Annotated in this window: 44 protein-coding genes, 1 pseudogene and 1 riboswitch (2 of these 46 cut by a window edge); of the genes and pseudogenes, 15 read left to right on the forward strand and 30 right to left on the reverse strand. The window is 72.0% G+C overall.

Annotated features, from left to right (window positions below):
* Both ACZ4EG_RS28970 and ACZ4EG_RS28975 read right to left on the reverse strand, forming a co-directional pair.
* On the reverse strand, positions 1-276 hold the 5' portion of the coding sequence (locus ACZ4EG_RS28970) for a glutathionylspermidine synthase family protein (protein WP_467792670.1). The gene continues 936 nt to the left of window position 1, outside the view; only the first 276 of its 1212 coding nucleotides appear in the window; the start codon lies at positions 274-276; its stop codon lies beyond the left edge, outside the window.
* Between the two features lie 14 nt (positions 277-290).
* Positions 291-656 (reverse strand): hypothetical protein, encoded by a 366-nt coding sequence (locus ACZ4EG_RS28975; protein WP_467792671.1) that lies wholly within the window; start codon positions 654-656, stop codon positions 291-293.
* A 124-nt stretch (positions 657-780) separates the two neighbouring features.
* Between ACZ4EG_RS28975 and ACZ4EG_RS28980 the strand changes: the two genes are divergently transcribed.
* Complete coding sequence (locus tag ACZ4EG_RS28980; RefSeq protein WP_453551611.1) at positions 781-1638, forward strand: DMT family transporter; 858 nt, start codon at positions 781-783, stop codon at positions 1636-1638.
* Positions 1639-1650: 12 nt separating this feature from the next.
* On the opposite strand, the gene pdxR is transcribed toward ACZ4EG_RS28980, so the two are convergent.
* Positions 1651-3039 carry a MocR-like pyridoxine biosynthesis transcription factor PdxR gene (pdxR, locus tag ACZ4EG_RS28985; RefSeq protein ID WP_467792672.1) on the reverse strand — a complete coding sequence of 463 codons (1389 nt, stop codon included), beginning with the start codon at positions 3037-3039 and terminating at the stop codon, positions 1651-1653.
* A gap of 47 nt (positions 3040-3086) precedes the next feature.
* Here pdxR and ACZ4EG_RS28990 point away from each other — a divergent pair, with 47 nt between their 5' ends.
* Positions 3087-3590, forward strand: coding sequence for a carboxymuconolactone decarboxylase family protein (locus ACZ4EG_RS28990; protein WP_453551101.1), 504 nt, complete (start codon positions 3087-3089; stop codon positions 3588-3590).
* A gap of 3 nt (positions 3591-3593) precedes the next feature.
* On the opposite strand, the pseudogene ACZ4EG_RS28995 reads toward ACZ4EG_RS28990, so the two are convergent.
* Positions 3594-3836: pseudogene (locus ACZ4EG_RS28995) on the reverse strand (hypothetical protein); the annotation flags it as partial.
* Between the two features lie 513 nt (positions 3837-4349).
* On the opposite strand from ACZ4EG_RS28995, the gene ACZ4EG_RS29000 reads away from it, so the two are divergent.
* Together ACZ4EG_RS29000 and ACZ4EG_RS29005 are read left to right on the forward strand one after the other, a co-directional pair.
* Positions 4350-8999 (forward strand): RICIN domain-containing protein, encoded by a 4650-nt coding sequence (locus ACZ4EG_RS29000; RefSeq protein WP_467792795.1) that lies wholly within the window; start codon positions 4350-4352, stop codon positions 8997-8999.
* 118 nt (positions 9000-9117) lie between these two features.
* Positions 9118-10281, forward strand: coding sequence for a DUF6183 family protein (locus ACZ4EG_RS29005; protein ID WP_467792673.1), 1164 nt, complete (start codon positions 9118-9120; stop codon positions 10279-10281).
* Positions 10282-10350: 69 nt separating this feature from the next.
* On the opposite strand, the gene ACZ4EG_RS29010 is transcribed toward ACZ4EG_RS29005, so the two are convergent.
* The 6 genes from ACZ4EG_RS29010 to ACZ4EG_RS29035 all read right to left on the reverse strand — a co-directional run bounded on the left by ACZ4EG_RS29010 (position 10351) and on the right by ACZ4EG_RS29035 (position 18270).
* Positions 10351-11301: an ABC transporter substrate-binding protein gene (locus ACZ4EG_RS29010; RefSeq protein ID WP_467792674.1), complete on the reverse strand. Its 951-nt coding sequence runs from the start codon at positions 11299-11301 to the stop codon at positions 10351-10353.
* A gap of 1 nt (position 11302) precedes the next feature.
* Positions 11303-13246, reverse strand: coding sequence for an ABC transporter permease (locus ACZ4EG_RS29015; RefSeq protein WP_453551109.1), 1944 nt, complete (start codon positions 13244-13246; stop codon positions 11303-11305).
* A complete protein-coding gene (locus tag ACZ4EG_RS29020; RefSeq protein WP_453551111.1) occupies positions 13246-14334 on the reverse strand; it encodes a quaternary amine ABC transporter ATP-binding protein in 1089 nt (362 codons plus the stop codon). The genes ACZ4EG_RS29015 and ACZ4EG_RS29020 overlap by 1 nt, the downstream gene beginning before the upstream one ends.
* Positions 14334-15872: a GMC family oxidoreductase gene (locus ACZ4EG_RS29025; protein WP_467792675.1), complete on the reverse strand. Its 1539-nt coding sequence runs from the start codon at positions 15870-15872 to the stop codon at positions 14334-14336. Before ACZ4EG_RS29025 ends, ACZ4EG_RS29020 begins: the two co-directional genes overlap by 1 nt.
* 61 nt (positions 15873-15933) lie before the next feature.
* Positions 15934-17454 carry an aldehyde dehydrogenase family protein gene (locus ACZ4EG_RS29030; RefSeq protein ID WP_467792676.1) on the reverse strand — a complete coding sequence of 507 codons (1521 nt, stop codon included), beginning with the start codon at positions 17452-17454 and terminating at the stop codon, positions 15934-15936.
* Between the two features lie 183 nt (positions 17455-17637).
* Entirely contained in the window at positions 17638-18270 is a 633-nt protein-coding gene (locus ACZ4EG_RS29035) for a DinB family protein (RefSeq protein ID WP_467792677.1), read from the reverse strand.
* 57 nt (positions 18271-18327) lie between these two features.
* On the opposite strand from ACZ4EG_RS29035, the gene ACZ4EG_RS29040 reads away from it, so the two are divergent.
* Entirely contained in the window at positions 18328-19320 is a 993-nt protein-coding gene (locus ACZ4EG_RS29040; RefSeq protein WP_467792678.1) for a helix-turn-helix transcriptional regulator, read from the forward strand.
* A gap of 42 nt (positions 19321-19362) precedes the next feature.
* On the opposite strand, the gene ACZ4EG_RS29045 is transcribed toward ACZ4EG_RS29040, so the two are convergent.
* From ACZ4EG_RS29045 to ACZ4EG_RS29070, 6 genes are all read right to left on the reverse strand, one after another.
* Positions 19363-20397 (reverse strand): hypothetical protein, encoded by a 1035-nt coding sequence (locus ACZ4EG_RS29045; protein ID WP_467792679.1) that lies wholly within the window; start codon positions 20395-20397, stop codon positions 19363-19365.
* A gap of 133 nt (positions 20398-20530) precedes the next feature.
* Positions 20531-21520, reverse strand: coding sequence for a malate dehydrogenase (locus ACZ4EG_RS29050; RefSeq protein WP_453551128.1), 990 nt, complete (start codon positions 21518-21520; stop codon positions 20531-20533).
* Between the two features lie 372 nt (positions 21521-21892).
* Positions 21893-23101: a helix-turn-helix domain-containing protein gene (locus ACZ4EG_RS29055; RefSeq protein ID WP_467792680.1), complete on the reverse strand. Its 1209-nt coding sequence runs from the start codon at positions 23099-23101 to the stop codon at positions 21893-21895.
* A 270-nt stretch (positions 23102-23371) separates the two neighbouring features.
* Complete coding sequence (locus ACZ4EG_RS29060) at positions 23372-23842, reverse strand: helix-turn-helix domain-containing protein (RefSeq protein ID WP_467792681.1); 471 nt, start codon at positions 23840-23842, stop codon at positions 23372-23374.
* Between the two features lie 325 nt (positions 23843-24167).
* Positions 24168-24659, reverse strand: a complete 492-nt coding sequence (locus ACZ4EG_RS29065) for a DUF3017 domain-containing protein (RefSeq protein WP_453551133.1) — start codon at positions 24657-24659, stop codon at positions 24168-24170.
* Entirely contained in the window at positions 24649-25503 is an 855-nt protein-coding gene (locus ACZ4EG_RS29070; RefSeq protein WP_467792682.1) for a bifunctional methylenetetrahydrofolate dehydrogenase/methenyltetrahydrofolate cyclohydrolase, read from the reverse strand. The genes ACZ4EG_RS29065 and ACZ4EG_RS29070 overlap by 11 nt, the downstream gene beginning before the upstream one ends.
* 248 nt (positions 25504-25751) lie before the next feature.
* Here ACZ4EG_RS29070 and ACZ4EG_RS29075 point away from each other — a divergent pair, with 248 nt between their 5' ends.
* Positions 25752-26360: a hypothetical protein gene (locus ACZ4EG_RS29075; protein WP_453551136.1), complete on the forward strand. Its 609-nt coding sequence runs from the start codon at positions 25752-25754 to the stop codon at positions 26358-26360.
* A gap of 133 nt (positions 26361-26493) precedes the next feature.
* Here the strand turns inward: ACZ4EG_RS29075 and purH are convergent, their stop codons facing one another.
* Complete coding sequence (gene purH, locus ACZ4EG_RS29080; RefSeq protein ID WP_453551138.1) at positions 26494-28068, reverse strand: bifunctional phosphoribosylaminoimidazolecarboxamide formyltransferase/IMP cyclohydrolase; 1575 nt, start codon at positions 28066-28068, stop codon at positions 26494-26496.
* On the reverse strand, positions 28065-28694 hold the full coding sequence (gene purN / locus ACZ4EG_RS29085) for a phosphoribosylglycinamide formyltransferase (protein WP_453551140.1): 630 nt from the start codon (positions 28692-28694) through the stop codon (positions 28065-28067). The genes purH and purN overlap by 4 nt, the downstream gene beginning before the upstream one ends.
* A 295-nt stretch (positions 28695-28989) precedes the next feature.
* Here purN and ACZ4EG_RS29090 point away from each other — a divergent pair, with 295 nt between their 5' ends.
* The gene (locus tag ACZ4EG_RS29090) at positions 28990-29769 is read left to right on the forward strand and encodes a hypothetical protein (protein ID WP_467792683.1); all 780 of its coding nucleotides are present in this window, start codon (positions 28990-28992) and stop codon (positions 29767-29769) included.
* A 26-nt stretch (positions 29770-29795) separates the two neighbouring features.
* Here ACZ4EG_RS29090 and ACZ4EG_RS29095 read toward each other — a convergent pair whose 3' ends face one another.
* Positions 29796-31514, reverse strand: a complete 1719-nt coding sequence (locus ACZ4EG_RS29095; protein ID WP_467792684.1) for a cell division protein PerM — start codon at positions 31512-31514, stop codon at positions 29796-29798.
* 96 nt (positions 31515-31610) lie between these two features.
* Here ACZ4EG_RS29095 and ACZ4EG_RS29100 point away from each other — a divergent pair, with 96 nt between their 5' ends.
* The gene (locus ACZ4EG_RS29100) at positions 31611-32672 is read left to right on the forward strand and encodes a helix-turn-helix domain-containing protein (RefSeq protein WP_467792685.1); all 1062 of its coding nucleotides are present in this window, start codon (positions 31611-31613) and stop codon (positions 32670-32672) included.
* Positions 32673-32748: 76 nt separating this feature from the next.
* Here ACZ4EG_RS29100 and sucD read toward each other — a convergent pair whose 3' ends face one another.
* From sucD to ACZ4EG_RS29135, 7 genes are all read right to left on the reverse strand, one after another.
* A complete protein-coding gene (sucD, locus tag ACZ4EG_RS29105; protein WP_363293756.1) occupies positions 32749-33633 on the reverse strand; it encodes a succinate--CoA ligase subunit alpha in 885 nt (294 codons plus the stop codon).
* Between the two features lie 28 nt (positions 33634-33661).
* Positions 33662-34840: an ADP-forming succinate--CoA ligase subunit beta gene (gene sucC, locus ACZ4EG_RS29110; RefSeq protein ID WP_390710126.1), complete on the reverse strand. Its 1179-nt coding sequence runs from the start codon at positions 34838-34840 to the stop codon at positions 33662-33664.
* A 447-nt stretch (positions 34841-35287) separates the two neighbouring features.
* Positions 35288-37030, reverse strand: coding sequence for a hypothetical protein (locus ACZ4EG_RS29115; protein ID WP_467792686.1), 1743 nt, complete (start codon positions 37028-37030; stop codon positions 35288-35290).
* Positions 37031-37205: 175 nt separating this feature from the next.
* Positions 37206-38150 (reverse strand): hypothetical protein, encoded by a 945-nt coding sequence (locus ACZ4EG_RS29120; protein ID WP_467792687.1) that lies wholly within the window; start codon positions 38148-38150, stop codon positions 37206-37208.
* 140 nt (positions 38151-38290) lie between these two features.
* A complete protein-coding gene (locus tag ACZ4EG_RS29125) occupies positions 38291-39454 on the reverse strand; it encodes a VWA domain-containing protein (RefSeq protein WP_467792688.1) in 1164 nt (387 codons plus the stop codon).
* Complete coding sequence (locus ACZ4EG_RS29130; protein WP_467792689.1) at positions 39451-41841, reverse strand: DUF5682 family protein; 2391 nt, start codon at positions 41839-41841, stop codon at positions 39451-39453. The genes ACZ4EG_RS29125 and ACZ4EG_RS29130 overlap by 4 nt, the downstream gene beginning before the upstream one ends.
* Complete coding sequence (locus ACZ4EG_RS29135) at positions 41838-42995, reverse strand: ATP-binding protein (protein ID WP_467792690.1); 1158 nt, start codon at positions 42993-42995, stop codon at positions 41838-41840. Before ACZ4EG_RS29135 ends, ACZ4EG_RS29130 begins: the two co-directional genes overlap by 4 nt.
* Before the next feature lie 132 nt (positions 42996-43127).
* On the opposite strand from ACZ4EG_RS29135, the gene ACZ4EG_RS29140 reads away from it, so the two are divergent.
* Positions 43128-44483 carry an SWIM zinc finger family protein gene (locus ACZ4EG_RS29140; protein WP_467792691.1) on the forward strand — a complete coding sequence of 452 codons (1356 nt, stop codon included), beginning with the start codon at positions 43128-43130 and terminating at the stop codon, positions 44481-44483.
* Positions 44484-44526: 43 nt separating this feature from the next.
* Positions 44527-46230: a DUF5691 domain-containing protein gene (locus tag ACZ4EG_RS29145; RefSeq protein ID WP_467792692.1), complete on the forward strand. Its 1704-nt coding sequence runs from the start codon at positions 44527-44529 to the stop codon at positions 46228-46230.
* A 44-nt stretch (positions 46231-46274) separates the two neighbouring features.
* Here ACZ4EG_RS29145 and ACZ4EG_RS29150 read toward each other — a convergent pair whose 3' ends face one another.
* The gene (locus ACZ4EG_RS29150) at positions 46275-46691 is read right to left on the reverse strand and encodes a cobalamin B12-binding domain-containing protein (RefSeq protein WP_467792693.1); all 417 of its coding nucleotides are present in this window, start codon (positions 46689-46691) and stop codon (positions 46275-46277) included.
* A gap of 404 nt (positions 46692-47095) precedes the next feature.
* Between ACZ4EG_RS29150 and ACZ4EG_RS29155 the strand changes: the two genes are divergently transcribed.
* A complete protein-coding gene (locus ACZ4EG_RS29155) occupies positions 47096-47962 on the forward strand; it encodes an esterase/lipase family protein (RefSeq protein ID WP_467792694.1) in 867 nt (288 codons plus the stop codon).
* A 270-nt stretch (positions 47963-48232) separates the two neighbouring features.
* A complete protein-coding gene (locus ACZ4EG_RS29160) occupies positions 48233-49762 on the forward strand; it encodes a M23 family metallopeptidase (protein WP_467792695.1) in 1530 nt (509 codons plus the stop codon).
* Positions 49763-49834: 72 nt separating this feature from the next.
* On the opposite strand, the gene pcrA is transcribed toward ACZ4EG_RS29160, so the two are convergent.
* A complete protein-coding gene (pcrA, locus tag ACZ4EG_RS29165; protein WP_467792696.1) occupies positions 49835-52342 on the reverse strand; it encodes a DNA helicase PcrA in 2508 nt (835 codons plus the stop codon).
* 262 nt (positions 52343-52604) lie between these two features.
* Positions 52605-52776, forward strand: a riboswitch (cyclic di-AMP (ydaO/yuaA leader).
* 8 nt (positions 52777-52784) lie between these two features.
* Here pcrA and ACZ4EG_RS29170 point away from each other — a divergent pair.
* A complete protein-coding gene (locus ACZ4EG_RS29170) occupies positions 52785-53996 on the forward strand; it encodes a C40 family peptidase (RefSeq protein WP_467792697.1) in 1212 nt (403 codons plus the stop codon).
* 192 nt (positions 53997-54188) lie between these two features.
* Positions 54189-55157, forward strand: coding sequence for a tellurite resistance/C4-dicarboxylate transporter family protein (locus ACZ4EG_RS29175; protein ID WP_467792698.1), 969 nt, complete (start codon positions 54189-54191; stop codon positions 55155-55157).
* A gap of 6 nt (positions 55158-55163) precedes the next feature.
* On the opposite strand, the gene ACZ4EG_RS29180 is transcribed toward ACZ4EG_RS29175, so the two are convergent.
* The gene (locus ACZ4EG_RS29180; RefSeq protein ID WP_390710139.1) at positions 55164-55517 is read right to left on the reverse strand and encodes a hypothetical protein; all 354 of its coding nucleotides are present in this window, start codon (positions 55515-55517) and stop codon (positions 55164-55166) included.
* Between the two features lie 359 nt (positions 55518-55876).
* Here ACZ4EG_RS29180 and ACZ4EG_RS29185 point away from each other — a divergent pair, with 359 nt between their 5' ends.
* On the forward strand, positions 55877-56956 hold the full coding sequence (locus ACZ4EG_RS29185; RefSeq protein ID WP_467792699.1) for a C40 family peptidase: 1080 nt from the start codon (positions 55877-55879) through the stop codon (positions 56954-56956).
* A 22-nt stretch (positions 56957-56978) separates the two neighbouring features.
* On the opposite strand, the gene ACZ4EG_RS29190 is transcribed toward ACZ4EG_RS29185, so the two are convergent.
* On the reverse strand, positions 56979-57515 hold the 3' portion of the coding sequence (locus ACZ4EG_RS29190; protein ID WP_467792700.1) for a LuxR C-terminal-related transcriptional regulator. It continues 189 nt past the right edge of the window; only the last 537 of its 726 coding nucleotides appear in the window; the start codon falls outside the window, past its right edge; it ends in the stop codon at positions 56979-56981.

A 57515-nucleotide genomic window follows, 5' to 3' on the forward strand; every position in this document is an offset into this window, starting at 1 on the left:
GGTGACCGCCTGCGCGATACGCGGGTCGGTGATGCCGAGGTCGGCGAGGCGGTCTTTCGCCACGATGTGCTCGGCGGCCGCCAGGCACATGCGGTGCAGTTCCTCGACGGTCTCCTCCAGCGCCTCGACCTCGTCGAGTGTGAAGGCGTAGTACGCGCTCTCGTCCCAGTACGGGCGCAGGGAGCCGTCGGGGTGGCGGGTGAGCGGGTAGATCAGCCCCTGTTCCTCGACGATCCGCTGCCAGCCGGGGCGGGGTTCGATCGTGCGGCGTTCCATCTCGCGTGTCCCGTTCAGCCGCCGGAGCTGCCCTTGCCGCCGCCGAAGCCGCCGCGGTGGACGCCGCTGTGGTGGCTGTCGTCGTCCGAGGAGCCGCCGCCCGAGCCCTTGCTCGGCTTGGTGAAGGAGCCGCCGTCGGCCCAGCCGTTCTTCTTCTTGCCGCCGTAGTACCAGGCGCCGTTGACGGAGACCTTGCTGACCTTGGTGGACTTGCAGTTCTTGTCGGAGACGACCTTGTAGCCCCTGGCGAGGTTGTAGCTGTCGCGGTCGACGCAGCGCTTGTCCGGTTCGGACGAGCAGGCGGTGAGGGCCGCCGCGAGGAGACCCATGCCGCCGAGGACGACGGTTCCGGAGCGCAGTTGCCGGCGTGTGCTGGCCATGTTCGTGTGTCCCCCGTTGGCTGATTTCTTGTCGCTGTCCCGTCAGCCTAAAGATCGGTAAGAGCGGCACCCCAGGGACCCCCGGGTTTTCCCGCTCCCCTACAGTCGCTTTGTGCTCTTTGGAATGCTGTGCGCCCTTGGCGCGGCGGTCTGCTTCGGTACGGCGACGGTGTTGCAGGCGATGGCCGCGCGGGAGGCCGCCGACACCGGTGGGGGCGGGGACGCGGCGCTGCTGCTCCGGGCGCTGCGGCAGTGGCGGTATCTGGCCGGGCTGGCGCTGGACGGGCTCGGCTTCCTGCTGCAGATCGCGGCGCTGCGGTCGATCCCCATCTACGCGGTCGGCGCGGCCCTCGCGTCCAGCCTCGCGGTGACGGCGGTGGTCGCGGCGCGGCTGCTGCGGGTGCGGCTGAGCGGGGTGGAGTGGGGCGCGGTCGCGGTGGTGTGCGCCGGGCTGGCGATGCTGGGGCTGGCCTCCGGGACGGAGGGGGACCGGTCCGGCTCGGCGGCGCTGAAGTACGCGATGCTCGGGACGGCGGTGGGAGTGCTGCTGCTCGGGACGGTCGGCGGGCGGCTGCCGGGACGCGGGCGGGCTTTGCTGCTCGGGCTGGGAGCCGGGTTCGGGTTCGGGGTGGTGGAGGTGGCGGTGCGGCTGATCGACTCGCTGAAGCCGTCCGACCTGCTCACCAACCCCGCGACCTATGCCCTGCTCCTCGGCGGCGGCGCCGCGTTCCTGCTGCTGACGTCGGCCCTGCAGCGCGGTTCGCCGACGACGGCCACCGCCGGGATAGTGATCGGGGAGACGATCGGCCCGGCCGCGGTGGGAGTGGTGTGGCTCGGGGACCGTACGCGGGAAGGGCTGACCTGGCTGGCGGTGCTGGGCTTCGTGGTGGCGGTGGCGGGAGCGCTGCTGCTGGCGCGCTTCGGCGAGGCCCCGACGGCGGACACCGCCCCCGTCGCCGAACCGACCCGGCCGCGCTCCTGACACGCTGACGCATCACGGCAGCACCCGGCACAACGCCTCCAGCGCCCCCGCCCACGCATGGTCCGGCGGTGTCCCGTAGCCGACGACCAGGGCGTCCAGCGGCTCCGTCGTGGCCTGGGCGTGGCGGTAGAAGGCGAGTCCGTGCAGGGCGAGGCCCTGCCAGGCGGCCGCCTGGACGACCGACGGCTCGGTGCCGGGCGGCAGGCGCAGCACGGCGTGCAGACCGGCCGCGATACCGGTGACCCGGACCTCGGGCGCGCGGGCGGCGAGGGCCGCGACGAGGGCGTCCCGGCGGCGCCGGTAGCGCAGCCGGGCGGAGCGCACATGACGGTCGTACGCCCCGGAGGTGATGAACTCCGCCAGGGTCAGCTGGTCCAGCACCCCGCAGTTGTCGACCAGGCCCTTGGCCGCCACGCACTCCTCCATGAGGGACGGCGGCAGCACCATCCAGGCCAGCCGCAGGCCGGGGGCGAGGGACTTGCTGGCGGTGCCCAGGTACACCACGTGGTCCGGGTCCAGGCCCTGGAGCGCGCCGACCGGCTGGCGGTCGTAGCGGAACTCGCCGTCGTAGTCGTCCTCCAGGACCAGCCCCCCGGTGCGCCGCGCCCAGTCCACGACCGCCGCCCGCCGGTCGGCGCGCAGGGGTGTGCCCATCGGGAACTGGTGGGCCGGGGTGAGCAGCACGGCCCCGGCGTCCGGCAGGGCACGGGTGTCCGTGGCGCGTGCGTCGTACGGCAGGGGCCTGGTGGTCAGTCCGGCCGCCGTGAGCAGGTCCCAGTGGACGAAGAGGCCGTACGACTCGACCGCCACCGTGTGTGCGCCGCGCGCCCGCAGCACCGTGCCGAGGATCCTCAGCCCGTGGGAGAAGCCCGCGCACACCAGGATGCCGTCGGGAGCGGCGCGCACGCCCCGGGCGCGGGAGAGGTAGCCGGCCAGGGCGGTGCGCAGTTCGGGGCGGCCGCGCGGGTCGCCGTAGCCGAGGGCGTCGGAGGGGGCGGCCGTAAGGGCGCGGCGGGCCGCCCTGAGCCACTCGGTGCGGGGGAAGGAGGCGAGGTCGGGGGTACCGGGGACCAGATTGTGGGTGGGGCGGCCGGGGGCGCGGGGCCACGGAGCCGTATCGCTGGGCGGTACGACGGCTCGCTCGGCGACCCGGGTCCCCGACCCCTGCCGTGCGGTGAGCCAGCCCTCCGCGACCAGGTCGCCGTACGCCTCGGCGACGGTGTTCCGGGCGATGCCGAGGTCGGCCGCGAGGGTCCGGGAGGACGGCAGCCGGGTGCTCGGGGCGAGCCGTCCGCCGCGCACGGCGTCGCGCAGGGCGTCGGTCAGCCCACGGCGAAGCCCACCCGCGCCGGAGGGCTCCAGATGCAGATCAACCCCGAAAGTGGCCCAAGGTCTCCCCATGGAAATGGACCATACCCCTGGGCCGCCTGCTCCATAGAGTCGAAGGCATGGACAACGAACCGACCGACATCCAGTACGCCGCGGAGATCACCCCTCGCCTTCAGTGGGCCGAGCACGCCCCGGGCGTGTACAAAGCGATGATCCACCTGGAGACCGCCGTCCGCCGGGGCCTGGACGACCCCAAGCTGTACGAGTTGGTGAAGATCCGCGCGTCGCAGCTCAACCACTGCGCGTTCTGCCTCGACATGCACACCAAGGACGCGCTGGCGGCCGGCGAGAGCGTCGAGCGGATCGTGCAGCTGAGCGCGTGGGAGGAGTCGCGGCACTTCTACACGGAACGCGAGTTGGCCGCGATCGAGCTGACCGAGGCGATCACGGTCCTGACCGACGGCTTCGTCCCGGACGAGGTGTACGACCACGCCGCCAAGCACTTCGACGACACGGAGCTGTCCCACCTGATCGCCGCGATCACGATGATCAACGCCTGGAACCGCTTCGGCGTGAGCACCCGCATGACACCGGGGCACTATCAGCCGGGGCAGCACGGCTGAGGCGTCGACCTGGAAGGTGCTGAGGAAGACCGGCAGTTGCTCAGCGGTGCCGCCGGCCCGGAAGGCCGCCTTGAACGCGGCGAGAGCCGCCGGGTCCGCGGTGCGGAAGTTGACGCGCAGCAGGCCGAGACGTAGCCGCGGCGGCATCACGGCGACCGCCGCGGCCATGACGCCATTGATCGAACCGGGTGCCGCAGCCGACCCTTCGGGGTCCTGCGGCGCCTGGTGGGCGCGCGGACAGTCGGCCGCGGGGCACAAGACCATCACAAAAGCCCGGCTGCTGACGGGCCCTGCTCATCGCAGCCGGCCGGTGACCAGCGCTGATGCCCCGGGCGAGCCAACTCGACCGTCAATTGGGGACTTTACGTGTGCATGACGTGCGCATATGGTGTCTGCGCATGACCGGGCCTGACCTGCCCGCGTCCGTGCACATCCATCAGCGACCGGGGGAACACCGTCGCTCACGGGGAAAGTTCGCTTCGTCATGCCGCCGTACCCGTTCGTACGGCTTCTGGGCTGCTCCCGGCACGCATCCCCCTTGACGAAGACAAGGATGCCTCTTTGCGTTCCACACGATGGTCCCGCCTGGCCAGATCACGCAGTTCAGGGTTTGTGACCACCTCCGCCGTGGCGTTGGCGGTGCTGGCCGGGTTGGCGGTCCAGCCCGGCGCGTCGCCGCTGCGGGGCCAGCCGGTGAGCGACTCCTACCCCTGGTACGAGGACACGGCTGCCGAGCAGTTGCGGCAGGACCAGTGCCTGATGGCCGACGTGCTGCGGCTCGGCGGCACGTCGATGGCCGCCACCGCGCAGGACGGCCTCAACCAGCCGCCGGAGAAGCTGCATGTCGCGGCCGACCGGAAGAACTGGGAGAAGACACCGCTGGCCGTCGCCTACAAGACGGACAAGGACGCGGCGAGCAAGGAGGGCGCGGCGCTGTCCGCGCTCCAGGAGTCCTGGAAGAAGCCGCTGGACGGTCTGGAGACGCCGGGCGGGTTCACCGTGACCGGGTTCCACTGGCCGCCGGGCACCGGTAACGACGGTCAGCAGTCGTTCTACGGGCAGACCGGTCTGACGTCGTGGATCTCCGACCGGTACTGGCGGACCGACTCCGACTTCTACGACGACGAGACCCCGGCGGCCGACGAGAAGACCCTCGCTGCCGTCGACCAGGTGGGCGCCTCCCTGTACGGGCAGGACCCCAGCTCGGTGGGCAAGACCCGGGAGGAGTTCAACCAGGCGCTGGCCGAGCACGCCGCGTTCGAGTGGATGCACGGCCGTCCCAGTGCGAACCCGGGTGCGGACGACGCGCGGATCTTCCTGGCCTCGGGCGGCTTCCCGCGCACCGCACCGCAGCCGGGCACGCCCGAGTACCGGATCGCGGTGGAGGACGTGAAGTCCCGCTTCGCCGCGTGCGGCTGGCGTGATCCGCTGGATCCGAACGGTGTGCTGGACGACATCACCTCCACCGCGGCCGGCGAGTGGCAGCAGGAGATCGCCTCCCAGGCCACCCAGCGCAACCAGATCCTCGACGCCAACAAGGCAGCGGTCGACGCGCTGACCAAGGGCACCAAGGCCCTGGGCGAGATGCTCGGGCACTCCTGGATCGCCGACCACGCCACCCGCTGGCAGGACTACTGGTCGGCGGGCGGTGCCGGATACATCGGCGACGCCCCGCTGACCATCGAGATCCCCGGCGCCAAGGGGAAGTGCCTGGACGTGGAGGGCGGCGGCACGGCCAACGGCACCGCGGTCCAGGTCTACACCTGCAACGCCGGCTCCGCGCAGGAGTGGCAGTTGCGGGGCACGTACGACGGCGGCTACGCCCTGGCGAACACCAAGTCGCAGAAGTGCCTGGAGGTGGCCGGCGGCAAAAACGCCGACGGCACGAAGATCCAGATCTCGAGCTGCAACGGCAGCAAGGCGCAGCAGTGGGACTTCGATCTGCGGGCGGCGGGCGTGTTCCGCAACGCCGCGACGGACAAGTGCCTGAACCTGCCCTCGTTCGACAACAGCAAGAACTCCTCGCTGCTGACCTGCAACAGCTCGGCCTCGCAGAAACTGCGCGTCGTGCCCAAGGGGCACACCGGCGACGCTAGTTTGAGCTACCCGGACAAGGCGCAGTTCACCCAGGCGAAGAACGGGGTGAGCGCCGCCCAGACCGGCGCGAAGGCCCAGCTGGCCGTGCTCAAGGCGCAGTTGGCCGCCGCGCAGAAGGCCGCGACCAGTTCGGACACCGCGCTGCAGACCGCCTACAACACCGCGGACGCCAATGGTGCGCCGAGGGGTCGGGGTCTGCTGGTGGGTCAGCAGAAGGCGCAGGTGACCAAGGGTGCGGTCGCGGCTCTGACGGCGTTGGTGAAGGCCGGTGAGACGGCCGAGGCCGCCACCCGTGCTGCCGCCGGGGACAGTGCGACCATCGCGCAGCGTGCGCTGGCGCAGGCCGCGCAGGCCAAGGCGGAGTTCCGCAAGGAGGCCGCGAAGACGGCCGAGTTCCAGGCCAAGGCGGCCGCGGACGCGGCCAAGGTGCACCGCGACAACGCGAAGAAGGACAAGGAGACCGCGGAGGCCAAGCTCGCCGTCGCGCTCAAGGCCGAAGGTGACGCGAAGGCGGCCGCCGCCGACGCGCACGCCAAGCGGCTCACCGCGGAGGCCGAGGAGAAGACGGCCAAGGCCGAGAAGGAGACGGCTGCCGCCAAGCAGGCCGAGGCCGCCGAGCACAGGAAGAACGCCGAGGCCGAGGCGACCAAGGCCAGTGACGCCAAGGACCGGGCCGAGGCCGCCGAGAAGACCGCCCAGGGCAAGCGGGACGACGCGGTCAAGGCCAGGGACCACGCCAAGGCCATGCGCGACGACGCCTGGGACGCGCGGCAGGAGGCCAACGCCAAGCGAGCGAAGGCCGACGCCAAGGAGGCCTACGCCGACAAGCTCAGCTCCGGTTCCGCGGCAGAGGACGCCCGCGCGGCCGCGAACGAGGCGGACAAGGCCGCCGACGACGCGGAAACCGCGGCGGACAAGGCCGGTTCCGAGGCCAATGCCGCCACCGAGGCCGCAGCCGCGGCGGACGCCGCCGCCACCCGCGCCGAGGCGGCCGCCAAGCGCGCCCGCGCCGCCTCCGACGCCGCCCAGGCCGACAAGCTCAAGGCCGACGCCGCGGTGAAGACCTCGACGGCCGCGGTCGCCGACGCCATCAAGGCGTCCAAGGACGCCGCCGCCGAGGCCCAGACCGCGGTCAAGCTCGCCGACGAGGCCGAACAGCACGCCAAGGACGCCAGGACCCAGGCCGACGCCGCCAACGCGGAAGCCGTGAAGGCCATCGCCGCAGCGGCCAAGGCCGCCGGCTTCGCCCATGTCACCGCCCAGGCCGCCGTCGACGCCGCCAAGGCCGCCGAACAGGTCGCTGCCCCCGCCAACGACGCCGTCCAGCTCGGCTCTCCGTACGTCGACACCGACTCCGCCGCCGGCCTGGTCGTCCTGACCGGACAGGCGTCGAAGTCGATCGCGGAGCAGCAGCAGGCCGTGGCCCAGGCGCACGCCGGCAACGCCGCCGCCGAGGCCCAGGCCGCCAAGAACCTCGCCGACCAGGCGAAGGGCGACGCGAAGGAGGCCTACCAGCACGCCGCGAACGCCGCCCAGTACGCGGCCGACGCCCGCACCTACTCCAAGGACGCCCTCGGCTACGCGGCCGACGCCGCCACCGCCGCTTCCAAGGCGGCCGACTCACTGGCCCGCACCATCGAGTACGACAAGCAGGCAGCCGCCGACGCCGCGGCCGCCGACAAGGCAGCCGGCAACGCCGAGGGCTACGCCAAGGACGCCCGCGACTCCGCCGACCAGGCCGAACTCGACGCCTCGGCCGCCCGCGCCGCGGCCACCCAGGCCGAACAGGACGCCAAGGACGCCCGCGCCGCCGCCACCCGCGCCGACACCGCCGCCACCGAAGCCGAACAAGCGGCCAAGGACGCCGACAAGTACTCCACGGAGGCCCAACAGGCCGCCACGGAAGCGGAGGCGGCTCAGGCAAGCAAGAACGTCAAGAACGGCTCGGGGACCGGTGTCGGCGGGGTCTTCTCCGTCATCGACGAGATCAGGCAGCGCGGGGAGCCCGAGCGCCTCCCCAACGAGTGCCACGACGTCGTGGTCTGCGACAAGATCGTGTACGTCGCGCACTTCGACGCGGTGGTCAGCTTCTACCTGTGCGCAAACCCCGACGTGCCCGCCACCCCGGCCGGCTGCCCGGTGGACGACACGTACTTCCTGAAGACGGTCACCATCAAGGACCAGACCAAAACGGTCAAGATCTCCACGTGGGACGCGACCGTCGACGTCTGGAAGGGCATCGCCAAGTCGATCAAGGGTGACTTCACCGGCTGCTACCACAAGGCCTTCGGCGGCGGCGAGGGCAGTGCGAGCGACTGCTTCTGGGCCGCGACCTGGCTCCCGCTCGGCGGGCCCATCGGCAAGGTCGCCGATGCGATCCGCGCCGTGGACGCCGCCATGCGCACCGGCATCGGCGTCGCCGACGCGATGAAGGCACTGCGTGCTCTGGACATCGACGCGGAGGCGTTGGCGAGCATCGAGCGGTCGGTGAACGCCTACGAAGAGTCCCGCATGGCATGCCGGCCCAACAGCTTCCCCGGCGCCACGCACGTGTTGATGGCCGATGGCACGACCAAGGCGATCAAGGACGTCAGGGCCGGTGACGCGGTCCTCGCCACCGATCCCGGAAGCGGCCGGACCGCGGGCCGCGCTGTCACCGACACGATCTACACGCCGGACGACACCGACTTCGCCGACATCACGATCGACGCCGGCCGGTCACGGATCACCGCCACACAGCATCACCCGTTCTGGTCGCCCAGCGCCCACCGCTGGATCGACGCCGGCGATCTCAGGCCCGGCCAGACGCTGCGCACGAACAGCGGCGCGACCGTCACCGTCGTAGGCGTCCACCGCTACCAGCGGCTGCACTCCGCCTACAACCTGAGCGTCGCCGAGATCCACACCTACTACGTGCTGGCGGGGACCACGCCGGTTCTCGTGCACAACACGTTCTGCCCGATCGGTTTCGCCGACCTGGGCGGCGGCAGGCTCCAGTCGCCCGGCGGGCTGATCTACGGCCTCGACAGGAAGTTCGGCAACAAGATCGACCACGTGCTCGCCCACACGGTGCCCGATGCCTCCAGAGCGACGCACACGGTGTTCATCGAGAAGGACCCCGGCAAGGTCCTCGCCCTGGTGGACGAGGCGTGGGCCATGCAGAGCAAGGCGATAAAGGATCCCGCGGACGCCTTCAGGTTCGTCTTCCCGATGGGAAGAGCCATCGGAACCAGGGGCGAGAAGTATCTGCAGATTGCGGTCAATCCGCAGACCAAGGAGATTCTGAGCGCCTATCCGGTGGCCGCGCCGTAGCGGTCCGCGCCGCGTCGTAGAAGAAGCGGAAGAACGGGACCGGGCCGGCGCCACATGGCGCCGGCCCGGTCCTGACTCGATGAGCGTGAGGCAAAGTGATTCCACCATGCACAGCGACATGACTCAGCGGATCAGAGAACTGCTGGACAGTGACTTCTCGGCCGCGTCCGCACTTGGCGACGAGATCCGGCATCGGGTTTCGTCCGGAGACTTCGAGTGGGCGACGCTGCTCGGCGCGGAGCTCGCCCGGCGGGCCGCCCGCAAAGGCGCGGATGCATCCGAACACGCCTTCCTGCTCGACCGGTTGCAGACGGCCCTTGCCACCACGGCGGGACAGCAGAGCCTGCGTGCTTTGCTGTGTCTGCCAAGCAGCCTGCAGGCCGGAGGGCCGGCTCGGACCAGGGCCGAGCGGCGCCTGGCCCACCTCGTGGCCCTGGGGCATCGGCCTGCGGACATCGTCCCGGTCGTCTACGGCGAGCAGCTCGGCACCGCGGCGTCGGACGAGTTCAGGGCCTGCCTGCTGCAAGAGCTGGTACTCGTGGGCGTCGCAGTCCTCCAGTACCCGCTTCTGCGGTCCTTCGGCGAGGCGCTCGTGACCGAGGAGCATCCGCTCGCGCCCCTGCCGCTCCGCCTGCTGCCGGCGGAGCGTGCGCTGCTCAGGCCGACGCACGCTCCGCACGACTGGACGTGGGCCCTGCCCCCGGCAACGGTGGAGAAGCACAGCGACCAACCCGAACTCCATGTCTCCCCGGAGATGCGCCGGCGCAGTGCCTCGGTCGATCCGGCGGACATCACCGTTCCGGAGGTGGCCGAGGCCATGAGCGCTGCCGTGCGGCACTGGCTCGACGAGTCCAACGGCATGGTCGCCGCGCAGGAGTTCTGGTCCGCGTCGCCTGTCTCACCGGACGACTTCGCAGCCGTCTTCGAGCGGCTGCCACTCACCGCATGGCCCACGGCAGAGACCAGGGCCCGGCTGCACCCGGCCACCTCCGACAGGGTGCTGCGGGTGCTGCTCACCGCGGCGGTGCGCAGCCCCGCCTACGGCAACGGCATGTTCGGTGCGTATGGGCGGCTCGCCGCCTGGCGCTCCCTCGGCGGCCTGGTCGGCGCCGCCCCGGACGCGCCGATCGAGCACACGGCCATGCTGGTCGAACAGGCACACTGGTTCATCGCCGACGCCTCGTCGGACTGGTTCCAGCAAGTGGCCTGGGACCTCGCCGTGGCCGCCCTGCGACCGGGCGGGCAGGAGATCGCGGTCCTCGCTGCCACGGACACCGACTGATTCCTGACACTCCCTCGCCCGCCGAATCCACACTGGGTTCGGCGGGCGAGGGACTTTTCACGACGCGCGTCAGGAAAGCCACGCCTTCCACACCGACGGATGGCTCCGCACCCACTGCTTCGCCGCGTCCTGCGGGCTCATCTTCTTGTCGGCGATCATCAGGGAGACCTCGTTCTGGTCCTCCGTCGTCCACTGGAACTTCTTCAGGAACGACGCCGCCTTGCCGCCCGACTCGGCGAAGTCCGTGTTCAGGTACTTCTGCAGCGGGGTGTGCGGGTAGGCGCAGGTGATCTTCTTCAGGTCCGCGTCGCAGCCGTCCTTGTACACAGGCAGCTTCACCTCGGTCATCGGGACCTTCTTGAACAGCCACTGGGGCGCGTACCAGTACGTCAGGAAGGGCTTCTTCTCCTTGGCGAACTGCTTGATCTGGGTGATCTGCGCCGCCTCGGAGCCGGCGAACACCACCTGGTAGTCCAGCTTGAGGTTGGTCACCAGCGCCTTGTCGTTGGTGACGTAGGACGGGGAGCCGTCCATCAGCTGGCCCTTGCCGCCGCTCTCCGCGGTGCGGAAGAGCGAGGCGTACTTGTTCAGGTTCCTCCAGTCCGTGATGTCCGGGTGCTGCTCGGCGAGGTACGTCGGGACGTACCAGCCGATGTGCCCGGTCACCCCGAGGTCGCCGCCGTGCGCGATGGTCTTCTTGTCGTCGACGTACCGCTTCTCCTGGTCGGGGTGGCCCCAGTCCTCCAGGATCGCGTCGACACGGCCCTGGCTGAGTGCGTCCCAGGCGGGGACCTCGTCGACCTGGACGGTGTCGACGCGGTAGCCCAGTTCGTGCTCCAGGAGGTACTGGGCCACGGCCACGTTGGACTGCGCACCCACCCAGGACTGCACGGAGAGCGTGACGGTCTTCGCTCCCTGGGCGTTGGCGAAGGGCGAGGCCTGCTTGGTCATGTCGGCGGCCCCGCACCCGGTGGTGAGGGCCAGCACGGCCACGGCGGCCGTGATCGTCGTACGGCGCATGTCAGGCTCCCTTCCTCGCGCGGCGTTCCGTCGGCTGGGTCACCCGGTCGAGCACCAGGCCGAGGCAGACGATGGCCGCGCCGGCGACCAGTCCGGTCGCCAGGTCGCCCTGGGCCAGGCCGAAGGTGACGTCGTAGCCGAGGGCGCCACCGCCGACCAGGCCGCCGATGATGACCACGGCGAGGACCAGGACCACGCCCTGGTTGACGGCGAGCAGCAGCGCCGGGCGGGCCAGCGGGAGCTGTACCTGCCAGAGCTGCTGGCGGCCGGTCGCGCCGAGCGAGCGGGCCGACTCCAGCGCGGCCGGGTCGACCTGGCGCAGACCCTGCGCGGTGATCCGTACGACGGCCGGGAGCGCGTAGACGACGGCCGCGGCGACGGCGGGGGCACGGCCGACGCCGAACAGTGCGACGACCGGGATCAGATACACGAACTGCGGCATCGTCTGGAAGACGTCCAGCACCGGGCGCAGGGCCCGTTCGAAGCGGTCGCTGCGGGCGGCGGCGATGCCGGTCGCGAAGCCGAGCACCAGGGTGACGGCAACGGCCGCGAGGACCTGGGAGAGCGTGTCCAGGGACGGCTCCCACACGCCGAGCACACCGATCGCGGCCATCGCGAGGACGGCGGTCAGGGCGGTGCGCCAGGTGCCGATCAGCCAGGCCAGGGCGGCGACGATCAGCAGGACCGACCACCAGGGCAGCCACTGCAGGCCGCTGCGGACGGGGTCCAGGACCCAGGTGGTGAAGTGTCCCGCCCAGTCCGCGGTGCCGCCGATGTACGGGACGCCGGAGTAGAGGTGGGCGGTCATCCAGTCGACGGCGCGGTTGACCGGTTCGGCGATGTGCAGGACCCAGCCGGAGGGCCAGTCGAGGCGCCCGGCAAGACGCGCGGCCAGGGCGGCGGCGACGGCCACGAGGGCGCCGTAGGCCCAGGGCCGCAGATCGCGGTGGCCCTCGCCGAGCTTCTCCCCCGCCGCGCCGGTCACCCGGTCCAGGACGACGGCGAGCAGCACGATCGGGATTCCGGCGGCGAGTGCCGCGCCCACGTCGACGGAGGCCAGCGCCTGGTAGACGCGGTCGCCGAGGCCGCCGGCGCCGATGACCGACGCGATGACCGCCATCGACAGGGCCATCATGATCGTCTGGTTGAGGCCGAGGAGGAGTTCCTTGCGGGCCAGCGGGATGCGGGCGGTCACCAGGCGCTGGCGGCCCGTGGCGCCCAGCGACTCCACGGCCTCCAGGACCTCGGGGTCGGCGCCGCGCAGGCCCAGCGCGGTGAGGCGGGCCATCGGCGGGGCGGCGTAGACGACGGTGGCGAGGACAGCCGCGGGGACGCCGATGCCGAAGACCAGGACGACGGGGAGCAGATAGGCGAACGCCGGGAGCACCTGCATGGTGTCCAGGACCGGGCGCAGGGCGCGGTCGAGGCGGTCGGAGAGCCCGGCGGCGAGGCCGAGCAGGGCGCCCACGACCACGGACGCGAGTACGGCGACCACCATCAGGGCCAGGGTCTGCATGGTCGGCACCCACATGCCGAGCAGACCGCAGACCACGAACGCGGAGGCGGTGCCCAGCGCGAGGCGGACGCCCGCGACCCGCCAGGCGACGAGTGCGCCGACGGCGGTGACTCCCGCCCAGCCCGCCGCGAGAAGCGCCAGGTACACGACGCGTACGGACAGGACGACCGCGTTGCTGAGGTAGCCGAAGAAGTAGAGGAACAGCGGGTGGCTGTCCCGGTGGTCGATCACCCAGTCACCGGCGCTGGTGAGCGGCCCGGACAGGTCGACGGTGAGGGCGTGCGGCCAGGTTCCGCTCGCCCAGCGGGCGGCCGCCAGGGGGACGAGCACGGCCGCGGCGAGGGTGAGCAGCACAAGCTTGCGGGCGGCGGGGCGCCGGAGGAATCCGGGCAGCGCGAGCCGCGGAGCGGCGGCGGTGACCGTGGCCATCAGGCCACCTCCCTGGGCAGCTCCGTTCCGGCGACCACGTCGATCAGCCGCTCGTGGTCCACCACCCCCAGGCACCGTCCGTCGTCCATGACGCAGGCGGCCTTCCCACTGCGGGCCACCGCCTTGATCGCGTCGGCGACGACGGCGTCGGGGGCGAGCGCGCCGGGATGCTCGGGGCCGCCGCAGTCGCCGGGCCGCATCGCCGTGCGGACCGTCATGACCTGCTCGCGCGGAACGTCACGGACGAACTCGCGGACGTAGTCGTCGGCCGGGGAGCCGACGATCTCCTCCGGGGTGCCGAGCTGGACGACGCGGCCGTCGCGCATGAGGGCGATACGGTCGCCGAGCTTGAGCGCCTCGGCCAGGTCATGGGTGATGAAGACCATCGTGCGGCCCTCCTCCCGGTGCAGCCGTACCACCTCGTCCTGCATGTCCCGCCGGATCAGCGGGTCGAGGGCGCTGAACGGCTCGTCGAAGAGCAGCACTTCGGGGTCGACGGCCAGCGCGCGGGCCAGTCCGACGCGCTGGCGCTGGCCGCCGGACAGCTGGCCGGGCCGGCGCTTCTCCAGGCCCTCCAGGCCGACTTTGGCGACGACCTTCTGGGCCCGCGCCCGGCGCTCGGACCTGCCGACGCCCTGGATCTCCAGGCCGTACGCCACGTTGTCGAGGACCGTGCGGTGCGGGAGCAGGCCGAAGTGCTGGAAGACCATCGCGGCGCGGTGGCGGCGCAGTTCGCGCAGCCGGGCGCGGTCCATGGCGCGGACGTTCTCGCCGTCGATGGCGATCGAGCCTGCGGTCGGCTCGATGAGCCGGGTCAGACAGCGCACCAGCGTGGACTTGCCGGAGCCGGACAGGCCCATGACGACGAAGACCTCGCCCTTGCGCACGTCGAAGGAGACGTCCTGGACGGCGGCCGTGCAGCCGGTGCGGGAGCGCAGTTCGGCGGGCGGGAGGGCGGCGAGCTCGGCGTCGGCGGGGACGCGCTCCGCCTTGGGTCCGAAGACCTTCCACAGGCCCTCGACGGCGAAGACGGGGGTGTCGGTGGAGTCGCCGGTGGGCGGCTTGCGGGTGGGGACCGTGAGAGCCATCAGGCCTCACCTCCGATCAGGTCGGCTGCCTTCTCCCCGACCATGAGCACCGCGATCATCGGGTTCACGGCGGTCATGGTCGGGAAGACGGACGCGTCGGCTATGCGGATGCCGTCGAGGCCCCGGATACGCAACTCGGGGTCCACCACGGCCAGTTCGTCGTCGGCCGCGCCCATGCGGCAGGTGCCCGCCGGGTGGTAGACGGTGTGCGCGACCTTGCGGGCGTACTCGCTCAGCTCCTTGTCGCCGGTGATCTCCGGGCCGGGGCACACCTCGCGCTTCAGCCGGCCGGCCAGCGGCTCGGTCTTCGCGATCTCACGGGCGATACGGATGCCGTCGACGAGGGTGCGGCCGTCGTAGTCGTCCTCGTCGGTGAAGTAGCGGAAGTCCAGCGCGGGCTTCTCGGCCGGGTCCGAGCTGGTCAGGTACAGCCGGCCGCGGCTCTTCGGCTTGGGGATGTTCGGGGTCATGGAGACGCCGAACTCGGGGCGCTCGTAGCCCAGTCGCTCGGGGTTGTCGGTGAACGGGACCTGGTAGAAGTGGAACATCAGGTCCGGGCCCGCGTGTTCGGGGTCGCGGCGCACGAACAGGCCCGCGTCGGAGTCCATCGCGGAGTTCTCCGGAAGGGGACCGTGGGTCTCCCAGACGATCACCGACTCGGGGTGGTCGAGGAGGTTCTCGCCGACGCCGGGCAGATCGAGCGCGACGGGCATGCCGAGCTTCTCCAGATCCGCCTTCGGGCCGATGCCGGAGTGCATCAGCAGGCGGGGCGAGTCGACCGCGCCCGCGCACAGCAGGACCTCGCCGCGGGCCCGGACCAGGAGTTCCTCGCCGTCCTTGGTGCGCGCGTGCACGCCCCGTACGCGGGTGCCGTCCAGCTCCAGCTTGTGCGCCCAGGTCTCCAGCAGGATCGTCAGGTTGGGGCGCTCGTCCATCACCGGGTGCAGATAGGCCACCGAGGCGGAGGAGCGCTTGTTGTTCTCGGGGTGGTAGGCGAGGTCGAAGAAGCCGGTGCCCTCGGTGAACGGCTTGCGGTTGAAGCCCTCGATGCGGGGCACGCCCAGCGCTTCCTGCGCGGCCTCGACGAAGTCGCGGGCGATGGCGTTCCGGTCCTTCTCGTCGACCGGGACGATGTTGTTGAGCAGCCTGGCGTAGTACGCCTCCATGGGCACCGCGCCCCAGCCCTTGGCGCCGGCCGTCTCCCACTCGTCCCAGTCGGACGGCAGCGGCTTGAAGGCGATGAGGGTGTTGTGGGAGGAACAGCCGCCGAGGACACGGGCGCGGCTGTGCCGGATGTGGGAGTTGCCGCGCGGCTGCTCGGTGGTCGGGTAGTCGTAGTCGAGCTCGCCGCCGAGCAGGCCCGTCCAGCGGCGCAGGGTGAGGACGTCGTCGCGGCCGACGTCACTGGGGCCGCCCTCGATGACGGCGACGGTGACGTCGGGGCTCTCGGTGAGGCGGGAGGCGATGACGGAGCCCGCGGTGCCGCCGCCGATGACGACGTAGTCGTAGACGTGGGGGGTTTCGGGCGTTTCAGGCATGGGGGTTCTTGCTCCGGAGGGATCGGGGAGAGAGGCCGGGAGGGGGGCCGGGGGGCGGGGCTCAGCCGGCGAACCAGCGCACGGGCTTCGGCGCGAGGTTCTGGTAGACGTGCTTGGCCTCGCGGTACTCGGCGAGCCCGGCGGGTCCCAGCTCGCGGCCCACGCCGCTCTTGCCGAAGCCGCCCCACTCCGCCTGCGGGAGGTAGGGGTGGAAGTCGTTGATCCAGACGGTGCCGTGCCGCAGCCGTCCGGCGACGCGCCGGGCGCGGCCCGCGTCGGCGGTCCAGACGGCTCCGGCGAGGCCGTACTCGGTGTCGTTGGCGAGGGCCACGGCCTCGTCCTCGGTGCGGAAGGTCTCAACGGTGAGGATCGGTCCGAAGACCTCCTCGCGGACGACCCTCATCTCCCGGTGGCACTGGTCGAGGACGGTCGGCTCGTAGAAGTAGCCCGTCTCGGGCCTGGTCGCGGCGGGTTCGGGCCGCTTGCCGCCGGAGCGCAGGACCGCGCCCTCGGCGAGCGCCGAGGCGACGTACGACTCCACCTTGGCGCGCTGCTGCTCGGAGACCAGCGGGCCGCACTCCACGCCCGGCTCGGTGCCCCGGCCGAGGCGTATCCGGCCCGCCCTGCGGGCGAGTTCGGCGACGAAGCGTTCGCGCAGCGGCTCCTCGACGATGAGCCGGGCGCCGGCCGAGCAGACCTGGCCGCTGTGGATGAAGGCGGCGTTGAGTGCCTGGTCGACGGCGGTGTCGAAGCCCTCGTCGGTGGCGCAGGCGTCGGCGAAGACGACGTTGGGGTTCTTGCCGCCGAGTTCGAGGGCGACCTTCTTGACGGTGGGGGCGGCGGCCTGGGCGACCTTGGTGCCGCTGACCAGGCCGCCGGTGAAGGAGACCAGGTCGACGTCGGGGTGCTCGGCGAGCCGGGCGCCGACCGCATGACCGGGCCCGGTGACGAGGTTGGCGACTCCGGTGGGCAGCCCGGCCTCGACGAGCAGTTCGATCAGGGCGATCGTCGTCAGCGGGGTGATCTCGCTCGGCTTGATCACGAAGGCGTTCCCGGCGGCGAGCGCCGGGGCGATCTTCCAACTGGCTTGCAGGAGCGGGTAGTTCCAGGGCGTGATCAGCGCGCAGACGCCGACGGGTTCGTGTACGACGACGCTGTGCACGTCGGCCGAGCCCGCGTCGACCACACGGCCGGGGGCCTCGGCGGCGACGAGGCCGGCGAAGTAGCGGAAGGTGTCGGCGACGCAGTCGATGTCGACACGGCCCTCTTCGAGGGTCTTGCCCGCGTCCCGGCTCTCCAGCAGACCCAGCTCTTCGCGGTCGCGCACAAGGAGGTCGGCGACCCGGCGCAGCAGCGCGGCCCGCTCGGCGACGGGCGTGCGGGGCCAGTCCCCGGTGTCGAAGGCACGGCGGGCGGCGGCCACCGCGAGCTCCGCGTCCTTCTCGTCGCCCTCGGCGACCACCGCGAAGGGCAGGGCGTCCGCCGGGTCGATGATCTCGCGCGTCGCGCCGGAGACCGCGTCCAGCCACTCTCCTCCCGCGTGGATGGTCGCCGTCGCCGGTCGTGCCGTTCTGTCCGCCATGTTCGGTGATGCCTTCCGTTCCTGTTCCGTTCCCCTGTGTCACATTCGTGTCACTCTCGGGGACGGAGGCCGCCTGCCCCGACCGCTGGATTGCATGCGCAATCGACACCGGAAAGTGCGCCACCTCACGGAACGTTCGGGCAAAACGGGATAAAAGCAGGCCGGTTCCGCGGCTCCGGCGGGTCAGAAGTCGGCCGGCGGGTCCTCCCCCACCCGTCCGTCGATCGACTCGCGGATCAGATCGGCGTGGCCGACGTGGCGGGCGTACTCCTCGATGAGGTCGACCAGGAGGCGCCGCAGGCTGGGCGACTCGCCGGTGCGGAAGGTGACGGCGGCCCGGTGGCCGGCGCCGCCCTCGGCGACCGCCCGTCGGACACCGGCCCGGGACCGGGCCACGGCGTCGCGCCACAGCCCGTACAGCTGCTCGGGCGTGTCGGAGGCCGCGGAGCGCCACTCCCAGTCGGGCTCGGCGTCCCAGTGCACCGTGTCCCACGGCGCCGGCATCCTCTCCCCGAGCAGCCGCCGCGTGAGGTACTCGTCCTCCACCAGGGCCAGATGCTTCAGCAGCCCGCCCAGGGACACCGAGGAGGGCGGGAGCGTCGCGCGCAGGCCGGCCGCGTCCAGGCCCTCGCACTTCCAGGCCAGCGTCCTGCGCTGCCGTTCCAGGGAGCCGAGGAGGGTGTCGATCTCGCTGCCGTCGACGGGCGGTTCGAGCAGCACGGGTTCGTGCAGCACGGGTCCGGTCACCACGGGTCCGGTCACCACGGACTCGGTCACCAGGGCTTCGGTCACCACGGATTCGCTGTTCTCGCTCATGGCGCGCACGCTACGGTCCGTTCCGGACGATCGGCTGCCGGAATTCCGGGGAGTTGGATGACACACGACGAGAGCCCGACCGCGCGAGCCCTGCTGCTCCTGGAGATGCTCCAGAACAGCCCCGGCAGCACGGCCGGGCGCCTGGCCGAGCGGCTCGGCGTCTCCGAACGGGCGGCCCGCCGGTACGTCGCGATCCTGCGCGAGGCCGGGATCCCGGTGGAGTCGACGCGCGGCCCGCACGGCGGCTACCGGGTGGGCCGGGGCCTGCGGCTGCCGCCGCTGATGTTCACGGCCGCGGAGGCGCTGGGGCTGGTGATGGCGGTCCTCGACGGCCACCACGACGCGGCCGACCCGGCCGGACCGGTGGGCGCGGCACTCGGCAAGATCATGCGAGTGCTCCCGGAGCCGGTCGCCCGCCCGGCCCGGGCGGTCCGCACGGTGAGCACCCGCGGCGGCGACCCGTACGCCGAGACGCCCGACCCCACGACCACCGCCGCCCTCGTCGAGTCCTGCGCCGCGCACCACCGGCTGCGCCTCGGCTATCACCTGGGGCCGAAGGGCGTACGGGAGATGGAGGTCGACCCGTGGGCGGTCGTCGTCCACCACGGCCGCTGGTACCTGCTGTGCTGGTCGCACACCAGGGACGCCCGGCGGGTCCTGCGGGTGGACCGGATCACCCGGGCCACGCCCCTCGACACCACGTTCACCCGGCCGGCCGGGCTCGACCCCCTGGAAACCCTGGAGGAGCACCTCTCCCAGGGCTGGACCCACGAGGTCGAGGTCGTCGTCGACGCGCCCGCCGACCGGGTCGCCCGCCTGCTGCCGCGCAGCCTGGGCCGCCCCGAGCCACTGGCCGACGGCACCACCCGACTGCTGGCCACGACCGACGAACCCGACTGGTACGTCCGGCAGCTCACCGCACTCGACGTGCCCTTCCGCATCATCCGTCCACGAGAGCTACGGGAGGCCGCCGACGAGCTCGGCCGACGACTGCTGACGGCCGCGGAGCGGGACTCGGACATGGACCGGGTCTCCCCTGCCCGAACGTAAGTTGAGAGCTCGGGGAAGCTCGCGGCGCCGCCGGAGCGGCGGTCACCCGCCGCACTGGGAGTTCGTCGGGCAGAAGGAGGTCACCGCTGCGGCGAGGGGATCGCGGATCTGGTCGGAGGACAGGTCCTCGGGGCCGCTTGAGCGGATCGCGTAGAGCGTGCCGTCGGCTGCCTTGAAGCGGTGGTCGATGACCTGGCGGGCGCCCTTGTCCTTGTCGTCGTAGCGGTACGACAGCTCGACCCAGGTGTCGCCCGAGGTGCGGTCGCCCGCCTGGTAGCCGGGCTGGTTGGAGTAGCCGTAGGTGGAGTCGTTCTCGGCCAGGTCCAGGGACTCGGCCGGGGTGGACTCCGACAGCTCGAAGATCTGCAGCTGGCGGCCGTCGGACGGGGAGTCGTAGAAGACCACCACGGCCTTCTCGCCCTGCTTCTGCCGACGGGTCCAGCCGTCGGGCACGTTGAGCGTGTAGCCGACCGGGTCCCGGGCGGTGCGGTAGCCGGCGGCGGGCGGAGAGGCGAGCGTCGAGGCCGACGGGGTTCCCTGCGCGGTGTCCTGCGGACTCTCGGGGGTCTGTGACGGGAGCGAGGTTCCCGGCGTCGAGGCTCCGGCGGACACGCTCGTGGAGGGGCTCGCCTCGGATCCGGTGCCGTTGTCGCGGTTGAGGAACCAGACGCCGAGAGCGGATCCCGCGGCGACGAGGATGACGGTGAGTACGAGGAGCACCCGGCCGGGGCCGCTCCGCGGGGCGCCGGGCTGGGTGGTGTAGGGAGGAGCCGGGAAGGACGGGGCCCAGGCCTGAGGCTGCTGCGGCTGCTGCGGCTGGGGTTGTGCCGGTGGCGGCAGCTGCGGCGGCGTGTGGAACGGGGGTGCCGGCGTGCCGACCTGCGTCTCGGCGGACGCCCACGGAGGTGGCGGCGGGGGCGGTGCCGAGGCCGTACGGGTCTGCGCCGACGCCCACGGGGGCGGGGAGTCCGGCTCGGGCGCGGACCACGCGGCCTGGCCCCTCTCCTCGCTCGGCTCGCGCTCCGGCCCCGAACCCGCGCTGTGGCCGTCCCGACCGCCACTGTCCCATTCGCTCATCGCGAACCCCCCGAATCACCGTGCCGCGTACCGCTCTTGACGGTAGCGGCGAAAACGGGCGCGGGCCCCGTTCCGGCAGAAAACCGGAACAGGGCCCGTGCGGGCTCGTGACAGAAACGGTCTGCCGGTCGGCTCAGATGAGGCCGAGGGAGCGGACCGCCTCGCGCTCCTCCGCGAGCTCCTGGACGGAGGCGTCGATACGGGCGCGGGAGAACTCGTTGATGTCCAGGCCCTGGACGATCTCGTACTTGCCGTCCTTGGTGGTGACCGGGAAGGAGGAGATCAGGCCCTCCGGGACGCCGTAGGAACCGTCCGACGGGATGCCCATGGAGGTCCAGTCGCCCTCGGCGGTGCCGTTGACCCAGGTGTACACGTGGTCGATGGCGGCGTTGGCGGCGGAGGCCGCGGAGGAGGCGCCACGGGCCTCGATGATCGCGGCGCCGCGCTTGGCGACGGTCGGGATGAAGTCCTCGGCCAGCCACTTCTCGTCGTTCACGACCTCGGCGGCGTTCTTGCCGGCGACCGTGGCGTGGAAGATGTCGGGGTACTGGGTGGCGGAGTGGTTGCCCCAGATGGTCAGGCGCTTGATGTCGGCGACCGTGGAGCCCGTCTTCTTCGCGAGCTGGGTCAGCGCGCGGTTGTGGTCGAGGCGGGTCATCGCGGTGAAGCGCTCGGCCGGTACGTCCGGCGCGGCGGCCTGGGCGATCAGGGCGTTGGTGTTGGCCGGGTTGCCGACGACCAGGACCTTGATGTCGTTGGCGGCGTGGTCGTTGATGGCCTTGCCCTGCGGCTTGAAGATGCCGCCGTTGGCCTCCAGCAGGTCACCGCGCTCCATGCCCTTGGTGCGCGGGCGGGCGCCCACGAGGAGGGCGACGTTGGCGCCGTCGAAGGCGACGTTCGGGTCGTCGCTGATCTCGATGCCCCGCAGGAGCGGGAACGCGCAGTCGTCCAGCTCCATGGCCGTGCCCTCGGCGGCCTTCAGGGCCGGGGTGATCTCCAGAAGGCGCAGCTTGACCGGCACGTCCGCGCCGAGCAGCTGGCCGGAGGCGATGCGGAAGAGCAGGGCGTAACCGATCTGGCCGGCCGCGCCGGTGACGGTGACGTTCACGGGAGTGCGGGTCATGGCGTTCTCCGTATGACAGCTGGCGGTGGGGCGTCCCTGCCCCTGGGGTACGGGATCCCCGCCCCGGCTTGTGGCCGGGTGCCCGCCGCGATGATCGATCACGGGTATGAATGATCGATCTCTTGGCGTCAAGAGAGATCCAGCGGTCAGGCTATCGCGCCTCCGGCATCCCGCACGGCCGGGTCGGTGTGGCCCGTCCCACAGAGTGACAAAAGGGGGCGGCCGCCCGTCCGGGAGAGGTGAGACGAAGGCGGCCGCCGGTTGGGGGTACCGGTTTCCGGACTCCCGTGGGGGTACCGTTCGCGTGCCCAGGATCCGGCCGGCCATGCATGCCTCACGGGATCGTTTTCCGGCCGTCCCCCGCCCGCCCCGCTACTTGGTGCACCCCGTCTGCCCCGAGGCCAGCGTGGCGCACGCCTTCGCCTCGGCCGCGTCCTTCACGGCCACCATCGGCGTGTACGCGATGGTGTCACCGGGGGTCGTGATGTCGCCGGTCTCCTTGACCTTGCCCACGGTGACCCGGACCTGGTCCCCCTGCGTGGCCCCGGTGATCCGCCCCCAGGCCGCGCCGCAGGTCTTGCTGTAGCGGACCTCCAGGACGGCCGCGCCGACGGCGAGGGACTTGGCGGTGGTCACCAGGTCGCCGCTGCACCCCATGCTCTCCGCGTCCTTGCCGGTGCAGCCCGCGCCGCTGCACTTGACCCCGGCGGGCAGGCTGGCGTTGGTGCTGGCGGACGGGGAGGGCGACTTGGCCGAGCCCTCGTTCTTCTTGTCGCCGCCCTTGGTGAAGAAGAAGACGGCGGCCACGACGACCGCCGCGCCGACGACGCCCGCGAGGAACATCGTCAGCCGCCGCCTGCCCGCGCTCCCCGCGCCGGCGGGGCCGCCGGGGCGCGGAGCCTGGGGAGGTTCGCCGTACGGGCCCGGACTGGCCGTGGTCCGGCCGGGGCCGTCCGGGGAGGCTTGCGCCGGTGCCGGCCCCGCGGTCTCGGGCGTCGCCGCCTGGCCGGAGGTCCGGCGGCTCGCCTGCGACGGGCCCTCGTACCCGGCGATCCCCCAGGAGTTGGGGCCGCTCGGCGCGGAGGGCTTCCCGGTCTCCTCCCGGGCGTCGGCGTCGGGTGCCGTCGGCTGGGCCGGGATCGTCGGGGACACGCCCGCCGGTCCCGCGATCCCGGGGCTGACCGTGGCGCTGCCGCCCTTACGGGCCGTCTTGTTCCCGTTGGCCCCCGTGGGAGGCCCGCCGAACTCCCCGAGCGCGGCGCGCGCCTGGGAGATCCGGATCGCCTCCATGGTCATGTCGTGGCGGTTCTCCGAACGGCTCCAGGCACGTTCGGCGAGCTCCCACATGGTCGTCAGGTGAACGGGATTGGTGCCGGTGACCTCGGCCAGCGCCACGATCGCGCCCTTGGGCGCGAGCAGCCGGCCGTTGAGATAACGCTCCCAGGACGTCTTGCTGTAGCCCGTGCGGTCGGCCAGCGCCGCGATGCTCAGCCCGCTGCGGTCCACGAGCCGCCGCAGTTGGCTTGCGAACTCCCTGACCTGCGGATCGAGTTCATCCGGCAAGGCTTTCCAACGAGGCATCGATTCCCCCTCTTTCCCCCCTGTTGGTGCTGTTCTGTTGCCCGCGCCTTCCCCTGTGCCGCGTGCGCGTGGTGCCCTCCGCCAGTCCCCGTTCTGGCTACCCACAGGGATGCGTCCCCTAAGGATCGCAGTTCCCGGGAAGGGGGCGCACGGGAGCAAAGGGCCCTTTGGGCATGCACCGTTGCACGCCGACCGCTGCGCGGTCCAACGGACCGTCCCGATTGGACACGTTAGCCCGATCGAGCGGACAAAGGGCGCTCAGGTAGACGGTCAGCCGAAGGCCACGGCCCCGATGACCACGACGAGGAGCAGGAGAAGCAGGAGTAACACCGCGGACAGCAGCAGGCGTCCGGGCGGGCGGGGCGGCCGCTTCTCCTCCGGCCGGTCCCACCAGGGAAGCGTGGGGTCGTCCTCGTACGCCTCGGTGCCGGCGGGTCCCCCGGAGCGTTCGGGTGCCGTCGCCGGGCGGGGCCAGGCCTTGACCGCGAGTTCCCAGCGCACGGCGTGCCGTTCGGCGTCCGCGCCGGCCAGGCCCGCGACCCGGCACAGCGCCTCGACGGCCTGCCGGGGCGGCGGCTGGACCGCGTTGAGGTAGCGCTGCCAGGAGGACTTGCTGTACGCGGTGCGCGCGCCCAGCGCGACCAGGCTGAGGCCGGTGCTGTCCTTGAGGAGCCGCAGATGTTCGACGAAGTGCCGCACTTCCGGCGGGATTTCGTCCGGCAGCGGCTGCCAGCAGCCCACTGTGCACCTCCTGGCATCCTTCGGCTCTTCGATTCGCCCGCTCTGATCGGTGACGATGCCGGGCGGCCGGTCGGTTCCCATGGCTGTGACCAGGGTCCGGTCACGTAGCGGAACGGTCACCTCCGTGCCACAGCGCACTGACAGGCGTTGAACAGGGCGTTCCCGCTGCAGGAGGGTGGGTCGTGGCGGCGGTCCGTCCCCGTTCGGGGGAGGGGGCGGGCCTCCGCTGCGGAGCTCCGTTCCCGGGAGCCCGGCGCCCTGAGAACGACCGTGGCCCGCACCCCTCGGGGGAGGTGCGGGCCACGGTCGCGTCGTACGGGGGAACCTAGTTCTCCATCGTGAAATGCAGGGTGTCCTTCAGGAACGGGATCTCCAGCCAGGGTTTGGGCTGGGCCATCATCGCCAGCAGGACGATCGCCAGGCCGAGTACGCCGTAGGTGACGATGTCCGTGAAGCGGGAGCGCACGGCGAGCATGCCGACGCTCGGCAGGACCCAGCGCATCACCGCACCGGCCAGCAGGGCGGCGCCGATCAGCAGGGTCCCGTAGCGGAACAAGTCGAGCGCGGCCAGCAGCAGGCCGATGGCGACCGCCGACAGCACGACGAGCATCGGCCACTGGCGGGCGGGCGCCGGGGCGTCGCCGGGAGCGGCCCGGCCGCCGCCCTCGGGGCGCGCGGTGTCCCGGGTGAACAGCGGGAAGCGACGCGTGGTCCGCCTCGGGTGGCCCTCGGCGTCCGGCGCGCTGATCGCGTCACGGACCGTCGGCTCCGCGTCTGCGGGAGCCCTGTGGGTGTGGATGTCGTCCTCAGCCGGCACTGCGCTCCGCCGCCTCGACCACGTTGACGAGCAGCTGCGCACGGGTCATCGGACCCACGCCGCCCGGGTTCGGGGAGATCCACCCGGCCACCTTCGTCACGTCCGGGTGGACGTCGCCCACGATCTTGCCCTCGGCGCTGCGCGAGACGCCGACGTCGAGGACGGCCGCGCCCGGCTTGACGTCCTCGGGCCGGACCAGATGGGCGGAACCGGCGGCCGCGACGATGATGTCCGCGCGCCTGAGGTGGGCGGAGAGGTCACGGGTGCCGGTGTGGCACTGGGTCACGGTCGCGTTCTCGCTGCGCCGGGTGAGCAGCAGCGGCATCGGGCGGCCGATGGTGACACCGCGGCCGACGACGACGACCTCGGCACCCTTGATCTCCACGCCGTAGCGGCGCAGGAGGGTCAGCACGCCGTTCGGGGTGCAGGGCAGGGGAGCCGGCTCGTTGAGCACGAGACGGCCGAGGTTCATCGGGTGCAGGCCGTCCGCGTCCTTGTCCGGGTCCATCAGCTCCAGGATCCGGTTCTCGTCGATGCCCTTGGGCAGCGGCAGCTGGACGATGTAGCCGGTGCAGGCCGGGTCCTCGTTCAGCTCGCGTACGACCGCCTCGATCTCCTCCTGCGTGGCCGTGTCCGGCAGCTCGCGCTGGATGGAGGCGATGCCGACCTCCGCGCAGTCGCGGTGCTTGCCGGCGACGTACTTCTGGCTGCCGGGGTCGTCCCCGACCAGGATCGTGCCGAGGCCGGGCGTGACGCCCTTCTCCTTCAGCGCCGCCACGCGGGCGGTCAGATCGGACTTGATCGCGGCTGCGGTGGCCTTGCCATCGAGAATCTGGGCAGTCATGTTCCCATCCTCGCGGATGACGGGCTCCGGGTTCCAATCCGGGGTCCGGACCATGGACACCTCATGATCAATGATGTTGCACTTGCACAACACATAGCGAATGCGGCTGGACAAGTAAGAGCCTGCTAAAGAACGATGAGCACACAGTGCCGCGGGCAGTACCGGGGGGACGGACCGCATCTGTAGAACTCTCCTCCGCACCGTGCCGCGCTGCGTCCCCGCACTTGAGCAACGGAGGAAAGACCGCCATGAGCTTCGGCGACCCGAACAACCCCTACGGCCCGCCGCAGGGCCAGCAGCCCGGTTACCCGCCCCAGCCGCCGCAGGGCCAGCCCGGGTACGGCTACCCGTCCGCTCCCCCCGCCCAGCCCGGGTACGGCTACCCCGCCGCCCCGCCGGTCCAGCAGCCGTACGGCTACGGCATGCCGATGGAGATGCCGGGCCTGATCAAGACCGCCCGCGTGCTGCTGTTCATCGTGGCCGGCTTCCAGTTCCTGGCCGGCGTCGTCATCGGCATCGCCGGCGCCGCCCTCCAGGACGGCTCCAACGCCCTGGGCTCCGGTGACGACACCAGCGCGGCGACCGGCGTGATCGTCCTGATCGCGCTGCTGATGCTGGCACTGGGCAGCCTGTCGATCTTCCTCGGCGTGAAGTTCAAGAGCGGCGGCAGCGGCATCCGCATCACGACGATCGTGTACTCGTCGCTGATGATCCTGGGCAGCCTGGTCAACATCGTGAACGGCGCGGGCGGTTCGGCCACCTTCGGCGGCATCATCTCCCTCGCCATCGGTGGCATCGTCCTCGCGGCGATGGTCAACGGCGCGGCCTCGACATGGTTCAACCGCCCGAAGTACTGAGCCGGTACAGCACCACACACAGCCAAGGGCCGTGGCCACCCCGGACGGGGGGCCACGGCCCTTGTGCGTTCTGTGCGTTCTGTGCTTTCTGTGCTTTCCGTACGTTCCGGACGCCCGCGTCGTCCGGCCGTGCTCAGTGGAAGAAGTGGCGCGTGCCCGTGAAGTACATCGTCACGCCTGCCTTCTTCGCGGCCTCGACGACCAGTTCGTCGCGGACCGAACCGCCAGGCTGGGCCACGGCCTTGACGCCGGCCGCGGTCAGGATCTCCAGGCCGTCCGGGAACGGGAAGAACGCGTCGGAGGCGGCGTACGAGCCCTGGGCGCGCTCGGCACCGGCCCGTTCGACGGCCAGCTTCGCGGAGTCGACCCGGTTGACCTGGCCCATGCCGACGCCGACCGAGGCGCCGTCCTTGGCGAGCAGGATGGCGTTGGACTTGACGGCCCGGCAGGCCTTCCAGGCGAAGGCGAGCTCCTTCAGTTCCTCGGGGGACAGCGCCTCGCCGGTGGCCAGCGTCCAGTTGGCCGGGTCGTCGCCGTCGGCCTGGAGGCGGTCGGTGACCTGGAGGAGGACTCCGCCGTCGATGTGCTTGGCCTCGACCCGGTTGCAGGGACCGTTCGGGGCCTTCAGGACGCGGATGTTCTTCTTCTTGGCGAGGGCCTCCAGGGCCCCCTCCTCGTAGTCGGGCGCGACGATGACCTCGGTGAAGATCTCGGCGACCTGCTCGGCCATCTCCTTCGACACCGGGCGGTTGACCGCGATCACGCCGCCGAACGCCGACAGCGGGTCGCAGGCGTGCGCCTTGCGGTGCGCCTCGGCCACGTCCGCGCCGACCGCGATCCCGCAGGGGTTGGCGTGCTTGATGATCGCGACGCACGGCTCGTCGTGGTCGTACGCGGCACGGCGCGCGGCATCCGTGTCCGTGTAGTTGTTGTACGACATCTCCTTGCCGTGCAGCTGCTCGGCCTCGGCGAGACCGCCGGCCGGGCCGCCGCCGGTGTAGAGGGCGGCGGGCTGGTGCGGGTTCTCGCCGTAGCGCAGGGTGCTCTTGCGCTCGTAGGTGGCACCCAGGAAGTCCGGGAAGACCGACTCGTCGACGGGGGCGTACGAGGAGGCGAACCAGGAGGCGACCGCCACGTCGTACGACGCCGTGTGCTGGAAGGCCTCGGCCGCGAGCCGCTTGCGGGTGGCGAGGTCGAAGCCGCCCTCCTTGACCGCGTGGAGGACGTCGGCGTACCGGGCGGGGCTGGTGACCACGGCCACGGACGGATGGTTCTTGGCGGCGGCGCGGACCATCGACGGCCCGCCGATGTCGATCTGCTCGACGCACTCGTCGGGCGAGGCGCCGGAGGCGACGGTCTCCCGGAACGGGTAGAGGTTCACGACGACCAGGTCGAACGGCTCGACGCCCAGCTCGGCCAGCTGCCGCTGGTGGTCCTCCAGGCGCAGGTCCGCCAGGATCCCGGCGTGGACCTTCGGGTGCAGGGTCTTGACCCGGCCGTCCAAGCACTCGGGGAAGCCGGTGAGCTCCTCGACCTTGGTGACGGGGACGCCGGCGGCGGCGATACGGGAGGCGGTGGAGCCGGTGGAGACGAGTTCGACACCGGCCTCGTGCAGCCCGCGGGCGAGCTCTTCGAGTCCGGTCTTGTCGTAGACACTGACGAGCGCGCGGCGGATGGGCCGCTTGTTGCTCTCGGCGGTGGCGGTCACTGGATAACTACCTTTCGTCCCTCAATGCGATAGCCGTTGCGGGCGATCCGCCCCACGACCTCGACGAGCAGCCTTCGCTCGACTTCCTTGATGCGCTCGTGCAGAGCGCTCTCGTCGTCCTCGTCCCGGACCTCCACCACGCCCTGAGCGATGATCGGTCCGGTGTCGACGCCGTCGTCGACGAAGTGGACGGTGCAGCCGGTGACCCTGGCGCCGTACGCGAGCGCGTCCCGTACGCCGTGGGCCCCCGGAAAACTGGGGAGGAGAGCGGGGTGGGTGTTGACGAACCGCCCGCCGAAGCGCGCGAGGAACTCCTTCCCCACGATCTTCATGAACCCGGCGGAGACGACCAGGTCGGGCTCGTAGGCGCAGACGGCCTCGGTGAGCGCGGCGTCCCACTCCTCCCGTGTCCCGTAGTCCCTCACCTTCCGCACGAAGGTCGGCAGCCCGGCCCGCTCGGCCCGCGCCAGCCCCTCGATGCCGTCGCGGTCGGCGCCGACGGCGACGATCTCGGCGCCGTAGGCCTCGCTTCCGGTGCGCGCGATCTCGTCGAGGAGCGCCTGCAGATTGGTGCCGGATCCGGAAACCAGCACGACGAGGCGCTTGGCCACGGGCTTGGCGGCCACGGTGGGGCCCTTTCTCGGGGGAGCGTCTTACGGCGGCCGGGACCGTACGATCATTTGTGTATTCGTACGAATGCTTCGCGCCCCTGGATACGGGGAAGTCTACGAAGCGGCCGACCGTCAGCAACGATACCGGCACTCGGAACGGGCCCCCACGGGACGGGTGCGTGGCCGGAAGGTAGCGTCTGGGAGGGAGCGGGCTCGGGAACGCGGTCGTCGTGCGGCGCGTTCATCCAGTGACAGCTCACGTCAGACGGGTCGTACCAGCCGTATTCATCTAGGGGAAGACGCTCACTTGATGCCGGACCGCAGCCTGCGACTTCTCACGTTCCCCCCGCAGTCGGCGCTGGGAGGGGAGCGTGGCGCCCTGCTGCGTGAGCGGCCGGCCTCGCCCCCCGAGGCACCCTCGGGCCGGGAGAACGGCGAAGGCGACGGGCAGGGCGGCACACCGCAGGACGACAACCCGTTCGCGCCACCGCCGGAGGGCACCCCGGACCGCCCGTGGCAGCCGCGGCGCCCCGCACCGGGATCCTCGGACGAACACAACTCCCCCTGGGGCAACCAGTGGAGCGACCGCCAGCCGGGCCGCTCCCCCGGTGGTTTCGGCGAGCGCCCCGGAGGCGGTCCCGAGGGTCCGGGCGGCGGCCCCGGCCAGGGGCCGGGGCCGGGCATGCGCTGGGACCCCACGGACCCCGCCCAGCGCCGGGCCCGTTACGCACTCCTGTGCGGCATGTGGGCCTTCTTCTTCGCCCTGTTCAGCTGGCCCTACGTGGCCCTGCTGCTCGGCTCCCTGGCCATCTACTGGGGCGTGAGCGCGCTGCGCGCCAAGCCCCGCACCCCGGACCCGGACACCCCCGCGGCCGAGCAGACCGGCCGCCCCCAGACCACGGCGGCCGTCAGCGGCCTGGTCACGGCCTCCCTGGCGCTCGCCCTGGTCGCGGCGACCTTCACGGCCCAGCTGGTCTACCGCGACTACTACACCTGTGTGAACGACGCCCTCACCAACCAGGCCAAGCAGTCCTGCAGCCAGCTGCTGCCGCACGAGCTGCGCGGGCTGCTGGGGACCGGCAACGGCTGACACCGGGTCGCCCGGCGCCGGGCCCCTCACGCGCTCTCCGCGTCCGGGGCGTCCGGCTGGGCCGAGGCCTCCTTGAGGGCCGCCCAGCGCGCCGCGCGTGCCGCGTCGTCGTGCCAGGAGAGGCCCGGCGGGTCGCCGACCGGCAGGAAGCCGTACGCGGCTTCCGTGTCGTCGACGGGCAGAAAGTCGTACGCGTCCTCCCCGTCGTACGCGCCTTCCGCGTCGTACGCCTCCCGCGTGCCGGGCGCCTCCCGCGTGCCGGGCGCCTCCGTGCCGAGCGCGTCCCTCGTGTCGTGCGCCTCTTCGGTGTGCGGCTCGCGCGCGGGAGGCGACGCGGGCTGCGCCGGCAGCCTCCCGGCCGAGACGACCGGTACCGCCCCGGGCTCCCGGGACCGGAGGCCGCGCAGCCGCCAGGCCCGCAGACCCAGCGCCACCGGAACGGCGACGACCGTGATCCAGGCCGCCGTGGCGAACCCCGCCTGCCACCACACCGGACCGAACCGGGCGAGCGCGGCGACCCCGAGCGGCCCGCCCGAGAGCTCGGCGAGCGTCGCGAACGCGAGCGCACACACCCCGGCCGCCAGCACCGCCGCCCCGGCGGTCCGCGCCACCGACCAGCCCGGCACCCGGCGCCACGCCCTCCCCGCGCCGTCCCCCGGCTCTCCCCGCCGCACGGCCACCCGCACCGTGAACCACGCCACCGTCACCCCCGCCACCACCGGCACCACCCCGGCCGCCCAGTTCAGCGGCGTGCCGGCACCCGCCACCGGCACCGCCGCCAGCAACGGGAACGGCGGCAGCAGCGGCGCGGGATTCGAGGCGAGCGGATACACCAGGTGCCCGGTCCCGAGCGCGAAGCCGGGGCCGAGGGCATAGGCCGCCGACCACACCGCCGCGTTGGGGGCCAGGGCCGCACACAGCAGCAGGACGGCGAACTGTCCCGACCAGCCCTCCGTCAGCTGGCCGAAGGACGCGCGCGCCGGCCCGCCGTGCCCCACCAACGACACCAGGAGCAGCAGCGCCCCGCCCCCGAAGAGCACCACCGTCCCGGCACCGGCGGCGCGCACGGCCGCGACCAGACCCGCCCGGCCGACCGGTCCCAGGAGCCGCCGGCGCAGCACCCCCGGCAGCAGCACCAGCGCGCTCAGCAGCGGCTCGCGCGGACGGCCGTACGCCGTCCACACCCCCGCGCCCGCCGCCCCCGCCGCGACGAGCGGCAGACACACCGCCACCCACCCCCACTGGGGCCGCAGCGCACCGCCGGAGGCGTACAGCGCGGCGCAGACTCCGACGGCGAGATAGCCGAGGACGACGCCCGCCCACGCGGTCCGCGCGTCGATCGGCGGTGGCCCCTCGGGTTCGATGGGCGCGTCCACCGCGTCCCGTGCCGCCCGGTACACCAGCAGCACCGGCAGCACCAGGAGAAGCAGCGGGGTGACGCCCATGGGCGCGGGGGGGCCGGAGAGCGTCTCGACGCGCACCAGCTCGACTCCGTGCGCGAGGAGCCACAGCGCGCCGGCGATGTGCAGGGCGCTGCCCGGCCCGCTGTCGGGGTAGGGCGAGCTGATCCACAGCACCATCACGGGCACGGCGAACGAACCGAGCCCGAGCCCGGCCGCGAGCGCACCTTCGAGAACGCTCGCGCCCAGTCCCGGGGACCGGTCCCGCAACCGGGTGAGCAGGGGTGCCAACGACAGTCGGCGAGCGGTCATCTGGCGAGCGGTCATCTGGGGCACGACCGCCATGCTCCCAACGACACGCGCTTTCCCGTCGTAACAGGCGAACGCCCGAAGTGTCGCTCAATATATGTTTATGTACTTTTTCGTACGAAGGGGCGACCTGTGACACAGAGCCCCGAGAGCCCGCTGCCACCGCCCAAGGAACGCCGACGCCTGCGCGAGTCCCGGTCGCTGACGCAGGTTCAGGTCGCCGAGCGGATCGGCGTCAGCCGCGCGACCGTACGCGCGTGGGAGACCGGCCGTACCCCCCCGAAGGCAGAGAGACGGGAGGCCTACGCCCAACTGCTGGCGTCGCTCGCGACGGACGCGGCGGACGCCGTGGAGGACACCGCACCCCAGCCCGTGATCCCCGCCCCGGCGGCCCCCTCCCTGACGCCCGCACAGGCATTCGACGCCCTGTACGAGTTCTGCGCCCCCGCCCTCGTACGCCAGACGTACCTGCTCACCGGGCGGCGCGAGCTGGCCCGGGAGTCCGTGGAGCGTGCCTTCCAACTCGCCTGGCAGCAATGGCCGCAGGTGGCCCAGGACCGCGATCCGGCGGGCTGGGTGCGGGCGACGGCGTACGAGTACGCCCTCTCCCCCTGGCACTCCTTCCGCCCGCGCTACCGGCACCCCGAACCACCGCCCGCCGACGCCGGCGACCGCACCCTGCTGCACGCGCTCCTGAAGCTCCCGCCGTCGTACCGCCGCACGCTCCTGCTCTACGACGGCGTGGGCCTCAACCTGCCGGAGACCGCGGCGGAGACGGAGGCGAGCACTCCGGCGGCGGCGAACCGGCTCACCCACGCGCGGGCCGCGCTGGCCGAGCAACTGCCCGAGCTGTCGGACCCCGTCGCGCTCCACCGGCGGCTGGCCGAACTCGCCTCCACGGAACGGCTGCGGGCGCCACAGCCGACGACGGTACGGACCGTCGGCGAACAAAGGACCCGGTTCTGGACCCGGGCCGCCATCGCCTTCACCGTCGCCATCATCGGCGCGACCTCGCTCACGCTGCGCACCGCGCCGACCCAGTACGAGGCACCGCTCGCCCCGGCACAGGCGGTTCGCGGGGTGCCGCCGAAGGCCGCGCTGGGTCCGCTGTCCGGCGCCGAGCTGAAGCTGCAGGCGAAGCTGCGGTCGGCGGCGGCCCGCGGACCGGAGAGGGTGCTGCCACTGCCCCGGTGAGCCCGTGCGCACCCGGCATGCGGAAGGGCCCGCACCCCCGTGAGGGTGCGGGCCCTTCCGGCTGTGATCCGCGGTGTCAGCCGTTCAGGATCTCGCGGGCGAGCTTCGCCGTCTCGGTCGGCGTCTTGCCGACCTTGACGCCGGCGGCCTCAAGGGCCTCCTTCTTCGCCTGGGCGGTGCCGGACGAACCGGAGACGATGGCGCCGGCGTGGCCCATGGTCTTGCCCTCGGGGGCGGTGAAGCCCGCGACGTAGCCGACGACCGGCTTGGTCACGTTCTCCTTGATGAAGGCCGCGGCCCGCTCCTCGGCGTCGCCGCCGATCTCGCCGATCATGACGATCAGGTCGGTGTCGGGGTCGTCCTGGAAGGCGGCCAGGGCGTCGATGTGCGTGGTGCCGATGATCGGGTCGCCACCGATGCCGACGGCCGTCGAGAAGCCGATGTCACGCAGCTCGTACATCATCTGGTACGTCAGCGTGCCGGACTTCGAGACCAGGCCGATGCGGCCCGGCTTGGTGATGTCGCCCGGGATGATGCCGACGTTCGACTGGCCCGGGGTGATGATGCCGGGGCAGTTCGGGCCGATGATGCGGGTCTTGTTGCCCTTCTTGCCGGCGTACGCCCAGGAGGCGGCCGTGTCGTGCACGGCGATGCCCTCGGTGATCACGACGGCCAGCGGGATCTCGGCGTCGATGGCCTCGACGACCGCGTCCTTGGTGAACTTCTCCGGCACGAAGATGACGGAGACGTTGGCGCCGGTCTTCTCGATGGCCTCGGCGACCGTGCCGAACACGGGTACCTCGGTGCCGTCGAAGTCAACGGTCTGCCCCGCCTTGCGCGGGTTCACGCCGCCCACGACGTGGGTGCCGTCGCCCAGCATGAGCTTGGTGTGCTTCATGCCCGTGGCGCCGGTCATGCCCTGGACGATGACCTTGCTGTCCTTGTTGAGCCAGATAGCCATGGTGTGTTGGTGTCCTCGTCCTGAGTGCTTACTTGGCGGCGTGGGCCAGCTCGGCGGCCTTGTCCGCCGCGCCGTCCATGGTGTCGACGCGCTGCACCAGCGGGTGGTTGGCGTCCGTGAGGATCTGCCGGCCCAGCTCGGCGTTGTTGCCGTCGAGGCGGACGACGAGCGGCTTGGTGACCTCTTCGCCGCGGTCCTCGAGGAGCTTCAGGGCCTGCACGATGCCGTTGGCGACCTCGTCACAGGCGGTGATGCCGCCGAAGACGTTGACGAAGACCGACTTGACGTCCGGGTCGCCGAGGATGATCTCCAGGCCGTTCGCCATGACCTGGGCGGAGGCACCACCGCCGATGTCCAGGAAGTTGGCGGGCTTGACGTTGCCGTGGTTCTCACCGGCGTACGCGACGACGTCCAGGGTGCTCATGACGAGACCCGCGCCGTTGCCGATGATGCCGACCTCGCCGTCGAGCTTGACGTAGTTGAGGTTCTTCTCCTTGGCGGCGGCCTCCAGCGGGTTGGCCGCGGCCTTGTCGTGGAGCTCGTCCCAGTCGTGGCGGAACTCGGCGTTGTCGTCGAGCGACACCTTGCCGTCCAGGGCGATGACCTCACCGGAGGCGACCTTCGCGAGCGGGTTGACCTCGACGAGGAGGGCGTCCGACTTGATGAAGGTGTCCCACAGCGTGACGAGGACGTTCGCGACCTTGTCGGCGACCTCGGCCGGGAACTTGGCGGCCGCGACGATCTCGCGGGCCTTGGCCTCGTCCACACCGTCGATCGGGTCGATCGGGGTCTTGGCGACGGCCTCCGGGCGGGTGGCCGCCACCTCCTCGATCTCCATGCCGCCCTCGACGGAGGCGATGGAGAGGAAGGTGCGGTTGGCACGGTCGAGGAGGAAGGAGACGTAGTACTCCTCGAGGATCTCCGGCGCGGTCTCGGCGATCATGACCTTGTGGACCGTGTGGCCCTTGATGTCCATGCCGAGGATGTCCGTCGCGCGGGCGACGGCCTCGTCCGCGGAGGCGGCCAGCTTGACTCCGCCGGCCTTGCCACGACCACCGACCTTCACCTGCGCCTTGACGACCGACTTGCCGCCCAGCCGCTCGGTGATCGCGCGCGCCGCCTCAGGCGTGTCGATGACTTCACCGGCCAGCACCGGTACATCGTGCTTGGCGAAGAGGTCCCTCGCCTGGTACTCGAACAGGTCCACGCGCTTCCGTCCCTATCAGTGATCTCGCGGTTCGTTGGATGCGTGGGCGTGCCGCGAAGGGCAACGTGACGTCCACATGTGTCACTAGGGGGGCGCACACGGTGTCCGAGCGCGCGGCATGTCCGTCTCGCAGGTTATCTCTGCTTGCGGGAGGCCTCTAAATCGCGGGTCACACGTGAGCGGTGATACCTGTCACATGATGCCGGGATCGCTGGCACGGCGTGCCGAAACGGCGAGGCCTCACCGGGCTGGGGTTGACCCGGTGAGGCCTCTGGAGCGGCCCGGAAGGGCCCGGGGCGGCTGATCCCCACCCCAATGGGGACCAGCCGACCCCATCCGTGAGGTGTCGGTCGGACGCGCCGACGGCATTCGGCCGTCCGATACCTCCCTCCCCACGGAGCCGGTCGGGACGGGGCGCCTCGGCTGCCCCGCGTCAGCTGCCCTGGGTCAGATGCCCTGGGTGCGCCCGTCGTGCACGTTGTGCAGGGTGTGCAAGGTGTTCATGTACCCCGTGTGCCCGACCTGAGACGGGGCCACGGAATCGGCGACACCCGCCGTGCCGTGCACGGCGTGCCCGGCGAGCGGGCCGGCGGCGTGGACGGTTCCGCCTGCCAGATCCTGCGCGAAGGGCGCGGCCTGCTGGGCGACACCCTGGGCGAACGGGTCGACCTCACCGGCCACGCCGTGCGCGAACGGGGCGACGTCGCCCGTCACGCCGTACGCCAGCGTCGTGGTGCTGCCCGCGACCGGCTGCACCGTCCGGGTGACGGTGTCGACGACGGGCCGTACGGCACCGGTCACCCCGTGCGCGAACGGCGGGACCTCCTCCGCCACGCCCTGCGCGAAGGGGCCCACCTGCCCGGTCACGCCGTGCGCGAGCGGCGATACGGCGCCGACGACGCCGTCCGCGAAGGGGTGGACGTCGCCCACGACGCCGTACGCGAGCAGCTGGGCGTCCGCCACCGCCTGCCCGGCGACCGGCACGACCCCGTGCACCGCGGTGCCGGCGACCGGCGGCAGCACGGCCTGCGTGCCGTCCTGGGCGACCTGGCCGACCACACCGGTGGCGTACGGCGGCACGTCGGCGACGACCCCGCCGACGACCGGCCGCACATCGGCCACGGCACCCGCGGCGACACCCTGCACACCCGTGCCGGCGCCCCCGGCGACGGGCGTCACCCCGTGCACGGCAGCGGTGACCACCGGCGTCGCGCCGTTCACCGCGCCCGTGGCCACGCCCCGCACGCCCGTGACCGCGCCCCCGGCGACCGGCTGGACGCCCTGGACGGCGTACCCGGCGACCGGGACGGCTCCGTGCACGGCGCCGGCGGCGACCGGCGGGACGGCCTCGGCGGCCGCCTCGTACGCGACCGGGGTGACCGTGCCGGGAACGGCCGTCACGGTGCCGGTGAGGTGCGCGGGCACGGAGGACACGGAGGCCCGGGCGGCGGACGTGGTGTCGGCGGCCCGGCCCTGGACGCCGGCGAGCGCGCCCTGGCCCGTGCGGCCCGCGGTGGCGACCGTCCGCGCGGCCTTCGTCCGTACGGCTGCGTCGACGCCCTGGGCCTGGCTGCGGGCGGCCGCCTGGGTGGCCTGGAGCTTGGTCTGGGCGGCGGCCAGGGCCTCCTCCACCTCGGGGGCGAAGGAGGACAGCGGGCCGAACAGGTAGTCGATCTCGTCCTGCGGGGAGGACGCGTCGGAGACCGTGGCGGTCGCCTCCGCCCTCGCCTCGACGGCCACGTGGTGGGTCGCGGCACGGGCCGCCCTGGCGCCGTTGATGGCCTGGGCTCCCCTGACCTTGGCGGCGGCCGGGACCTTGGCGTCCACGTAGCGGCGGGCCTGGTCGGCGGTGGCGGTGGACGTGCCGGTGGCGGCGTGGGCGGCGGTGGCGGCCGTCTGCCCGGCCCCGGCCGCCTTGCTCCGGGTGTCGGACACGGTGGACTTCGCGTTCGCGGTGGTGTTCTGGGTGGTCTTCTGGGCCGTCGAGGTCACGCCGCCGGTGACACCGGTGACCGTGTCCTGCACGTCCGACACGACACCGTCGACCGTGCCGGTGAGCCCGGAGGTCGTGTCGGAAACGGACAGGGACGAGGCGGGCAGCTCGTCGGCGCTGGCCACGGTCGAGCCGAGCGCCCATGCGCCGGTGACTCCGGCGGCTATGACGATGGAACGGCGGATGTTCTTGTTCATGCGTGCGTCAGATCCTTAAGGGATTTCCGGACGTCGGAGCCGCAGGGGCTGCGAGGACGTCGGAAGTGCGACTGGGACTTGGGCCGTCCGGAGTTCGGAGGGGTGTCCGGATGGTCGGGCAGACCTGTTCCGCCCCCGCGCGACAGGTCCACGGCGGGCAGGTGGCCGTGGTGTCCTAGCCGGGGAAGACGGGAATGTCCCGGTGCCTGTCCCGGGTCCCGGCCGCGTCGACGCGCGCGGCGGCACCGGGCGCGAGCCGCACGGGCGCCCGGTCGTTCAGGGTGACGGCGTATGCGTCACCGTGCCTCGGAGAGGCGTTGTCGACCGCCGACTTGCCCGGTGCGCCGCCCTGGTCGCCGGTCGGCGCGGGGCTGCTCGGGGCGGTGGCGGGGGCCGCGGCGCGATGACCGTCGGCGAGCGCCGCGGAACGCGGTGCGGGGGTGGCGGCGGTGAGGTCCGGTCCGTACGCGCCGTTCCTCACGGGCTTCGGCGTACCGGCCGTTGCGCCCCGGACGTCCTCACCGGACGCGGCAGCCGGTCGAGCCGCGCCGTGCTGCGTCGTCCCGGGTGCCGAGGTGACCGGCGCCGGCAGCAACCGGCCGGGCAGCTCGGACATTCCGGGGAGTTCGGGAAGCCCGGGCAGCCAGGGAGTCGCGGGCAGGGCAGGCAGTTTGCCGCGCACCGTGTCCAGTTGCTGCGTCACGGCGCCCACCAGATCCCCGACCGGCCGCGTGGCACGACGGGTCACGGACGCGACGACGTCCTGGTCCACCGTGGGCACGGCGGCCGCCGCGCGGCGACCGGTGTGCTCGACCGGGGCGGTGACCGAGGCGGCAACTTCCGCTACGACACTCTTCGTCGGTGCCTTCCGCGGAGTGGCCCGCGCTGTGTCCGTCACGTCCGTCACGGCCGACGACACGGACGCGACCGACGTGGCGGAGGCGGCCGAGGTGGCCGAGGTGCCCGACGGCGTCCCCTCCGCGGCGTGCGCCCGCTCCCCGCAGAGGAGTCCGAGCGCGAACAGACCGGCCATCAGCAGCCCCAGTTGCAGGGCACGTCGTCCCGCCGCCGCGCGCAACACGCGCACGCCGGTGACGGGCTGGACTGCTGCTGAGGTCAAGAGGGGACGGGTCCTCCCGTGCGGCGGAACACGTGACGAGTTGGCACATCGCGGGCGAGTCCGATCCTCGCACGGCACGCCCGAGGTTGCGCAAGCCCCCCGTTACCGATGGGTATTCATGTCCCTTTTCCCGCCCGGCGTCACACGGTGTCCGGTATCGGAAGGGGGCGCTTCTCGATCGCCGCCGCCATCACGTCGGGGAACAGATCGGGCGTACAGGCGAAGGCCGGTGCCCCGAGGGCGGCGAGCGCGGCCGCATGCTCCCGGTCGTAGGCGGGCGCCCCTTCGTCCGACAGCGCGAGCAGCGTGACGAACTGCACCCCCGACGCCTTCATCGCCGCGACCCGCTTCAGCATCTCGTTCCGTATCCCTCCCTCGTACAGATCGCTGATGAGCACCACCACCGTCTCGGCGGGCCGGGTGATCTGCGACTGGCAGTACGCCAGCGCCCGGTTGATGTCCGTGCCGCCGCCGAGCTGGGTGCCGAAGAGGACGTCGACGGGGTCGTCGAGCTGGTCGGTGAGGTCGACCACGGCCGTGTCGAAGACCACGAGCCGGGTGCTGATCGACCGCATGGAGGCGAGCACCGCCCCGAACACGGACGCGTAGACGACGGACGCCGCCATCGACCCCGACTGGTCGATGCAGAGGATGACCTCCTTCTTCACGGACTGGGCCGCGCGTCCGTATCCGATCAGCCGCTCCGGCACGACCGTGCGGTACTCGGGCAGGTAGTGCTTGAGGTTGGCCGCGATCGTGCGGTTCCAGTCGATGTCGTGGTGGCGCGGCCGGCTGACCCGGGCGCTGCGGTCGAGGGCGCCGGTGAGCGTGGCCCGGGTGCGGGTGACGAGCCGCTTCTCCAGGTCCTCGACTACCTTGCGCACGACCGCCCGTGCCGTCTCCTTTGTGGTCTCCGGCATCGCCTTGTTGAGCGACAGCAGCGTGCCGACCAGGTGCACATCGGCCTCCACCGCCTCCAGCATCTCCGGTTCGAGGAGCAGAGAGGCAAGGCCGAGCCGGTCGATGGCGTCCCGCTGCATCACCTGGACGACCGAGGAGGGGAAGTAGGTCCGGATGTCCCCGAGCCAGCGCGCCACCGACGGCGCCGACGCCCCGAGCCCGGCCGAACGGTCCCGCCCCGTCTGCGGTTTGTCCCCCTTGCCGTAGAGCGCGGCGAGCGCTCCGTCCATCGCGGCGTCCTGCCCCGACAGCGCGCAGCCGGTTCCGTCGGCCGTGTCGCCCCCGAGCACCAGCCGCCAGCGCCGCAGCCGCTCCTGGGCCGGTTCCACCAGTTCGACCGTCATGTCCCCACTCCCGCAAGGTAGTTGTCGTCCGTGTTCGCTGCGTCGTCGTCCAGCCCGAGCAGCAGCCGTACCAGTGGCAGAACGGCGTCCGCGCGCACGGTGTCCAGTTCCGCGGCGAAGCCGGGCAGGCCACCCGCCTGGCCCAACGTGCTCCCCCGCTCCCCCGGCCCGCGCCGCACCAGCTCGCCGAGCGTTCTGCGCACTCCCGGCTCGTAGGCCGAGAAGGTCCGCCGCAGCAGCGGCAGTACGTCGGTGAACGCCTCCGCCGGTACCCCGGTCAGCCAGGCGTCCACCAGCCCGAGCAGCCGCTCGTCGTGGACGAGCAGCATCCCGCCCCCACCGCCTCCGACGAACCCCTCGATCCACGCGGCGGCGTCCGGCGGCGGTGTCCCCGGCGACAGCACGAGCCCCATCAGCCGGGCCGCCTCGCCCTGCCTCAACTCCCCTTCGTCCAGAAGCAGCCGCACGGCACGCCCCCGGATGACACCGGGCACGGTGTCCCGCCCGGACAGGACACCGAGCACGGAGCGCCAGCGGGTACGGAGGTGGCCGTGTCCCGTCGCCGAGGCCTCTCCCAGCAGGCCCACCGCCCCGTGCACCTCGTCCACATGACGCCGCATCTCCTCGGCCGCGTCGACGTCCAGGCCGGCGCAGGCCGGGGGCAGGCCGACGAAGATCCGCTCGGCGAGGCCGGCGGCGACCTCGGCGAGAGCCCGCGTGTCGGTGCCGCGCACATCGCCGTAGCGCAGGGAGCGGACCAGGGCGGGGAGCGCCTGGGCTAGGTGGCCGACGTCGGCGTCGAGGGCCGCGCGGTCGGCGAGCACCCGCATCACCACGGGGAGCGCGTCCGGCAGTTCGGCGAGCAGACAGCGTTCGGCGAGCGCGGTGACCTCGGCGAGTGCCTGCGCGGCCACGGCGTCCGCCTCGGCCTTGGCGGTCGCGGCACCGAGCACCGTCGTGCCCCAGACCCCGGCTTCGGCGACCCGCACCGACAGCTCCGGCTCCCAGCGCAGCCGCCAGGTCTCCCGGAACGTGCCCGTGCTGCCCCGCGACTCCCTGGGCTCGCCCCAGCCGACGCCCAGCAGCCGCAGCCGGTGCAGCAGCCTGCTGCGTCCGGCGTCGGTCTCCTTGCGCAGGTCGAGCTCCAACTCCCGCTCCAGCGCCTCCGGTTTGAGCCGCAGCCGACGCTGCAACCGGGCCAGGTCCCGCTGCAACGGCACCGCGGGCGCCGCGTCGGGCACCTCGCCCAGCAGGTCCCCCACCACCAGCCGGTCGTGCACCAGCGCCAGCGGTACGTCGGAGCCGTCGCACATCACCGCACGCACGGCATCGGTCGTCTCGCTCAGCCCTGCCAGCGGACGGCCCCGCATCGCGGCGAGCGTCTCCGCCAGCCGCACCGCCTCGATGACATGCGCCGAGGACACGATCCGGTCCTCCTCGCGCAGCAGCCCGGCCACCTTGGTCAGCCACCGCTCCACCGGCCGGTCCGGCGCGCCGAACAGATGCCCGTACCAGCCCGGCGAGTCGATGCCGGCCCCGTACCCGCTGGACCGGGACAGCCTGCGGTGCGTCCACGGCACCCAGGTCATGTCCACCTTGGCCTTGGGCAGCCCTTTCAGCAGGGCCCGGTCGGCGGCGACGGAGGCCTTCTGCCGCAGTGCGGGCACGTGCCAGGCCCCGCACACCACGGCCACGGCGTCCTCGAACTCGCGCTGTGCAGCCCGCAGTTGGAGCCGCATATGGGCCTCGCGCACAAGGTCCCGTGCGTGCCCACCGGCGCCGTACGTCTCCCGCAGCGCCCCCATGGCCTCCTCGAGTGCGGCGAACGGCGCGAGCGCCGCGCCCAGATGCTCACCCCTGTGTTCGACCACGTCTTCCCACCAGCGCTCGGGGTCGTCGTAGCCTCCGGTCTCGGCGAGCACGGCGATCGGGTCGACGCGCACGTCGGCCCCGGACGCGGGCTCGTCGGTGGCATCAACATCGGCATCGGCCCCGTCCCCGTCCCCGTCCCCGGGAGACTCCCCCTCCTCACTCCCCCACGCGAGCGTGTGCGCGGCCGGCAGGTCGATGAAGCGGGCCGGGACCCCGTGTTCCAGGGCCCAGCGGATCGCCACCCACTCGGGGGAGAACTCGGCCAGCGGCCAGAAGGCCGACCGTCCGGGCTCCTCCACGGCGTGCGCGAGGAGCGCGACCGGAGGGCGCATGTCCTCGTCGGCGGCCAGCGGGATCAGCGCGTCGGCCTCGGGCGGCCCTTCGAGGAGCACCGCCCTCGGGCGGGCCGCGTCCAGCGCGGCCCGCACGGCCCGCGCCGACCCGGGCCCGTGGTGCCGCACCCCGAGCAGCAGCGGCCCGGAGTCGAACGCCCGCCCCCACTCGGACTCGCTCACGCGCTCACCTCCCGGCAGGCCCGGTAGAAGTCCTTCCAGCCGTCCCGCTCACGCACGACCGTCTCCAGGTACTCCTGCCACACGACGCGGTCGGCCGCCGGATCGCGGACGACGGCGCCGAGGATGCCCGCGGCGACATCGGCCGGCCGCAGTGTGCCGTCGCCGAAGTGGGCGGCCAGCGCGAGGCCGTTGGCGACGACGGAGATCGCCTCGGCCGGGGACAGCGTGCCGCTGGGCGACTTCAGCTTCGTACGGCCGTCGGTGGTGACGCCGTCGCGCAGCTCACGGAAGACGGTCACCACCCGGCGGATCTCGTCCATGCCGTCGGGCACGGCCGGCAGATCGAGGGAGCGGCCGATCTGGTCGACGCGGCGCGAGACGATGTCGACCTCGGCGTCGGCGCTCTCCGGCAACGGCAGTACCACCGTGTTGAAGCGGCGGCGCAGGGCGCTGGACAGGTCGTTGACGCCGCGGTCGCGGTCGTTGGCCGTGGCGATCAGGTTGAAGCCTCGGACCGCCTGCACCTCCTGGCCCAGCTCCGGGATCGGCAGGGTCTTCTCGGACAGGATCGTGATCAGCGTGTCCTGGACGTCGGCCGGGATGCGGGTCAGCTCCTCCACGCGGGCCGTCATGCCCTCGGCCATGGCCCGCATGACCGGGCTGGGCACGAGCGCGTCCCGGCTGGGGCCGTGGGCGAGCAGCTGCGCGTAGTTCCAGCCGTAGCGGATCGCCTCCTCCGGGGTGCCGGCCGTGCCCTGCACCAGGAGGGTCGAGTCGCCGCTGACGGCGGCGGCCAGGTGTTCCGACACCCAGGTCTTGGCGGTGCCGGGCACGCCGAGCAGGAGCAGTGCGCGGTCGGTGGCGAGTGTGGTGACCGCGACCTCGACGATGCGGCGCGGGCCCACGTACTTCGGTGTGATCACCGTGCCGTCCGGCAGTGTGCCGCCGAGCAGATACGTCGCCACCGCCCACGGCGACAGCTTCCAGCGCGCCGGGCGCGGGCGGTCGTCCTGGGCCGCCAGCGCGGCGAGTTCGGCGGCGAACGCGTCCTCGGCGTGCGGCCGCAGCGCCTCGGCCGGTTCCTTCACGAGTGCTTCGGCCGCATCGGCTGCTTCGACTGCCTGTACGGACGTTGCTTCCACGGACACAGTCATGGCTGAGGCCCCCTCCAGCTCGGCCGGTTCGGTCTGTCACCAACCGTGCACCACGCCACTGACAATCCGTTCCGACCTGCGAAAACACGGCGGCAGCGTCGATTGTCAGTGGCGGGATCTACCTTCGATGGCATGACTCAGCAGGGGGTGCGCTGGACCGCGGACCAGGTGCTGGCACTGGCGCCTGACGTCGCGTCACGCAAAGCGGGAAGCAAACTCGGCGCGGCCGGGCCGTGGTCCGAGGCGGGGAGTTCCGACGAGGGGACGGTGTGGGGGCTGTGCAAGGGCAGCGGCAGCAAGCCGTATCAGACGGTCGTCGACATCGCGGAGGCGGCGGGTCCGGCATACAAGTGCTCGTGTCCCAGCCGTAAGTTCCCGTGCAAGCACGCGATCGGACTGCTGCTGCTGTGGGCGGGCGAGGACGGTGCGGTGCCGACGGCGAAGGCGCCGGACTGGGCCGAGCAGTGGATCGCGGGCCGGAAGAAACGCGCACAGGAGAAGAGGGAGTCGGGCGGCGGGGGTTCCGGGCCCGGGTCCGCCGATCCCGAGGCGGCGCGGCGCCGGGCCGAGCGCCGGGCGGAGCGGGTCACGGCGGGGGCGACCGAGCTGGAGCAGCGCCTGGCGGATCTGCTGCGCGGCGGCCTGGCCTCGGCGGAGCAGGCGGGGCACTCCCTGTGGGAGGAGACCGCGGCCCGCATGGTCGACGCGCAGGCGCCGGGACTGGCGGCCCGGGTGCGCGAGTTGGGGGCGATCCCGGGGTCGGGGCCGGGCTGGCCGGTGCGGTTGCTGGAGGAGTGTGCGCTGCTGCATCTGCTCGACCAGGGCTGGCTGCGCCGCGAGCGGCTCCCGGACGGCCTCGCGGCGACGGTGCGTTCCCGGGTCGGCCTGCCCGCCTCGGCGGACGGCCCGCCGGTGCGCGACCGCTGGCTGGTCCTCGCCCAGTACGACACGACGGACACGAAACTGACGACGCGCCGGATCTGGCTGTACGGCGCCGAGTCGGACCGCATCCGTCTGCTCCTCTCCTACGGCGCGGCCGGCCGGGCTCCGGAGCTGGCACTGCCGGTCGGGCTGGCCCTGGAGGCCGAGGTGTCCTCCTATCCCGGCGCGGGACAGCTGCGGGCGGCGCTGGGCGAGCAGTTCGCCCCGCCCGCGCCGGCCGCGATACGACCCCCGGGGATGACGACGGCCCGGGCGGCCGCCCGGTACGGGGAGGCGCTGCGGGACGACCCGTGGCTGGACGCGGTCCCGGTGACGCTGGACCGCGTCCTACCGATCCCGGACGGCGACTCCTGGCAACTGGCCGACGCCGACGGGGACTCGGCGCTGCCGCTCAGCCCGGCCGCCCGTTCCCGCCCCGGCCTGTGGCGGCTCGTCGCCCTCTCCGGCGGCGCACCGGTCAAGGTGTTCGGCGAGTGCGGCCACCGCGGCTTCACCCCGCTCACGGCATGGCCACAGGGAGCGGGAGAGGCGGTGCCGCTGTGCTGAGGGGGCCCGGCACCGCAGGACGACCGATGGAGAGGGGCGTTGTATGAAGGGGAACCCGGCTTCCCTAGGGACGACGGGTGCGGCGGGCATCGCGAACGGCGCGGGTGCCGCGGGCACCCCGAGCGCCCCGAGCACCTGGGAGGAGCTCGTCACCGCGGCACTGCTCGGCACGGACCGGCGCGCGCCCGTCGGCGGTGCGCCGGGGCGGGAGGCTCCGGTCGCGCTGCTGGACGCGGCGGCCGTGGAGACCGTGCGGCGGCGGGCGGGGCTGCGTCCGGCGCGAGCCGCCCGGCGTCCGGAGCCGGCCGCCGAGGACCCGCGCCCTCCGCTGCCCGCCGCGGCGGCCCGCAGGCTCGTGATGCTGCTGGCCGACCGTCCCGGCACGGGCGGCGGCAGGCGGGGCACCTCGCCGGATCTGATGGAGCTGCTGCCCCAGTGGCTCGCGGCGGCGAACGCGCGAGGGTTCGCCGCACCCCCGCAGTCCCTGCCCGCACTGCTGGACGCGGCCCGGGGGCGTACGGACCTGCGGCCGGCGGCGCTGGCGTTCGCGGGACCGCGTGCGCTGTGGCTGGCCCGGCTGAACCCGGACTGGCGCTTCGCCCTGCGCGCGGCCCCGGGCAGTGGGACGTCTCTGCCGGACCCCGACGACGACTCCGCCGCCGACGAGGTGCAACGGCTGTGGCAGGAAGGGCTGTTCGCCGAGCGGGTCGCCCTCCTCGCCGCTATACGGGCACGCAGGCCCGCGGCCGCGCGCGAACTGCTGGCCGCGACCTGGGCGACGGAACGGGCGGAGGACCGCCTGATGTTCCTCGACTCGCTGCGCACGGGGCTGTCCGCCGACGACGAGCCGTTCCTGGAGCAGGCGTTGGGCGATCGCAGCCGCAATGTGCGGGCGACGGCCGCGGAGTTGCTGTCCGCGCTGCCGGACTCGGCACTGGCCGCACGGATGGCGGTGCGGGCCGGAGCCTGCGTGGCCGTCGACCACACGCGCGACATTCCGACGATCGCGGTCGAGGCGCCGCTTGAGTGCGATACGAGGATGGAGAGAGACGGTGTCGTGGCCAAACCTCCTTCGGGTAGAGGGGAGCGATCGTGGTGGTTGGGCCAGTTGGTGGAGGCGGCGCCGCTCGGAACATGGCCGGGACGGCTCGGCGGTCGTACGCCGCGGGAGATCGTGGCACTGCCGGTTGCGGACGGCTGGCAGGGCGAGCTGCATGCGGCGTGGTGCCGGGCCGCGGCTCGGCAGCGGGACCCGGAGTGGGCCCGGGCTCTGCTCGGTGCGCCCTCGGCGCCCGAGGCCGGGGGCCCGGGAGCGGTCTCCCTGGCGGAGCGGGCGAAGCTGCTGGGCACGCTGGACACCCGGGAGCGCGCCGAATGGGTGGCCGGCTTCATCGCGACGCACGGTTTGTCCGAGGCGTTCCAGCTGCTCGGGGTGTGCGCCGTGCCCTGGGCCCCGCCGCTCGGACGGGCGGTGGTGGATGCGCTCGACATCGCCCGGGAAGCGGGGAGTTACCCGTGGAGCTTCAGTGGGGTGATGGGGCTGGCCGAGCGGTGCCTGAATCCCGCGGCGGCGTCGCGGCTGGACGGGCTGCTGGCGGTGCCGGACGAGAAGGAGGACGCGTCGCCCGGCGCCGGGGGCTACTGGGCGGAGGCGTTCCAGCGGCTCGTGACCACCTTGCGGCTGCGCGCCGCGATGGCCGACGAGTTGGGGGTGACGCCGGAGCCGGGTGCACCGCGGGTGCGCTGAACCGCACCCGCGCGGTGACCCTCGTCGACCCGGCGCCGCAGGGACTACGCGCCGGCGGGCTGGCGGACGTTCTGCCGCACCCAGTCCACGATCGAGGCCGTGGTGGCCCCGGGCGTGAAGATCTCGGCGACGCCCTTCGCCTTGAGCGGCGGGATGTCCGCCTCGGGAATGATGCCGCCGCCGAAGACCAGGATGTCCTCGGCGTCCCGCTCCTTGAGGAGGTCGATGACCGCCGCGAAGAGGGTGTTGTGGGCACCGGAGAGGATGGACAGACCGATCGCGTCGGCGTCCTCCTGGATCGCCGTGTCAACGATCTGCTCCGGGGTCTGGTGGAGTCCGGTGTAGATGACCTCCATACCGGCGTCGCGCAGCGCACGCGCGATGACCTTGGCCCCGCGATCGTGGCCGTCGAGCCCCGGTTTGGCCACCACCACGCGGATCGGACCGGCTGCCACACCCATCACTGCCTCCATGAAGCGACTACATCCATCCGTACCGACAAGTACCGCACATTCCGCGCGTTCCGCCACCCGTCGCGAAGTGAACGAACGTTATCTCCAGCATCCCTCAACCGGCAGTTTCACGGTGGTGACAGAGGGGGAAATCACACGGTGGGACACGTTCGGGAGCCGCAGCGTGGTCCGCGCGGGCACGAAGGGCACACAGGGCAGGTAAGGCACGACACCGGGGAGCCTCGTCGCCACGCCGGCAGGACGCCTCGTCAGGTCATCGGCGCCGCATGCGCCGCACGCCTCATCCAACCCGCGCGTGCCACTCAGGCACCGGCGGCCGCCCCCACTGCGGCTGCCCATGAGGGCACACGGGGGATCGGGCCGTCCTCCTGCGTGCCGACAGGAGGTCGGCCATGAAGGTCACCAAGGCACTGGAGCCCCTGGTTCCGCTCTGCCAGCGGCTCCTGCCGGGCAGACTCACGGGGCTCTCCATGGCCCTTCTCAAGGCGACCGCCCTGGAGCTCGCGATCCTGGCCGGGCACATCGTCCTCTATCCCACCGGTATCACCCAGGAGCGTCGCTCCCCCACACAGGCGACGCCCCTGCCGGGCGGCACCGCGCAGCTGCCGGCCGCACCGGACCCTCCGGTCGTCCTGCTGCACGGCTTCATCGACAACCGTTCGGTCTTCGTCCTGCTGCGCCGCAACCTCGCCCAGCACGGCAGACAGCGCGTCGAGTCGCTCAACTACTCACCGCTGACCCGGGACATCCGCACCGCAGCCGAGCTGCTCGCCCGGCACATCGAGGAGATCTGCGAGCGCACGGGGAGCCCGCAGGTGGACATCGTGGGGCACAGCCTGGGCGGACTGATCGCGCGCTACTACGTACAGCGGCTCGCCGGTGACCTCCGGGTCCGCACGCTGGTGACGCTCGGCACCCCGCACTCCGGCACCCGGGTGCTCCCGCTGGCGAACGCGCACCCGATCGTGCGCCAGCTGCGCCCCGGTTCGGAGGTATTGGAGGAGCTGGCCGGGCCGGCGCCCGGTTGCCGTACGCGCTTCTTCTGCTTCTGGAGCGACCTCGACGCCCTGATGGACGAGCCGGAGACCGCCTGTATCGACCATCCCGACCTTATGACACAGAACATACAAGTGGTGGGAATCGGGCATCTCGCCCTTCCCGTCCACCCGGCCGTCGCGGCCGGGATACGGCAGGCACTCGACTCCGAACACCCGGAAGTGGAGGTCGCCAGGCCGGCCGGCGGGCTGACCGTGGCGTGAGAACAGGGCCGTAACAGGGTCATACCGGGGCGAGTCCGGGCGGCGCAACAGCCGCCCGGACTCGCCGACTTAGCGGGACCGGCAGACAACCAGACGTCGAACAATCTTCGAACACAAAGCCAAACCCGCGTCCATCGTCCCCCGAAACACGGCCGAATGCCCGTTTCCTTCGGGCGCGAAACCTTCCGAAGATTGTCGCGCCCGCATACCGCCGGGTACAGTCGCCGCACTGCTCTGGCAGCCCCTGTTGTCGAGGCGAAAGAGAAGTTGGTGAACGACCGTCACCCGTCGGGGATCATCACCCCCCCGGCTCCGGCTTCCGATGCCGCCTCGGCGCCCTACGCGTCGTACGGCGGGCAGGAGGCCCAGTACGGAGACTTCACCTCGTACGCCGGATACGGCACGGACGGCTATGCCACCGGTGCCCACACCGCCACCTCGGCCTTCGAGACCGACCCGCTCTTCGGGAATCTCCCGGGCGGGGATCACACCACGGGCGCGTACGACACCACGCAGTGGCAGACCAGCGGGCACCACACGCTGAACTACGACCCGTACGCGGCCCAGCACCACGCCGCCTACGACAGCGGCGCCTACGACAGCACCGCCTGGACGATCCCCCACCAGGCCACGGGGAACGACATCAGCGGCCAGTGGGACGCGAACGCCTGGCTCCAGCCCGAGCAGCACACCGGCGCCACCCCGACCCAGCAGTGGGAATGGGGCACGCAGGCCTACGAGACCGGTACGTACGACGCCACGCAGTGGAACTCCGACGGCGGCGTCACAGCCACCGAGCCCGAGCGGCAGGCCGAACCCTTCGACCAGCAGGCGACCACCACCTTCGACCAGGTCTCGTACGAGAATCCCGCCCACGAGGAACTCGGTTACGAGAATTACGAGGACTACGCGGATTACGAGGACGACGCCTTCGAGGGGGCCGTCCCGGACGAGGACGAGTCGACGGCCACGGGCGAATTGCCCGCAGTAACGCCACTGCTGGACGATCAGGAAGAGTTCACCCCGCTCCCGTCCACCCGTGCGGGGTCACGCGGCGGTGCGCGTTCCCGCCGTCGTACGCCCAAGCGCTCCGCGCTGCTGACCGTGGCTGTGCCTTCGGCCTGTGTGATGGGGGTGGCCGGGATCGCCGCCGCCTCCGTGGGCAATCTGAACCTGATCGGCGGCGGCAAGGACACCAGCGCTTCCGCAGCGGAGACGAAGTCGGTGAAACCGTCCGCCGCCAACAACCAGCTGGACACCCAACTGGAGAGCCTCTCCGCCGGCGCCGACGACTTCGCCGACCGGGCGAGCCGCACCCAGGAGCGCATCGACCTCAAGGCACAGCAGGTGGCCCAGCAGAAGAAGGCGGCGGCCGAGGCGGCCCGCAAGGAGCGGCTGCGCCCGAAGTACGCGCTTCCGGTCATGCAGAAAGGGCTCAGCGCCTACTTCGGCCAGGCGGGCGTGAACTGGATGTCCGTGCACACGGGCATCGACTTCCCCGTCTCGTACGGCACGACGGTGATGGCCGCGACCGACGGCACGGCCCGCACCCAGTGGAACAGCGCCTACGGCAACATGATGATCGTGACGGCCAAGGACGGCACGGAGACCTGGTACTGCCACCTCTCCAGCTACCGGGTCGCCTCCGGTACGAGCGTCAAGGCCGGGCAGCCGATCGCATACTCGGGCAACTCCGGCAACTCGACCGGCCCGCATCTGCACTTCGAGGTCCGGCCGGCGGGCGGTTCGGCCATAGACCCGCTGCCGTGGCTTCGCAGCCATGGCCTGGACCCGACGTAGGTCCCCCGCCTTCTCCACGAGTGACCCAGCCCCCGCCGGCCCTTCCGATCGGCGGGGGCTCGTCGCGAGCGCCTACAGCTTCTCCACCGGCGCGTACCGCAGTACCAGCCGCTTCGGCTTCGCGTCACCGAAGTCGATCGTCGCTTGGGCGTTGTCCCCCTCGCCCGTCACCGCGAGGACCGTGCCAAGGCCGAACTGGTCGTGGGTGACCCGGTCCCCGACGGCCAGGGACACCACCGGCTTCGACGAGACCCGCTTCGTGGCGAACCCGGACGCGCCCGACGCCGACGAGCGGGAGCGGGACGAGGACAGCGAGGCCGCCACACCGGAAGCCGGTCCGGAGGAGACCGGCGCCGCCGCTCCCGTCCGCTTCCACTGCACATGGGCGGGCGGGATCTCCTCCAGGAAGCGGGAGGGCGGGTTGTACGACGGCTGTCCCCAGGCGCTGCGCAGCGACGACCGCGTGAGATACAGCCGCTCCCGCGCGCGGGTGATGCCGACGTACGCCAGGCGCCGCTCCTCCTCCAGCTCCTTGTTCTGGCCGAGGGCCCGCATGTGCGGGAAGACGCCGTCCTCCATGCCGGTGAGGAAGACGACCGGGAACTCCAGGCCCTTGGCGGTGTGCAGGGTCATCAGGGTGATGACGCCCGAGCCCTCCTCGTCCTCGTCGGGGATCTGGTCCGAGTCGGCGACCAGGGCGACCTGCTCCAGGAAGTCGGCCAGCGTGCCTCCCGGGGCGGCAGCCCCTGATGTCGCTGCGCCCTCCTCGCGCTCCTGCTCGAACTCCAGGGCCACGGCGGCGAGTTCCTGAAGGTTCTCGATGCGGGTTTCGTCCTGCGGGTCGGTGGAGGCCTGCAACTCGGCGAGATAGCCGGTGCGTTCGAGGATCGCCTCAAGGACCGTGGCCGGTCCCGCGCCGGACTCGACGATCGTACGGAGGTCCTCCATCAGCACGTTGAACCGCTTGACGGCGTTCGTCGAGCGCGCCGCCATGCCGTACGCCTCGTCGACCCGGCGCAGCGCCTGCGGGAAGCTGATCTTCTCGCGCTGGGCGAGGGCGTCGATCATCGCCTCGGCACGCTCGCCGATACCGCGCTTGGGGACGTTGAGGATCCGGCGCAGCGGCACGGAGTCCTCCGGGTTGGCCAGGACACGCAGGTAGGCCAGGACGTCCCTGACCTCCTTGCGCTCGTAGAAGCGGACGCCGCCGACGACCTTGTAGGGCAGGCCGACGCGGATGAAGACCTCTTCGAAGACACGGGACTGGGCGTTGGTGCGGTAGAAGACGGCGACGTCGCCCGCCTTCGCCTCGCCCGCGTCCGTGAGACGGTCTATCTCGTCGGCGACGAACTGCGCCTCGTCGTGCTCGGTGTCGGCGACATAGCCGGTGATCCGCGCGCCCGCGCCCGCATTGGTCCACAGGTTCTTGGGACGGCGGGACTCGTTGCGCTCGATGACCGCGTTGGCGGCGGAGAGGATCGTCTGGGTGGAGCGGTAGTTCTGCTCCAGGAGGATCGTCGTCGCGTTCGGGTAGTCCTCCTCGAACTGGAGGATGTTGCGGATCGTCGCGCCGCGGAAGGCGTAGATGGACTGGTCGGCGTCACCCACGACGCACAGCTCGGCGGGCTGGAGGTCGTACTCGCTCGGCGGTACGTCCACCGGGTGCCCGGCGGTGCCGACGAGCTCGCGCACGAGGGCGTACTGGGCGTGGTTGGTGTCCTGGTACTCGTCGACGAGGACGTGGCGGAAGCGGCGGCGGTAGTGCTCGGCAACGTCCGGGAAGGCGCGCAGCAGGTTGACCGTCGTCATGATCAGGTCGTCGAAGTCGAGGGCGTTCGCCTCGCGCAGCCGCGACTGGTACATGGCGTAGGCCTGGGCGAGGGTCTTCTCGAAGCCGTCAGTGGCTTGGGCGGCGAAGTCCTCCTCGTCGATCAGCTCGTTCTTCAGGTTCGAGATCTTGGCGCTGAAGGACTTCGGCGGGAAACGCTTGGGATCGAGCTCCAGGTCGCGGCAGACCAGGGCCATCAGGCGCTTGCTGTCAGCGGCGTCGTAGATCGAGAACGACGAGGTGAAGCCGAGCTTCTTGCTCTCGCGGCGCAGGATGCGCACACACGCGCTGTGGAAGGTCATCACCCACATCGCGTTCGCGCGCGGGCCGACGAGGTGCTCGACGCGCTCCTTCATCTCGCCCGCGGCCTTGTTGGTGAAGGTGATCGCGAGGATCTGCCCCGGGTGCACGTTCCGCTCGGCCAGCAGGTGGGCGATGCGGTGCGTGAGCACACGGGTCTTGCCGGAGCCGGCGCCGGCCACGATGAGCAGGGGGGAACCGGCGTGTACGACGGCCGCGCGCTGGTTCTCGTTCAGCCCCTCCAGTAGCGCCGCTGCGTCGATCACCGGGCGCGGGGCGCCGTCGCGGTAGTAGTCGTCCCGGTCCGGCGGCACGTCGAACTTCCCGCCGAACAGATCGTCCGGAACCGACTCCGGAGCGTGATCGTCCTCGGGTGGCGGCGGGGGCTCCTCCTCGCGCCCGTGAGGGGTCTGGAGGTCCGCCAGGAAGCTGTCGTCAAAGAGGCTGCTCATCGCTCTCCGAGTCTAGGGCGCCCCACCGACAAACGACCGCCGCCCCGGAAACAGGACCGGCCCCGCGCGCGGGGGATCTTCCCGATGCATGAGCCGGACAACTGTCTCACGCTCCGGAAGCATGCTGTCACACGGGCGGAATTCTGCATCAGGTCACAAAAATGTATCGGGCATATCGCCCATCAACCTTCACACGGGCCACACCAGTTGGCTACCGTCTCGGGCGGGCCGTACGACCCCCACCGGCGAACGTCGCCGGGCCGCGCGGCCTCCGCCGAGTCCGGTGTGCCCGCCACGGCAGCCGGAGCCGGGGACCCAACCGACCTTGGGGTGAATCGGCCCAACCTCCACCCGGAGAAAGGCCGTAGGGCAACCCTTCCGAACCACCCGCCCGAACCCGACAGCTAACTCGGTAGGCGGAACATGGAAGGAGTCGCCTCCCTTGGCGTCGCACCGCAAGTCGCGCCCCGCGAGTGCCCTGGTAACAGGCATACGCACCCCCGCCATCGCCACCGCCGCGCTCACCTCCGTGGCCCTGCTCTCCCAGACCGCCAACGCCACCCCCTCCGCCGACGGCAAGCCGAGCATCGAGGAAGTCGAGAAGAAGGTCGACGACCTCTACCGCCAGGCGGAGTCGGCGACCGAGAAGTACAACGCGGCCAAGGAGAAGTCCGGCCAGCAGCGCAAGAACGTCGACACCCTGCTGGACGACGTGGCGCGGCGCACGGACAAGCTCAACAAGGCGCGTGAGGAACTGGGTACGTTCGCCGCCGCCCAGTACCGCACCGGGGCCGCCGCGCCCGACACCGCCACCTTCCTGCTCTCGAACTCCCCGCAGGACTACTTCGACCAGACCCAGCTGATGGGCCGGATGACCTCGCGGCAGAAGGGCGCGGTCGACGACTACATCACACAGCAGTCGGCGACCATGAAGAAGCGACAGGAAGCCGCCAAGAGCCTCCAGACGCTGACCGAGTCGCAGAACGAGCTGAAGACGGCCAAGGCCACCGTCCAGAAGAAGCTCTCCTCGGCGCGCGAGCTGCTGTCCAAGCTGACGGCGCAGGAGAAGGCCCGGCTCGCCGCGATCGAGAAGCAGAAGCAGGAGGAGGCCGCGCGCCAGGCCGCGGAGCTCGCCAAGAAGCAGGCGGCCGCGGAGGCGGCGAAGAAGGCCGCCGCCGCGAGCTCCTCGAGCTCGTCCAGTTCTTCGGGCTCCTCGGGCTCCTCGGACTCGTCCACCTCGACGGGGTCGACCGGTTCGACGGGCTCGACCGGCTCGTCCTCGGACTCCACGTACGCCACCAAGGCGGAGAAGGCGATCGCCTTCGCCCGCGCCCAGATCGGCAAGCCGTACGTCTGGGGCGCCACCGGCCCCGACTCCTACGACTGCTCCGGCCTCACCTCGGCCGCCTGGCTGGCCGCGGGCGTCAGCCTTCCGCGCACCACCTACGACCAGGTCAACGCGGGCACCACGGTCTCGCTCACCAATGCCGAGCCCGGCGACCTGATCTTCTTCTACGACGACATCAGCCACGTCGGCATCTACATCGGCAACGGCATGATGATCCACGCCCCGAAGCCCGGCGCCTACGTCCGCGAGGAGTCGATCTACTACGGCGGCGCGTCGATCATCCACAGCGTGGTGCGGCCGGCGTGAGAGACCTCCGTGGGGCAGGGACGCGAGCGCCGCAGCCGTGGTGATGCGAGCGCCGCAGCGGTGGTGATGCGAGCGCCGCGGCCGTCGTGAACCGCAGGCGCACGCGCCCCTGTCCCGCACCCGCGCGTTTTTCCCCGCACGCGCGCGCGTGCCCCGCTCGCAAGGCGCGCACTGCTCCCTAGCATCGGGCCCATGCCCGCCTCCTCACCCCTTCGCGCCTGGTGGAAGCGGCACCCGCCGGCGGCCGGGGCCGCCGTGATGGCGACCGGCATCGTGTCGGTCGGGCTGCAGCTGGCGGGGTACGAGGCACTGTCCCTGATCGCCCTCGCGATGGCCTCGGTCGCCTGGCTGGCCTCGGCCGTGGACTTCACCGTGGGGCTGCTGTGGCAGCGCAGACGCTGGGTGGCCGAGGCGCGGACGCCGGGCGCGCTCAGCGCCGTCGCCGCGACCGCCGTGCTGGGCACCCGTTTCTCCGCACTGGGCCGCCACGGCCTGGCCGAGGTGCTGCTCGCGCTGTGCGCGGCGCTCTGGCCGGTGCTGATCCTCCTCGTCGTACGGCACTGGCACCGGCGCATGCCAGGCACGGTGTTCCTGTGCTGCGTGGCCACGCAGGGGCTCGCCGTGCTCGCCGCCACGCTCGCCGCGGCCGAGGCGACGGCATGGCTCGCCCACGCGGCGCTCATGCTGTTCTGGCTGGGCCTCGTGCTCTACGGGTTCGCCCTGGCCCGGTTCGACGTGCGGCAGGTGATCGAGGGGCCAGGGGACCAGTGGATCGCGGGCGGCGCGCTCGCGATCTCGGCGCTGGCCGCCGCGAAGCTGATCTCCGCCGACAGCGCGCGGCTGTACCTGTGGGACCACGACAACCTCGGCGTCCTGCGCGACACGGCCCTCGCGCTGCTCGTCCTCGATCTGAGCTGTTACGTCGTGCTCCTGACCGCCGAGGTGGTGCGCCCTCGGCCGCGCTTCGACGTACGCCGCTGGTCGACGGTGTTCCCGATGGGGATGACGGCGACGGCGACACTCTCCGTCGCGGCCGCCCTCGGCATCACGTGGCTGGAACGGCCCGGACAGGTGCTGGTGTGGATCTCCGTGGCCGTCTGGCTCGCGGTCGCCGCCGGTGCGGTCCGGTCGGCCCGCGCGGGGCTCAGGGCCGTGCGCTGAGCCCGGTCACGTCCACAGCACGGCGATGAAGATGTTCGCCGTGGTCAGCAGGCCCACCAGCCCGAACAGGCGCTTGTCCACCGTCTCCTCGTCCCGCTTCACATAGACGAGCCCGAGGATCACGATCAGCAGGGCCAGCTTCACGCCGATCTTGACGGCGTTGATGTGGTGGCCGTCGGCCTGGTTGAGGCCGACCAGGATCACACCGGTGACCAGCATGGTCAGCGCGCCGTGCAGCATCGCGGGGACGAAGCGGGCGGTGCCCCGGCCCATCGCCTTCATCTGGGTGAGGAAGCCGCCGAGGAGCGCGGCGATGCCGATGATGTGCAGGCCGACGAAGAGATGGATGAGTACGTCCATGAGGCGGGAGCCTAATCCCCCGCATATGTGCGCCCCATAGCACCCCACCGCTCCCGTGCACCGCGGAACCGCCGCTTCGGTCATCGCGCTGTGTGAAGACGGCGGCTCCGGACCCCGATCACGGTCACATAAGGTCACCGTCAAGTCCGATGCGGGCACTTCCATACATGACGTTACCGAGCCGACACCGTCAGGTTTAGCGTCCTCCACCAGGTGACCGGCTCCCCACCGCCGCCCGGGCCAGGGGCGGCAGCCGGCCACCTCCGCCGAGAAAGGTCCGGCGGCGGCCCGCTCCCCCTGTGCGGGCCTCCGCCGGACACGTAGCCGGCCAGGTCGTACGAGAGGACGTGACGGTCCAGGTGGCAGTGCACCGAAGGCCCCAACAGCGCTCGCTGGGCGGCAACACCGCCCGCACGGCCGTGACCATCGCCCTGGCGGGCGCGGCCACGGCAACGGGCTTCGAGGGGATCGGGCACGCCGAGCCGCAGCTGACACCGGCCCAGGTCAAGGCGAGGGTCGACAAGCTGTACCAGGAGGCGGAGGTCGCCACCGAGAAGTACAACGGCGCGAAGGAGAAGGCGGATTCGGCGGAGCAGCGGCTGAAGTCGCTGCGGGACGAGGCGGCCCGCAAGGAGCAGAAGCTCAACTCGGCGAGGGACGCGCTGGGTTCCGTCGCGGCCGCGCAGTACCGCAGCGGTGGGCTCGATCCCACGGTGCAGCTGATGCTCTCCGGCGATCCCGACCGGTATCTGGAGGGCACGGCGTTCGCCGAGCGGGCGGGCGACCGGCAGTCCCAGGCCGTGACCCGGGTGCGGGGGCAGCTCCGGGAGATCGAGCAGCTGCGCGGCGCCGCCCATGTCGAGCTGGTGTCGCTCAGGTCACGGCAGGCCGAGCTGAAGCGGCAGAAGAAGACGGTCACCGGGAAGCTCGGCGAGGCGAGAGAGCTGCTGTCCGGGCTCACCCCGCAGGAGCGGGCGCGGGTCACGGCGGACGGCGGAACGGACACCGCAACTGCCGCGAGCCACGCCTCCAGGTCGGCCTCGGACACGCGGGACGCCCTGACCGTCCCCGGCTCCGCCGCGGCCCCCAACTCCCGCGCCGCGGCGGCCGTCGCGTACGCCTACCAGAAGCTCGGCAGCCCCTATGTGTGGGGCGCAACGGGCCCGAACGCCTTCGACTGCTCGGGCCTCGCCCAGGCCGCCTACCGCTCCGCCGGCATCTCCCTCCCCCGCACCACCTACGCCCAGATCAACGCGGGCCGACGGGTCTCCCGCTCCGCACTCCAGCCCGGCGACCTGGTCTTCTTCTACTCCGGCATCAGCCACGTCGGCATCTATGTCGGCAACGGCCAGATGATCCACGCCCCGAACCCCTCGGCGCCCGTACGCCTGGCCCCGATCGACGAGATGCCGTTCGCGGGGGCGACGCGGGTGGTGTGAGGCCCGCCGCGCGAGCCCCCGTTCACACCAGCCGACGTGCCGTCGCCCACCGGGTCAGTTCGTGTCGGTTGGACAGCTGGAGCTTCCTCAGGACCGCCGAGACATGGGACTCGACCGTCTTCACCGAGATGAACAGCTGCTTGGCGATCTCCTTGTACGCATAGCCGCGGGCGATCAGCCGCAGTACCTCCCGCTCCCGCTGGGTGAGGCGGTCGAGGTCCTCGTCGACCGGCGGGGCGTCGGTGGAGGCGAAGGCGTCGAGGACGAAGCCGGCCAGCCGCGGGGAGAAGACCGCGTCGCCCTCCTGGACACGGAAGACGGAGGCCACCAGGTCCGTGCCGGTGATCGTCTTGGTGACATAGCCCCGGGCGCCGCCGCGGATCACACCGATCACGTCCTCCGCCGCGTCCGACACGGACAGCGCGAGGAAACGGACCGGCCGCTCGGTGTCGGCCATCAACGGGGCGCAGCGGCGCAGCACTTCGACACCGCCGCCGCCCGGGAGGTGGACGTCGAGGAGCACCACTTCGGGCCGGGTCGCGGTGATCACCGTGACGGC

The sequence above is a fragment of the Streptomyces sp. NPDC025638 genome, from assembly GCF_055558775.1.

What these genes read in the sequence shown, in the direction of transcription:
- ACZ4EG_RS29175 (WP_467792698.1), top strand. Translation starts at nt 54,189, where the DNA reads ATGCCCGCCTCCTCACCCCTTCGCGCCTGGTGGAAGCGGCACCCGCCG.
- ACZ4EG_RS29070 (WP_467792682.1), bottom strand. Translation starts at nt 25,503, where the DNA reads ATGACTGCCCAGATTCTCGATGGCAAGGCCACCGCAGCCGCGATCAAG.
- ACZ4EG_RS29125 (WP_467792688.1), bottom strand. Translation starts at nt 39,454, where the DNA reads ATGACGGTCGAACTGGTGGAACCGGCCCAGGAGCGGCTGCGGCGCTGG.
- ACZ4EG_RS29180 (WP_390710139.1), bottom strand. Translation starts at nt 55,517, where the DNA reads ATGGACGTACTCATCCATCTCTTCGTCGGCCTGCACATCATCGGCATC.
- ACZ4EG_RS29155 (WP_467792694.1), top strand. Translation starts at nt 47,096, where the DNA reads ATGAAGGTCACCAAGGCACTGGAGCCCCTGGTTCCGCTCTGCCAGCGG.
- ACZ4EG_RS29145 (WP_467792692.1), top strand. Translation starts at nt 44,527, where the DNA reads ATGAAGGGGAACCCGGCTTCCCTAGGGACGACGGGTGCGGCGGGCATC.
- ACZ4EG_RS29115 (WP_467792686.1), bottom strand. Translation starts at nt 37,030, where the DNA reads ATGAACAAGAACATCCGCCGTTCCATCGTCATAGCCGCCGGAGTCACC.
- ACZ4EG_RS29040 (WP_467792678.1), top strand. Translation starts at nt 18,328, where the DNA reads ATGACACACGACGAGAGCCCGACCGCGCGAGCCCTGCTGCTCCTGGAG.
- ACZ4EG_RS29095 (WP_467792684.1), bottom strand. Translation starts at nt 31,514, where the DNA reads ATGGCGGTCGTGCCCCAGATGACCGCTCGCCAGATGACCGCTCGCCGA.
- ACZ4EG_RS29015 (WP_453551109.1), bottom strand. Translation starts at nt 13,246, where the DNA reads ATGGCCACGGTCACCGCCGCCGCTCCGCGGCTCGCGCTGCCCGGATTC.
- ACZ4EG_RS29030 (WP_467792676.1), bottom strand. Translation starts at nt 17,454, where the DNA reads ATGGCGGACAGAACGGCACGACCGGCGACGGCGACCATCCACGCGGGA.
- ACZ4EG_RS28980 (WP_453551611.1), top strand. Translation starts at nt 781, where the DNA reads ATGCTGTGCGCCCTTGGCGCGGCGGTCTGCTTCGGTACGGCGACGGTG.
- ACZ4EG_RS29140 (WP_467792691.1), top strand. Translation starts at nt 43,128, where the DNA reads ATGACTCAGCAGGGGGTGCGCTGGACCGCGGACCAGGTGCTGGCACTG.
- ACZ4EG_RS29150 (WP_467792693.1), bottom strand. Translation starts at nt 46,691, where the DNA reads ATGGGTGTGGCAGCCGGTCCGATCCGCGTGGTGGTGGCCAAACCGGGG.
- ACZ4EG_RS28975 (WP_467792671.1), bottom strand. Translation starts at nt 656, where the DNA reads ATGGCCAGCACACGCCGGCAACTGCGCTCCGGAACCGTCGTCCTCGGC.
- ACZ4EG_RS28990 (WP_453551101.1), top strand. Translation starts at nt 3,087, where the DNA reads ATGGACAACGAACCGACCGACATCCAGTACGCCGCGGAGATCACCCCT.
- ACZ4EG_RS29045 (WP_467792679.1), bottom strand. Translation starts at nt 20,397, where the DNA reads ATGAGCGAATGGGACAGTGGCGGTCGGGACGGCCACAGCGCGGGTTCG.
- ACZ4EG_RS29135 (WP_467792690.1), bottom strand. Translation starts at nt 42,995, where the DNA reads ATGACTGTGTCCGTGGAAGCAACGTCCGTACAGGCAGTCGAAGCAGCC.
- ACZ4EG_RS29050 (WP_453551128.1), bottom strand. Translation starts at nt 21,520, where the DNA reads ATGACCCGCACTCCCGTGAACGTCACCGTCACCGGCGCGGCCGGCCAG.
- ACZ4EG_RS29090 (WP_467792683.1), top strand. Translation starts at nt 28,990, where the DNA reads ATGCCGGACCGCAGCCTGCGACTTCTCACGTTCCCCCCGCAGTCGGCG.
- ACZ4EG_RS29075 (WP_453551136.1), top strand. Translation starts at nt 25,752, where the DNA reads ATGAGCTTCGGCGACCCGAACAACCCCTACGGCCCGCCGCAGGGCCAG.
- ACZ4EG_RS29055 (WP_467792680.1), bottom strand. Translation starts at nt 23,101, where the DNA reads ATGCCTCGTTGGAAAGCCTTGCCGGATGAACTCGATCCGCAGGTCAGG.
- ACZ4EG_RS29010 (WP_467792674.1), bottom strand. Translation starts at nt 11,301, where the DNA reads ATGCGCCGTACGACGATCACGGCCGCCGTGGCCGTGCTGGCCCTCACC.
- pdxR (WP_467792672.1), bottom strand. Translation starts at nt 3,039, where the DNA reads ATGGGGAGACCTTGGGCCACTTTCGGGGTTGATCTGCATCTGGAGCCC.
- ACZ4EG_RS29020 (WP_453551111.1), bottom strand. Translation starts at nt 14,334, where the DNA reads ATGGCTCTCACGGTCCCCACCCGCAAGCCGCCCACCGGCGACTCCACC.
- ACZ4EG_RS29025 (WP_467792675.1), bottom strand. Translation starts at nt 15,872, where the DNA reads ATGCCTGAAACGCCCGAAACCCCCCACGTCTACGACTACGTCGTCATC.
- ACZ4EG_RS29035 (WP_467792677.1), bottom strand. Translation starts at nt 18,270, where the DNA reads ATGAGCGAGAACAGCGAATCCGTGGTGACCGAAGCCCTGGTGACCGAG.
- ACZ4EG_RS29000 (WP_467792795.1), top strand. Translation starts at nt 4,350, where the DNA reads ATGGCCGACGTGCTGCGGCTCGGCGGCACGTCGATGGCCGCCACCGCG.
- ACZ4EG_RS29005 (WP_467792673.1), top strand. Translation starts at nt 9,118, where the DNA reads ATGACTCAGCGGATCAGAGAACTGCTGGACAGTGACTTCTCGGCCGCG.
- sucD (WP_363293756.1), bottom strand. Translation starts at nt 33,633, where the DNA reads ATGGCTATCTGGCTCAACAAGGACAGCAAGGTCATCGTCCAGGGCATG.
- pcrA (WP_467792696.1), bottom strand. Translation starts at nt 52,342, where the DNA reads ATGAGCAGCCTCTTTGACGACAGCTTCCTGGCGGACCTCCAGACCCCT.